At 73.8% G+C, this 57,671-nt stretch carries 43 protein-coding genes and 1 riboswitch (1 of these 44 cut by a window edge); of the genes, 13 read left to right on the top strand and 30 right to left on the bottom strand.

Annotated elements, in window-relative coordinates:
• Positions 1 to 1,106: the 5' portion of a phosphogluconate dehydratase gene (gene edd / locus G7072_RS13635; protein WP_166087240.1), read on the bottom strand. 799 nt of this gene lie to the left of the window's left edge; the window shows 1,106 of its 1,905 coding nt (coding positions 1-1,106); the start codon lies at positions 1,104 to 1,106; its stop codon lies off the left edge, out of view.
• Entirely contained in the window at positions 1,103 to 2,602 is a 1,500-nt protein-coding gene (gene zwf / locus G7072_RS13640; protein ID WP_206063116.1) for a glucose-6-phosphate dehydrogenase, read from the bottom strand. The genes edd and zwf overlap by 4 nt, the downstream gene beginning before the upstream one ends.
• Positions 2,603 to 2,708: 106 nt before the next feature.
• Between zwf and G7072_RS13645 the strand changes: the two genes are divergently transcribed.
• Together G7072_RS13645 and G7072_RS13650 are read left to right on the top strand one after the other, a co-directional pair.
• The gene (locus G7072_RS13645; protein WP_166087243.1) at positions 2,709 to 3,875 is read left to right on the top strand and encodes an ROK family protein; all 1,167 of its coding nucleotides are present in this window, start codon (positions 2,709 to 2,711) and stop codon (positions 3,873 to 3,875) included.
• Between the two features lie 40 nt (positions 3,876 to 3,915).
• Positions 3,916 to 4,716 (top strand): ABC transporter permease, encoded by an 801-nt coding sequence (locus tag G7072_RS13650; protein ID WP_240916952.1) that lies wholly within the window; start codon positions 3,916 to 3,918, stop codon positions 4,714 to 4,716.
• A gap of 111 nt (positions 4,717 to 4,827) precedes the next feature.
• Here G7072_RS13650 and G7072_RS13655 read toward each other — a convergent pair whose 3' ends face one another.
• Entirely contained in the window at positions 4,828 to 5,787 is a 960-nt protein-coding gene (locus tag G7072_RS13655) for a YafY family protein (RefSeq protein WP_166087245.1), read from the bottom strand.
• Positions 5,788 to 5,883: 96 nt separating this feature from the next.
• Here G7072_RS13655 and G7072_RS13660 point away from each other — a divergent pair, with 96 nt between their 5' ends.
• Positions 5,884 to 7,368: an MFS transporter gene (locus G7072_RS13660; RefSeq protein ID WP_166087247.1), complete on the top strand. Its 1,485-nt coding sequence runs from the start codon at positions 5,884 to 5,886 to the stop codon at positions 7,366 to 7,368.
• A 34-nt stretch (positions 7,369 to 7,402) separates the two neighbouring features.
• Here the strand turns inward: G7072_RS13660 and G7072_RS13665 are convergent, their stop codons facing one another.
• From G7072_RS13665 to G7072_RS13705, 9 genes are all read right to left on the bottom strand, one after another.
• Complete coding sequence (locus tag G7072_RS13665) at positions 7,403 to 8,116, bottom strand: alpha/beta hydrolase (RefSeq protein ID WP_206063117.1); 714 nt, start codon at positions 8,114 to 8,116, stop codon at positions 7,403 to 7,405.
• A 122-nt stretch (positions 8,117 to 8,238) separates the two neighbouring features.
• The gene (locus G7072_RS13670; RefSeq protein ID WP_166087249.1) at positions 8,239 to 9,441 is read right to left on the bottom strand and encodes a GAF domain-containing sensor histidine kinase; all 1,203 of its coding nucleotides are present in this window, start codon (positions 9,439 to 9,441) and stop codon (positions 8,239 to 8,241) included.
• Between the two features lie 77 nt (positions 9,442 to 9,518).
• The gene (locus tag G7072_RS13675; protein WP_166087252.1) at positions 9,519 to 10,706 is read right to left on the bottom strand and encodes a histidine kinase dimerization/phospho-acceptor domain-containing protein; all 1,188 of its coding nucleotides are present in this window, start codon (positions 10,704 to 10,706) and stop codon (positions 9,519 to 9,521) included.
• Positions 10,699 to 11,523: a response regulator transcription factor gene (locus G7072_RS13680; protein ID WP_166087254.1), complete on the bottom strand. Its 825-nt coding sequence runs from the start codon at positions 11,521 to 11,523 to the stop codon at positions 10,699 to 10,701. Before G7072_RS13680 ends, G7072_RS13675 begins: the two co-directional genes overlap by 8 nt.
• A complete protein-coding gene (locus G7072_RS13685) occupies positions 11,450 to 11,998 on the bottom strand; it encodes a hypothetical protein (RefSeq protein ID WP_166087257.1) in 549 nt (182 codons plus the stop codon). The genes G7072_RS13680 and G7072_RS13685 overlap by 74 nt, the downstream gene beginning before the upstream one ends.
• Positions 11,998 to 13,818, bottom strand: coding sequence for an Ig-like domain-containing protein (locus G7072_RS13690; RefSeq protein WP_166087259.1), 1,821 nt, complete (start codon positions 13,816 to 13,818; stop codon positions 11,998 to 12,000). Before G7072_RS13690 ends, G7072_RS13685 begins: the two co-directional genes overlap by 1 nt.
• 281 nt (positions 13,819 to 14,099) lie before the next feature.
• On the bottom strand, positions 14,100 to 14,765 hold the full coding sequence (locus G7072_RS13695; RefSeq protein ID WP_166087261.1) for a signal peptidase I: 666 nt from the start codon (positions 14,763 to 14,765) through the stop codon (positions 14,100 to 14,102).
• A gap of 181 nt (positions 14,766 to 14,946) precedes the next feature.
• Positions 14,947 to 15,504 carry a TasA family protein gene (locus tag G7072_RS13700; protein ID WP_166087263.1) on the bottom strand — a complete coding sequence of 186 codons (558 nt, stop codon included), beginning with the start codon at positions 15,502 to 15,504 and terminating at the stop codon, positions 14,947 to 14,949.
• Between the two features lie 161 nt (positions 15,505 to 15,665).
• The gene (locus G7072_RS13705; protein WP_206063118.1) at positions 15,666 to 17,027 is read right to left on the bottom strand and encodes an MFS transporter; all 1,362 of its coding nucleotides are present in this window, start codon (positions 17,025 to 17,027) and stop codon (positions 15,666 to 15,668) included.
• 56 nt (positions 17,028 to 17,083) lie between these two features.
• Between G7072_RS13705 and G7072_RS13710 the strand changes: the two genes are divergently transcribed.
• Positions 17,084 to 17,857 (top strand): DeoR/GlpR family DNA-binding transcription regulator, encoded by a 774-nt coding sequence (locus G7072_RS13710; protein ID WP_166087265.1) that lies wholly within the window; start codon positions 17,084 to 17,086, stop codon positions 17,855 to 17,857.
• 20 nt (positions 17,858 to 17,877) lie between these two features.
• On the opposite strand, the gene G7072_RS13715 is transcribed toward G7072_RS13710, so the two are convergent.
• The 3 genes from G7072_RS13715 to G7072_RS13725 all read right to left on the bottom strand — a co-directional run bounded on the left by G7072_RS13715 (position 17,878) and on the right by G7072_RS13725 (position 22,226).
• Complete coding sequence (locus G7072_RS13715; RefSeq protein ID WP_166087266.1) at positions 17,878 to 19,104, bottom strand: ABC transporter permease; 1,227 nt, start codon at positions 19,102 to 19,104, stop codon at positions 17,878 to 17,880.
• A complete protein-coding gene (locus tag G7072_RS13720; RefSeq protein ID WP_166087268.1) occupies positions 19,101 to 20,003 on the bottom strand; it encodes an ATP-binding cassette domain-containing protein in 903 nt (300 codons plus the stop codon). The genes G7072_RS13715 and G7072_RS13720 overlap by 4 nt, the downstream gene beginning before the upstream one ends.
• Positions 20,004 to 20,090: 87 nt before the next feature.
• Complete coding sequence (locus tag G7072_RS13725; RefSeq protein ID WP_166087270.1) at positions 20,091 to 22,226, bottom strand: SpoIIE family protein phosphatase; 2,136 nt, start codon at positions 22,224 to 22,226, stop codon at positions 20,091 to 20,093.
• Positions 22,227 to 22,841: 615 nt separating this feature from the next.
• Here G7072_RS13725 and G7072_RS13730 point away from each other — a divergent pair.
• Positions 22,842 to 23,477 (top strand): DUF559 domain-containing protein, encoded by a 636-nt coding sequence (locus tag G7072_RS13730; protein ID WP_166087272.1) that lies wholly within the window; start codon positions 22,842 to 22,844, stop codon positions 23,475 to 23,477.
• Between the two features lie 53 nt (positions 23,478 to 23,530).
• Here G7072_RS13730 and G7072_RS13735 read toward each other — a convergent pair whose 3' ends face one another.
• The gene (locus G7072_RS13735) at positions 23,531 to 24,787 is read right to left on the bottom strand and encodes a YeeE/YedE family protein (RefSeq protein ID WP_166087274.1); all 1,257 of its coding nucleotides are present in this window, start codon (positions 24,785 to 24,787) and stop codon (positions 23,531 to 23,533) included.
• Positions 24,788 to 24,890: 103 nt separating this feature from the next.
• On the opposite strand from G7072_RS13735, the gene G7072_RS13740 reads away from it, so the two are divergent.
• Positions 24,891 to 25,484 carry a YdeI/OmpD-associated family protein gene (locus tag G7072_RS13740; RefSeq protein WP_166087277.1) on the top strand — a complete coding sequence of 198 codons (594 nt, stop codon included), beginning with the start codon at positions 24,891 to 24,893 and terminating at the stop codon, positions 25,482 to 25,484.
• Positions 25,485 to 25,520: 36 nt separating this feature from the next.
• On the opposite strand, the gene G7072_RS13745 is transcribed toward G7072_RS13740, so the two are convergent.
• Together G7072_RS13745 and G7072_RS13750 are read right to left on the bottom strand one after the other, a co-directional pair.
• Positions 25,521 to 26,897: a hypothetical protein gene (locus G7072_RS13745; protein ID WP_166087279.1), complete on the bottom strand. Its 1,377-nt coding sequence runs from the start codon at positions 26,895 to 26,897 to the stop codon at positions 25,521 to 25,523.
• Entirely contained in the window at positions 26,894 to 27,484 is a 591-nt protein-coding gene (locus G7072_RS13750) for a SigE family RNA polymerase sigma factor (RefSeq protein WP_166087281.1), read from the bottom strand. Before G7072_RS13750 ends, G7072_RS13745 begins: the two co-directional genes overlap by 4 nt.
• Before the next feature lie 89 nt (positions 27,485 to 27,573).
• Positions 27,574 to 27,791, top strand: a riboswitch (cobalamin riboswitch).
• A gap of 138 nt (positions 27,792 to 27,929) precedes the next feature.
• Here G7072_RS13750 and G7072_RS13755 point away from each other — a divergent pair.
• Together G7072_RS13755 and G7072_RS13760 are read left to right on the top strand one after the other, a co-directional pair.
• Positions 27,930 to 30,434: a ribonucleoside-diphosphate reductase subunit alpha gene (locus G7072_RS13755; RefSeq protein WP_166087283.1), complete on the top strand. Its 2,505-nt coding sequence runs from the start codon at positions 27,930 to 27,932 to the stop codon at positions 30,432 to 30,434.
• The gene (locus G7072_RS13760) at positions 30,431 to 31,486 is read left to right on the top strand and encodes a ribonucleotide-diphosphate reductase subunit beta (RefSeq protein WP_240916954.1); all 1,056 of its coding nucleotides are present in this window, start codon (positions 30,431 to 30,433) and stop codon (positions 31,484 to 31,486) included. Before G7072_RS13755 ends, G7072_RS13760 begins: the two co-directional genes overlap by 4 nt.
• A 166-nt stretch (positions 31,487 to 31,652) precedes the next feature.
• On the opposite strand, the gene G7072_RS13765 is transcribed toward G7072_RS13760, so the two are convergent.
• The 4 genes from G7072_RS13765 to G7072_RS13780 all read right to left on the bottom strand — a co-directional run bounded on the left by G7072_RS13765 (position 31,653) and on the right by G7072_RS13780 (position 42,220).
• The gene (locus G7072_RS13765) at positions 31,653 to 36,800 is read right to left on the bottom strand and encodes a hypothetical protein (RefSeq protein ID WP_166087285.1); all 5,148 of its coding nucleotides are present in this window, start codon (positions 36,798 to 36,800) and stop codon (positions 31,653 to 31,655) included.
• Entirely contained in the window at positions 36,797 to 39,175 is a 2,379-nt protein-coding gene (locus tag G7072_RS13770) for a hypothetical protein (RefSeq protein ID WP_166087287.1), read from the bottom strand. The genes G7072_RS13765 and G7072_RS13770 overlap by 4 nt, the downstream gene beginning before the upstream one ends.
• Positions 39,172 to 41,424, bottom strand: a complete 2,253-nt coding sequence (locus G7072_RS13775) for a DUF6603 domain-containing protein (RefSeq protein WP_166087289.1) — start codon at positions 41,422 to 41,424, stop codon at positions 39,172 to 39,174. Before G7072_RS13775 ends, G7072_RS13770 begins: the two co-directional genes overlap by 4 nt.
• 208 nt (positions 41,425 to 41,632) lie before the next feature.
• Positions 41,633 to 42,220: a dual specificity protein phosphatase gene (locus G7072_RS13780; protein WP_166087291.1), complete on the bottom strand. Its 588-nt coding sequence runs from the start codon at positions 42,218 to 42,220 to the stop codon at positions 41,633 to 41,635.
• Positions 42,221 to 42,337: 117 nt separating this feature from the next.
• Here G7072_RS13780 and G7072_RS13785 point away from each other — a divergent pair, with 117 nt between their 5' ends.
• Entirely contained in the window at positions 42,338 to 44,125 is a 1,788-nt protein-coding gene (locus G7072_RS13785; protein WP_166087293.1) for a thiamine pyrophosphate-requiring protein, read from the top strand.
• Between the two features lie 171 nt (positions 44,126 to 44,296).
• Here G7072_RS13785 and G7072_RS13790 read toward each other — a convergent pair whose 3' ends face one another.
• The 4 genes from G7072_RS13790 to G7072_RS13805 all read right to left on the bottom strand — a co-directional run bounded on the left by G7072_RS13790 (position 44,297) and on the right by G7072_RS13805 (position 49,574).
• A complete protein-coding gene (locus G7072_RS13790) occupies positions 44,297 to 45,010 on the bottom strand; it encodes a response regulator transcription factor (protein ID WP_166087295.1) in 714 nt (237 codons plus the stop codon).
• Positions 45,007 to 46,251, bottom strand: coding sequence for a sensor histidine kinase (locus G7072_RS13795; protein ID WP_166087297.1), 1,245 nt, complete (start codon positions 46,249 to 46,251; stop codon positions 45,007 to 45,009). Before G7072_RS13795 ends, G7072_RS13790 begins: the two co-directional genes overlap by 4 nt.
• A 40-nt stretch (positions 46,252 to 46,291) precedes the next feature.
• Positions 46,292 to 48,427, bottom strand: coding sequence for an MMPL family transporter (locus G7072_RS13800; RefSeq protein WP_166087298.1), 2,136 nt, complete (start codon positions 48,425 to 48,427; stop codon positions 46,292 to 46,294).
• Positions 48,428 to 48,584: 157 nt separating this feature from the next.
• On the bottom strand, positions 48,585 to 49,574 hold the full coding sequence (locus tag G7072_RS13805; protein WP_166087302.1) for an NERD domain-containing protein: 990 nt from the start codon (positions 49,572 to 49,574) through the stop codon (positions 48,585 to 48,587).
• A 212-nt stretch (positions 49,575 to 49,786) separates the two neighbouring features.
• Here G7072_RS13805 and G7072_RS13810 point away from each other — a divergent pair, with 212 nt between their 5' ends.
• Positions 49,787 to 50,395: a hypothetical protein gene (locus G7072_RS13810; protein ID WP_166087304.1), complete on the top strand. Its 609-nt coding sequence runs from the start codon at positions 49,787 to 49,789 to the stop codon at positions 50,393 to 50,395.
• A 17-nt stretch (positions 50,396 to 50,412) separates the two neighbouring features.
• Here G7072_RS13810 and G7072_RS13815 read toward each other — a convergent pair whose 3' ends face one another.
• Together G7072_RS13815 and G7072_RS13820 are read right to left on the bottom strand one after the other, a co-directional pair.
• Positions 50,413 to 52,068, bottom strand: a complete 1,656-nt coding sequence (locus G7072_RS13815) for an NERD domain-containing protein (RefSeq protein WP_166087306.1) — start codon at positions 52,066 to 52,068, stop codon at positions 50,413 to 50,415.
• A gap of 43 nt (positions 52,069 to 52,111) precedes the next feature.
• Positions 52,112 to 53,344: a hypothetical protein gene (locus G7072_RS13820; protein WP_166087309.1), complete on the bottom strand. Its 1,233-nt coding sequence runs from the start codon at positions 53,342 to 53,344 to the stop codon at positions 52,112 to 52,114.
• Positions 53,345 to 53,450: 106 nt separating this feature from the next.
• Here G7072_RS13820 and G7072_RS13825 point away from each other — a divergent pair, with 106 nt between their 5' ends.
• From G7072_RS13825 to G7072_RS13835, 3 genes are all read left to right on the top strand, one after another.
• Positions 53,451 to 54,503, top strand: coding sequence for a serine hydrolase domain-containing protein (locus G7072_RS13825; protein WP_166087311.1), 1,053 nt, complete (start codon positions 53,451 to 53,453; stop codon positions 54,501 to 54,503).
• 78 nt (positions 54,504 to 54,581) lie between these two features.
• Positions 54,582 to 54,815 carry a hypothetical protein gene (locus tag G7072_RS13830; RefSeq protein WP_166087313.1) on the top strand — a complete coding sequence of 78 codons (234 nt, stop codon included), beginning with the start codon at positions 54,582 to 54,584 and terminating at the stop codon, positions 54,813 to 54,815.
• On the top strand, positions 54,812 to 55,216 hold the full coding sequence (locus G7072_RS13835) for a type II toxin-antitoxin system VapC family toxin (RefSeq protein WP_166087315.1): 405 nt from the start codon (positions 54,812 to 54,814) through the stop codon (positions 55,214 to 55,216). The genes G7072_RS13830 and G7072_RS13835 overlap by 4 nt, the downstream gene beginning before the upstream one ends.
• A 71-nt stretch (positions 55,217 to 55,287) precedes the next feature.
• Here the strand turns inward: G7072_RS13835 and G7072_RS13840 are convergent, their stop codons facing one another.
• Together G7072_RS13840 and G7072_RS13845 are read right to left on the bottom strand one after the other, a co-directional pair.
• Entirely contained in the window at positions 55,288 to 56,274 is a 987-nt protein-coding gene (locus tag G7072_RS13840; protein WP_166087317.1) for a WYL domain-containing protein, read from the bottom strand.
• A complete protein-coding gene (locus G7072_RS13845; protein ID WP_166087319.1) occupies positions 56,271 to 57,191 on the bottom strand; it encodes a WYL domain-containing protein in 921 nt (306 codons plus the stop codon). Before G7072_RS13845 ends, G7072_RS13840 begins: the two co-directional genes overlap by 4 nt.
• Positions 57,192 to 57,671: the final 480 nt, after the last annotated feature.

Raw genomic sequence — 57,671 nt, forward strand, 5'->3', positions numbered from 1 at the left:
AGCAGCCCTCCCCCGAGCAGCGTGTGCACGAGGAAGGCCACCCCGCCGGCGGCGTGGAAGTGATTGATGTCAGCCTGACCATTGGGGTAGACCCGGGCCAGGAGCGGCACCACGGCCGACAGGTCCGCGAGGTCCTGCCAGGTCAGCACGATGCCGGCGGCGCGTGCCATCGCGACGAGGTGCAGCGTGTGGTTGGTCGAGCCGCCGCTGGCGAGCAGGGCCACGCAGGCGTTGACGACCGTCTTCTCGTCGACCAGACGGCCGATCGGCGTCGGCTCGCCGCCCTGCGGGGTGAGCGCGGTGACCCGGGCCGCGGCGGCGCGGGTCAGCGCCTCGCGCATCGACGTGCCGGGATTGGCGAACGAGGCGCCGGGCAGGTGCAGGCCCATGACCTCCATGAGGAGCTGGTTGGAGTTCGCCGTGCCGTAGAAGGTGCAGGTGCCGGCGGAGTGGTACGACGCGGCCTCGGCGTCGAGCAGCTCCTCGCGGCCGACCTTGCCCTCGGCGTGGAGCTGGCGGACGCGTGCCTTCTCGTTGTTCGGCAGGCCGGAGGTCATCGGACCGGCCGGGACGAACACGGTCGGCAGGTGCCCGAAGGACAGCGCGCCGATCACGAGCCCGGGCACGATCTTGTCGCAGACGCCGAGCATGAGCGCGCCGTCGAACATGTCGTGGCTCAGCGCCACCGCCGCCGACATCGCGATCAGGTCGCGGCTGAAGAGCGAGAGCTGCATGCCGTCGCGCCCCTGGGTGATGCCGTCGCACATGGCGGGGACGCCGCCGGCGACCTGGGCGATGCCGCCGGCGCGGAGCACGGCGTCCTTGAGGATCGGCGGGTAGGCGCCGTAGGGCTGGTGGGCCGAGAGCATGTCGTTGTAGGACGTCACGATGGCGACGTTCGGCTTGCTCCGGCGGCGCAGCGCCTGCTTCTCCTTCGGCTCCGAGGCGGCGAAGCCGTGGGCGAGGTTGCCGCAGGCCAGCTTGGTGCGGGCCGGCCCCTTGTCGGTCGCGGCGTCGATGCGCGCCAGGTAGGCGTCGCGGTGCGGGCGGCTGCGGTCGGTGATGCGGCGCGTCACCTCGGCGACGACGGGGTGGAGAGAAGTCACTGGTCGGTCTCCTGCCAGGCTCGGCCGTCCCGCTCGAGGAGCGTGGCGGCGGCGGTGGGTCCGGTGGTTCCGGCGGGGTACTTCCGCGGACGCTCGGGCGTGCTCGCCCAGCGGTCGAGGATCGGCTCGACCCAGGTCCAGGCGGCCTCGACCTCGTCGCGGCGCATGAACAGGGTCGGGTTGCCGCGGATGACGTCCATGAGCAGGCGCTCGTAGGCGTCGGGGAGCCGCTGCTCGAAGGTGGCGGCGTAGCTCAGGTCGAGCGAGACCGGACGCAGCCGGATCCCTCCCGGGCCGGGCTCCTTGGCGGTCATGTGCATCCGCATGCCCTCGTCGGGCTGCAGGTGGATGTGCAGGCGGTTGGCCTCGTTGACGCCCTCGCTGTGCGGGAACATCGCGTGCGGCGGCTGCTTGAAGACCACCACGATCTCCGAGAGGCGACGGTCCATGCGCTTGCCGGTGCGCAGGTAGAACGGCACGCCGGCCCAGCGCCAGTTGTTGACCTCGGCCTTGAGCGCCACGTAGGTCTCGGTGCGGGTGTCGGGGACACCGACCTCCTCGGCGTACGACGCGACGGGCTCGCCGTCGACCAGCCCGGCGCCGTACCGGCCGCGGACGGTGTCGCGGTCGACCTCGGCCGCAGTGAGCGGCTTGAGCGCCTTGAGGACCTTGAGCTTCTCGTCGCGGACGTCCTCGCGCGACGCGACCGTCGGAGGCTCCATGGCGACGAGGCAGAGCAGCTGGAGCAGGTGGTTCTGCACCATGTCGCGCAGCGCGCCGGCGCGGTCGTAGTAGCCGCCGCGGCTGCCGACGCCGAGCGACTCGGCCACCGTGATCTGCACGTGGTCGATCCAGTGCGCGTTCCACACCGGCTCGAGGAAGGTGTTGGCGAAGCGCGTGACCAGCAGGTTCTGGACGCTCTCCTTGCCGAGGTAGTGGTCGATGCGGAAGACCTGCGACTCGTCGAAGACGCGGCCGACTGCGTCGTTGACCGCGCGGGCCGACTCGAGGTCGTGGCCGATCGGCTTCTCCATGACCACGCGCGAGCGCTCGTCGACGGCACCGACCTGCTCGAGGCGCTCGCAGATGAGGCCGAAGAGGCTGGGGGCGACGGCGAGGTAGAAGACGCGCACCGGGTCGGGCTCGCCCAGGGGGCGGTTCTTGAGCAGGCCGTGCAGCAGGTGCCAGCCCTCGGCGTCGTCGAACTCGAGCGGGACGTGGTGCAGGCGGCCCAGGAACCGGTCGACGGCGACCGGGTCGGCGTCGGGCACGTGGTCGGCCAGGCCGGCACGGGCGCCGGCCCGGTAGGCGGCGTCGTCCACGTCGGCCCGGGAGACACCGATGATGCGGGCGTCGTCGGCGAGCTGGTCCTCGGCGTCGCGCAGGAACAGGGCCGGCAGCAGCTTGCGCAGGGCCAGGTCACCGGTGCCGCCGAAGACGACGAAGTCGCAGGACGCGGGTCCGGCGGGTCCGCCGGGGGCAGGAGTGGGGCTCACGTCATCGACGGTAGGCCGCAGATCGGACCGTGGCAAGCGGAACTTACGTTTTATGACGATCAAAGTGCCGGGAGGTTAGGCTCACGCGACGCAGGAGGAGGACGTGGTGACCCCAGAGGTGTCGGCCGGAGGGCTGCTGGAGCTGGTGCGGACCGGGCGCGCGGGCACGCGCACCGAGCTCGCTCAGGCGACCGGTCTGTCGCGCACCGCCGTCGTCACCCGGGTCACCGCACTGCTCGACGCCGGACTGCTGCTCGCCGGCGAGGAGCGCGCCTCCACCGGGGGACGTCCCCCGGCCTCCCTGGTGTTCCACAACCGCGCCGGCGTCGTGCTGGCGGCCGCGGTGGGCCGCTCGCGCACCCAGCTCGGCGTCTTCGACCTCGACGGCCAGGAGCTCGCCGGGGTGTGGTCGGACCACGAGGTCGGCGTCGGGCCCGAGGAGCTCATGCCCCAGGTGGCCGGCCGGCTGCGCGCGCTGCTGGACGGCGTGGAGCCGCGGGTGGTGGCGGTCGGCATGAGCCTGTCCGGCACGGTCGACCCGGAGCGGGTCATGAGCGTCGACTCCCCCGTCATGCGCGGCTGGGACGGCGTGCCCCTGGCGCCGTACCTCGCGGAGGTCACCGACGCCCCCGTCCACCTGGCCAACGACGCCTCCGCGCTCGCCACGTCCGAGCTGCTCGGACAGCCCGACCCGCCGCGCGAGGCGCTGGTGCTCAAGGCCTCGACCGGCCTGGGGCTCGGCATCATCGCCGGCGGCGAGGTGCTCCACGGCGCCGGCGGCGCGACCGGCGAGATGGGCCACAGCAAGCACTCCGCCGCCGTCGGGCTGACCTGCCGCTGCGGGGCCAGCGGGTGCCTGGAGACGATCGCCGGCGGCTGGGCGCTCGTGCAGCGGCTGCAGGAGAGCGCGCCGGAGCTCGGGGCCGGGCACGTGCGCGACCTCGTGCGGCTCGCGCTGGACGGCGACCCCGTCGCGCGCGGGCTGCTCATCGAGAGCAGCCGCCACGTCGGCGACCTGCTGGCCAACGCGGTGAACCTGCTCAACCCCGAGGTCGTCGTGATCGGGGGCGACATGGGAGGGGCGTTCGACCTCTACGTGGCGGGGGTGCGGCAGCAGGTCTACGCCAACGCCGCGGCGATGAACACCCGCGACCTCGTCTTCCGCCCCGCTGCCCACGGCGACCGCGCCGGGCTCCTGGGCTGCGCCGCCATCGCCATCGAGGCCGTCCTGGCGCCGGCCGCCGTCGACGCCTTCCTCGCCTCCCGCCCCTGACGCGTCCCCGGTTCCGGCCCGCGCGTGGCAGGCTCGGCGCGTGCTGCTGACCCTCACGACCGGTTCAGCGACGGCCGCGACGCCGGACCCGGACCTGCGCCTCGCGGTCGTCCTCGTCCTGCTCGTCGGGATCGCGGTCGCGGCGTCGTACGCCGGACGGCTCGGCGTGGCGCGCGAGCAGGTGACGGCCGCCGTCCGGGCGGTGGTCCAGCTGGCGGTCGTCTCGCTGGTGATCGCGGCGGCGCTGGCGTCGGTGTGGTGGTCGCTGGCCTTCGTCCTCCTCATGTACGGCGTCGCGACGCTCACCTCCGCGCGTCGGCTCGACGTGGCGCGCCGCCAGGTCGTCTGGGTGGGGGCGGCGGTGGCAGCCGGCGCCCTGCCGGTGCTCGTCCTGGCGCTCGGGTCCGGGGTCGTGCCCTTCAACGGCGCCGGCGTCATCCCGGTCGCCGGGATCGTGATCGGCAACGTGATGACGGCCTCGACGCTCACCGGTCGACGCGCCTTCGACCAGCTCCGTGACCAGCGCGGCACCTACGAGGCGGCCCTCGCGCTGGGCCTCCCCGGACGGGACGCGGCCGAGCTCGTCGTACGACCCACGGCGCGCGAGGCCCTCCTGCCCGGCCTCGACCAGACCCGCACCGTCGGGCTCGTCACGCTGCCGGGCGCGTTCATCGGCGTCCTTCTTGGGGGCGGGACACCCCTGCAAGCCGGCGCCGCGCAGGTCCTCGTGCTCGTCGGCCTCATGGCCGGCCAGGCCGTCACGTGCGCGGTCCTCCTGCGCCTCGTCGCCACCCGCCGCGTCGTCCGCGCCGACCTCCGCGCCCACCCCCTGCCGCGCTGATGACCCCCCGCAGATTCGTTCACAAGAGCGTTCAGGCGACTGATGGGGTACTCCCACGTCACATGAGGGTTCTTGTGAACGGATCTGACGCAGTGAGGCCGCGCTGAGCCCTCACGTGGCGCGGGAGTACCGCTCCGCGATGAGGCGTACGGCGTCCGCCAGCTCGGGTGAGTCGACGACCTCGAAGTCGGCCTCGAGGATCCCGAGCCAGAAGGCGATGTCGGTCATCGACGGCCCGCCTATCCGCACCAGGCAGGTGTGCTCGTCCTCGACCTCGACCGTCTCCTCGTTCCAGCGCCCCATCCGCTGCTCGACGAACGAGGCCGGGGCGTGGACCCGCACGGTGCCGCTGACGCGGTGCCGCACCTGGCGGGTCTTCTCCGCCACGTAGTCGGCCAGGTCGGCGGCCGGGAGCCCACGGGCGCGGAACCGGTGGCCCACGGACCGGACGTCGCTCATCCGGTCGAGCCGGAAGGTGCGCCAGTCGTCACGGGCGAGGTCGAAGGCGACGAGGTACCACCGCGACCCCATGCTCACCAGGCGGTAGGGCTCGACCTTGCGCTCAGTCGAGGCGCCGGCGTGGTCGGCGTACCCGAAGCGCACCACCTCCTGCGCGCCCACCACCGCGGCGAGGTCGGTCAGCAGCCCGGCGGCGACGACGGTGCGCGGCGGGCCGAAGCGGACCCGCTCGGTGGCCGCGCCCAGCGCCTCGACCTGGCTGCGCAACCGGCGCGGCAGCACCTGCTGCAGCTTGGTGAGCGCCCGCAGGGACGACTCCTCGATCCCCGACAGCCCGCCCCCGCTCGAGGTCCGCAGGCTCACCGCGACGGCCACGGCCTCGTCGTCCTCGAGCAGCAGCGGCGGCATCGCCGTACCGGCGGCGAGGCGGTAGCCGCCGGCCGAGCCCCGCGTGGCGTCGACCGGGTAGCCGAGCGTGCGCAGCCGGTCGACGTCGTTGCGCACCGTGCGCTCGCTGACCGCGAGGCGGCGCGCCAGCTCGGGACCGGGCCACTCGCGCGGGGTCTGGAGCAGCGAGAGCAGGCGCAGGAGGCGTGCGGAGGTGTCGGCCATGCGTCGCAGATTACGCGCGCATCAGGAACGAAACGTGCCTGTACGACGCCTAGCGTCGCGCTCATGACACCACTTGCCACCGATCCAGGAGAGCCCGTGACCACTGCCCTGACCCCGCCCGAGGTGCGCCCGCCCCTGCCGACGGGCGGCTCGCCCGATCGTGCGGCGTGGATCGGCTTCGCCGTCGTCCTCACCGCGACCGTGCTCAACATCCTCGACTCCACCATCGTCAACGTCGCCGCCCCGGCGGTCGCGGCCGAGCTGGCGATGAGCACCTCGGCGCTCGAGTGGATCGCGGCGGCGTACACCCTCGCGCTGGCGGTCGGGCTCATGACCGGCGCCCGGCTCGGCGACCTGCTCGGCCGTCGGCGGATGATGCTGCTCGGGCTGACCGGCTTCGTCGTCACGTCCGTCGGCTGCGCGCTCGCGCCGACCGGCGAGACCCTCATCGCGGCGCGCGCCCTGCAGGGGCTGACGGCCGCCGTCATGGTGCCGCAGGCGTTCGGGCTGCTGCGCGAGATGTTCGCCCCCGAGCACCTGGGCAAGCCGTTCGCGGCGATGGGACCGGCGATCGGGATGGCGACCGTGCTCGGTCCGGTCGTCGCGGGAGGTCTGCTGCAGCTCGACGTCCTCGGCACGGGCTGGCGCTCGCTGTTCCTGGTCAACGTGCCGGTCGGCCTGGCGGCGCTGTACGTCGGGTGGCGGGTCCTGCCGCGCACCACCCCGTCGCACGCCGGCACCCGGCTCGACCTCACCGGCACCCTGCTGCTGGGCGCCTTCAGCTTCCTGCTGATCTTCCCGCTGGTCGAGGGCCGCGCCCTGGGCTGGCCGACCTGGGTGGTCGCGACCGCGGTCGCCGCCGCCCCGGTGCTGGCGCTCTTCGTGGCCCAGCAGCGACGCCGGCTGTCGGCCGGGCTCACCCCGCTCATCGAGACGAGCCTGCTGCGCAAGCCGTCGTACGTCGCCGGGCTGGCCTTCATGACCGTGTTCTTCGGCTGCGTGGTCGGCCTGTCGCTGGTGGTCGGGATCTTCCTGCAGGTCGGGCTCGGTGAGACACCGATGAGTGCTGGGCTCTACCTGTCCTCGCTCGCGGTCGGGTCGTTCTTCGGCGCCGGCGTCGGGGCCTGGGCGACGACCGCGGTCGGCCGTCCGATCCTCCACGTCGGCCTGACGGTCATGGCGGTCGGCTGCCTGGTGCTGTGGGCGTCGCTGCGCGGGGCCGACGGCGGGGTCGGGGCGCTCGACCTGGCACCCGGGATGGCGACCTTCGGGCTCGGGATGGGGATGATCTTCGTGCCGCTGTTCAGCATCGTCATGGGCGAGATCGACGACCACGAGGTCGGCTCGGCGACCGGGCTGCTGAGCTCGGTCGAGCAGCTCGGCGCCTCCCTCGGCGTGGCCGTGCTGGCGACGCTGTTCTTCCACGTCATCGACCTGGAGTCCGGAGGTCCGGCGGCCGCGGTCGCCACCGGTCGCCACCTGGCCGCGGCCGAGCAGACGCTGCTCGTCGTGGTCGCCCTGTGCGCGCTGGCCTGGGCCGTCGCCTGGGCGCTCCCCCGCCGGGCCCGCGCGATGCACTGACCCGACCCGGCGTGCCCGACCCGGCGCGCGAGGGTCAGCGGGTGGCGCGGGCGAGGCGGTCGGCGACGGTGAGCCAGACGTCGGGGTCGATGCCCATGCCGAGGTGGGTGGAGCCGACCTCGACGTGCTCGACGCCGGGCGTCACGTGGTCGAGGCAGGCCTGCCAGGACACGATGCCGTCGCGCCGGCTGAAGATCGCGGTGACCGGCACGCTCAGCGGGTTGGCCCGGTCGTGGCGCTCGGACAGCTCGGCGACCCGCTGGCTCTCCTCGGCGCCGTAGTAGCGCGCGACCGCGGTGTGCGAGGGTCCCCCCACGACCGGGGTGCCGTAGGTGACGACCTGGGCCACCGCCTCCGGCAGCTCGCGGGCCACCTCGCGCGCGATCACGCCCCCGAGGCTCCAGCCGACGAGGTGCACCGGCCCGTGCTGCTCGGCCCACTGGGCCACCTTGCGGGCCAGCCGGTCCGCGTCGGCCTGGGGGTCGCCGCGGTTGACGCCGAAGCCCCACCCGCGCGCGTCGTACCCGAGCCGCTTGAGGAAGGCGCGGATCGGTGCACCCGACAGCTCGGGCGCCTGCCAACCGGGGATGTCGACGACCACGGGCGCGTCGACGCCGCGCGGCGCTCGCGGCGCACGCAGCAGCCGGGGCGAGGCCAGGGCCAGCCGCGGTCCCTGCACGAGCGCGGCGACCTCGCCGTTGAGGGTCCGTCGCGACGGCGGGCCGGTCGGCCGGGGGAGGTCCGACACGTCGACCCAGGGTCGGGCGTCGCCTAGGAGCCCGGTACGTCGTGCCGCGCGCGTCACCACGGGGTCGCCTCGTCCATCACCTCGCCAGCCTAGGCGCGGCCCGGTGCCGGCAGGGGCAGCGGTCAGCGCGGCAGGGAGAACCAGGCGAGTGTGCCGCCACCGTCGGCGGCCTCCAGGCCGATCTCGCCGCCGTGGTTCTCCACGATCCGGCGGGCGGTGGCCAGGCCGATCCCGCTGCCGGGCGTCTCGGGGTCGACACGGGCGTAGAGGTCGAAGACCCGCCCGCGCTCCTCGACCGCCACCCCCGGTCCGTTGTCGAGGACCTCGACGCGGTGCCCCCGCCCCTCGGCGTGCGCCCGGACCTCCACGACCGGCGCCACTCCGGGCCGGCGGAACTTCAGCGCGTTGCTCAGCACGTTGAGCAGCACGGCGTAGAGCTGTTGCGGGTCGCCGCAGACGACCGGCAGCGGCCCCACCTCGACGTGGGCGCCGGCGTCCTCGACCGCCGGCCGCAGGTCGCGCAGCACGTCGGCCACGACCTCGCCCAGGTCGACCGGCACCGGTCGCAGGTCGGCCCCCAGCAGCGCGTGGGCGTGGATGTCCTCGATCATCGCGGCCATCCGCCGTCCGGCCCGCATCGCGCCCGACGCCAGGGTGCCGAGCAGGGCGTCGTCGGTGACGGCCGGCTCCTCCGAGAGCATCTCGACGTTGGCCAGCAGCGCCGTGAGCGGGGTGCGCAGGTCGTGGCTGATCTGACCCGCGAAGAGCGTCAGCTTCTCGTTGGAGCGGTGCAGCTCCTCCTGGGTGCGCGTCAGTCGCGCCAGCGACTCCTCCAGCTGCCGGCTGCGCAGTCGCAGCTCGAGCGCGTCGACGACCCGCTCGGCCAGCGACGTCAGCAGCTCGCGCTGCTCGTCGTCGAGCACGCGCGGCTCGTCGTCGAAGACGCACAGTCGGCCGATCACGACGCCCTGCGGCGTCGTCAGCCCGGCCGAGGCGTAGAACCGGACGTCGCCGATCTCGCCGGTCACGAAGGGGTTGTCGCGGAAGCGGTCGTCACGACTGGCGTCGGCGACCATCACCACCCGCGGGTCGTGCAGCACGGCGGCGCACATCGAGTCCTCCCGCGAGCACACCGACGCGTCGAAGCCGGCCGTCGCGACCTGGTGCTGCTCGGTCTCGGTGAGCAGGTTGATCGCTGCGTGCGAGACCCCGCAGACCTGCGCCGCGAGGTGCACCAGCGCCTCCAGGTCGCGGCCTGCGGGCTCGCCGAGCACGCCGTACTGCTCGATGACGGTGTCGACCCCCGTCGAATTGCGCGTGCACATGTTTCAAATCATGCCTTGTCGGACATACTCCCGGGCCGACATCGTGGAGTTCGGCGCGGCCGGTCCGGCGACCTGCCTCACACGGCCAGGCGTACGACGACCCCGCGGCGACCGTCGTGGAGGGCTGACAGCCGCCCCCCGACGGCCTGGGCCAGCTCGCCCGCCTGCGGGTCCGGCGGGGCCTCGAGGATGCCGTCCCCGTGCAGCTCCACCTCGATCTCGTGGTGCGACCCGACGGTGCGCACCCGCAGGGACACCGTGGAGGCGCCGCTCGCCAGGCTCGTCTCGAGCAGCCGTCCGACCAGGCGACGCAGCGTCACCGGGTCGACGTGGACGCGGCCCGACCCGTCGGGCTCGTGGCGCAGCCGGCAGCCGACGGCGGAGGCGGCCTCGTCCCACTGTGCCGCGACCTCCGCGACCAGCGCGTCGAGGTCGACGTCGCGGGCGGCGTCGCGCCGCTGGTCGGCCGAGCGGTCGAGCAGCACCCCGATCGCCGTCGAGAGCCGGTCGAGCTCGGCGACCGAGGCGTGCAGCTGCGCCGCGACCTCCGGCGACGTCTGCGGCCACAGTGCGAGGTCCTCGAGCTCCAGACGCAGCGCCGTCACGGGGGTCCGCAGCTCGTGGGAGGCGTGCACGGCCAGCTCGCGCTCGTGGCGACGCAGCTCCTCCAGCTGCACGGCGCTGGTGCGGATCGCGGCCCCGATCGCCTCGACCTCCGGGATCGCGGAGTGCGGGACGTCGACCACGGGCTCGCCGGTGCCGAGGCGTCGGGCGGCCGCGGCCAGCCGCTGGAAGGGGCGCGACAGCCGACGCGCCATCAGCACGCCGGTGACGACCGAGAGCGCCAGCAGGGTCAGCACGATGAGCACGAGCGGCAGCAAGGCCTCCGAGACCCGGTCCTGAACGGTGGCGGCCGAGCGCTCCAGCGACACGCTCCCGCCTCCGGGCAGCTCACGGCTCGCCGTCAGGTTCTCGGGGTCGTCCGCCGGGCCGTCGCCGGAGGAGGCGACCCGCGCCCCGTCGGCCGCGACGTAGGTGATCTGCTCGTCTCCGCTGACCATCTCGTCGAGCAGCGCCGGGGTGACCTCCTCGCCGTCGGCGACCTCCTCGCGCACCACGACGGCCGCGAGGTCGGTCGCGCGCTGGACCGTGCGCTGCTCGTCGTCGCGCACGAGCTCACCCACCTGGTAGGCGCGCGGCACCCCGAAGAGGACCAGCACCGCGAGCGTGGAGCCCACGAAGGCGGCGACCAGCCGCTCACGCATCCCGCGGGCCGACCTCGAGCCGGAAGCCGACACCGCGCACGGTCACGACCTGCGCCGGTACGTCGTTGTCGTCGAGCTTCTGGCGAAGCCGCCCGACCGTGACGTCGAGTGTCTTGGTGGAGCCGAACCAGTTCTCGTCCCAGACCTCGTCCATGAGCCGCTCGCGCGTCAGGACCGCGCCCCGCTCGGAGTCCAGCAGCGCCAGCACGTCGAACTCCTTGGAGGTCAGCACGACCTCGGTGTCACCGACCCACACGCGTCGGGCCTGCACGTCGACACGGAACGCTCCCGTGCCCGCCGTGTCGCCCACCCCGCCGGACGGGACACCCGGGGCCACCGGCGTCTCGGACGCCCCTGCACCGGACGGGGCGACCGCCGCCCCGCCGACACCGCCGGCACCGCCGGCACTGCCGGTGTCCGCGCCCCCCTCCACCTCCACGCTCGCCGCGCGGGTGAAGCGCCGCAGCAGCGCGCGGGTCCGGGCCAGCAGCTCGGCCAGGGCGAACGGCTTGGCGAGGTAGTCGTCGGCGCCCACGTCGAGCCCGACGACCCGGTCGAGCTCGCCACCCCGGGCGGTGAGGATCATGAGCGCGTCCTGGTAGCCGTCGGCGCGCATGCGTCGGCAGACCTCGAGCCCGTCGAGGTCGGGCAGGCCGAGGTCCAGCACGACGAGGTCGATGCCGCCGCGGGCGACCCGGTCGAGGCCGGCCTGGCCGGTGGCGACCCGTTCCACGACGTAGCCCTCACGCTCCAACGTCCGCTGCAGAGGCGCGGCGATCCCGTCGTCGTCCTCCACGACCAGCAGCTGCGGTGCCATCCTCCGAAGCATACGGATCCGCGGCCGCCGAGGCGCCAGCCGCGCGGGCGAGGCCGCGCGCACGCCACGGCACCACGACGGCCACCGCGAGGGCGAGCCCGACGATCAGCACCCGGCCCCCCGACCAGCCCAGCGGGACGCCACCGGGGGCTCCCACCGTGGCCGCGAGCACGTGGGCCCCCGCGACGCAGCCGGCGATGACGACCGCGAAGAGCCGCGACTCGCACATCCGTCCGGTCCACAGGCCCCACACCAGCGGCAGCGCCAGTCCGAGCGCCGTGACCGCGAGGACACCGGCCCACGGCTCACCGGCGCCCGCGGCGACGTACAGCACCAGCTGGGCGACGACGAGCGCGAGCAGCAGGACCGCGGAGGCCGGACACCCGCGACGCGCGGGCCGGATCGTGGGTCGGGCGACGGTGTCGCCGCTGCGCCGCTGGCGCGGCACTCCCCCGAGCGGACCCAGCGCCGCCATCAGAACTCCCGGTCCAGGGCTCCGGTCTCGGTGGCCGGGGCCACCGAGGCGGGGCGACCCGACAGGTCGGTCGCGGTCGCGCTCGGCGTCCACTGCATCGCCGAGGTGAGCGTCACGGTTCGCAGCCACTTGGTGACCGTGTTCCCGGCCAGCGAGCCCAGCGTCAGCGTGACCTGCGTGACCGGGACGCCGTTCACAGTGACGCTCGTCGCCGTCATGGTCGCGTTGAGCTGCGCGGTGCGGTTGCTCTTGACGTAGTCCTCGTTGAGCCGCACCGAGCCGAGCGGGACGACCGCGCCGCCGGCCGTGCGGAGCACGTCGAGCGTGTCGCCCTTGTTGCCCAGACCGAGGGGGTTGCCGTCGCGGACCCGGACGACGACGCCGAGGGCGGAGCCGTTCCAGCCGGCACTGAGGGTGCTGAGGTTGGCCTGGTCGCTGTAGGTCAGACGGATCACGTCGCCGCTGTCGAGCCGGCCGCTGATAGCACCGCCGTTGACGGTCTGCACGTCGGCACCGCGCAGCGGGCTGTTGTCGACGACGAGCCCGCTCACGACCGACGAGGTCGTCGTCCGGCTGGAGCCGTCGACCAGGACGGCGCGGAGCTGGTAGCCGCCGTCGGCGACGGTGGTCGTGCTCCAGCTGCAGGAGTACGGCGCGGTCGTGTCGGTGCAGATCTCGGTCCAGGTGCTCGAGCCCGCGGCGGCCCGCTCGATGCGGACCGAGGTGACGCCCGCGGTGGAGTTGGCGACCGCGGTGAGGTTCACCGTGCCGCTCAGGTAGGTGCCCGGGTCGTTGAGCGAGACCGAGGAGACGGTGTTGTCGACGACGCGGTTGGCGACCACGGCCGACGTGGTCGGGTTGCCGGCGACGTCGGTGACCACGGCGCGCACCGCGTAGCTGCCGTCGGCGATCCCGACGGTGTCGAAGCGGCAGGAGTACGGCGCGGTGGTGACCGTGCACAGCTCCTTCCACGTCGAGGTACCGGTCGCGGCGTACTGGAGGACGACGGAGGCGACTCCCGACTCGGCGTCGGTCGCGGTGGCACCGAAGGTGACCGTGCCGCGCAGCGGCGAGCCCGGGTCGGTCATGGTGACCGAGGGGGCGACGTTGTCCACGAGGACGTCGGAGACCAGCGCGGAGGTGGCCTTCGAGGCGCCGGAGGTGGCGACGGCCCGGAGGTCGTAGCCGACGTTGGCGAAGCCGGTGGTGTTCCAGGCGCACGTGTAGGGCGACACGAGCTGCGTGCAGTTGCTGATCGGCGTCCACTTCGTGGTGTCGGCGAGGGCGTACTCGACATCGACCTTGTACGTCAGGGTCCCGGCGCCGAAGACGGCCGCGTTCAGCGCCACCGAGCCCTTGACGACGTCCCCGGGTGAGGCCAGCGTCGCGACGAGCTTGTTGGCGACCGTCGTGGTGACCGAGGCGGAGGTGGTCGTGTAGCCGGCCCCGTCGGTCGCGACGGCGCGCAGCTCGTAGGGGCCGTCGGCCAGGGTGGTGGTGTTCCAGGAGCAGGAGTACGGCGCGGCGGTGGTCGTGCAGATCGTCGTCCAGGTGCCGTTCTCAGGCAGGTACTGCACGACGACCTGGGCGATCCCTGTCTCGCCGTCCGTGGCGTCGGCGGTGATCGTCGCGGTGTCCTTCACCGACGAGCCCGGGTTGCGCACCGACACGGTCGGCGGCGTCCAGTCGCTGGCCGCCGTGACCGTGCTGAGCGTGTTGCGGGTGGTCGAGACGTAGGTCGCGCCGGAGAACGACGGCATCCCGAGCAGCACCAGGCCGGCGGTGAGCGCCAGGACGAGGAGAGCGACGGGACGGGACATCGGGAGGACTCCTGAGGAAGGCAGACGGGGTGGAGATCGTGAGGACAACGCTACGAGCGGGCGGACCACCGCCGGGCAACGCGACTGCCACAGCCGCTCCACACCTCGGCAACACCGTCACCCCCACGCCGAGACGTCGGTTCTGAGGGCGCGAGACGCCGGTTCCGCAGGTGCGAGACGCCACTTCTGCAGGCGCGAGGCGCCAGGTCCGCAGGAGGCGGGAAGGTCGTCGCCCCGCAGGAACGGGGGTCTCTGCGGGGCGACGGGTCGAGGGGGCGGGCTCAGGCCTGGGCGGGCACGCCCTGCGGTCGCGCGGCCGGCGTGCCGCGGGTCTGGCCGGGGACGACCGGCGGGGCGCCTGCCGCGGACGGAGCGGCGACCGTGTCGCCGGAGGCGGTCTTCTCGGCGTCACGTCCGGGTCGCAGGGCCTTGCCGAGCTCGACGAGGGCCAGCAGGGCGATGACGCCGGCGGGGACGCCGACGAGCAGCATCCGGGTGTCGCGGTCGGCCAGCGCGATGAAGGCGTGGCCGACGAGCGGCACGGTGTGCTCGACCACCGGCTGGGTGGGAGCGGTGAGCTCGAAGCGCCAGGGGTCGGCGTCGGCATTGGCGTCGCCCTTGGTGCGGTAGAGCGTGCCGCCGCCCGCGGCCGGCTTGATGGCGACGATGCGGTGGGTGACGAGGGTGCCGACGCCGGAGCTGGGGGGCGGCATGTAGGTGATGACGTCGCCGCGCTCCAGCTCCGAGACGGGCACCTGCTTCTCGAAGGCCATCGAGCCCTTCTCGAAGGTGCCCGACATGGAGCCGCCGGTGATCACGTAGCGCTCGTAGCCGAGCGCGCTCGGGACCAGCCAGGCGGCGCAGACGAGGATGCTCACCACGACGGCGACGTTGACGAGGAAGCGGCCGGTGCGACGGATCGCGGTGGACGACGCGGTCGTGGCCATCGGAGCCTCCTCGGGTCGGTGGGTGCGGGGGTCGGGTCGTGCGGGTGGTGCTCCTGAGCGGCGTACGGCGGGCGGGGCGGGCGGTGCTGCCACCGCCCGGGGCGTCCCCGAGGGCTCAGGCCCCTCGGGGACGCTCCGGCTGGAGCTCAGGCGTCCTCCCCGACGTCTGAGCTCCCGGAGGTCACTGGTTCGAGACCAGCGGGGTGGTGTCCTGGGTGGAGTTCCACTGGTAGACGGCGCCGGCGGACTTGTTCTGGTCGACGTTGGTCGCACCGGAGTCCAGGGTCACCGAGAACTTGTAGGTGTGGGCCTCCTGCGGCGCCCAGGTGCCCGCGCCGAGGGCGACGGCGGTGCCGTCGACGAGGCCGCCGAAGTTGCCGCTGTAGACGGTGGCGCCGGAGCCGGTGTCGGTGATGCTCAGCGACAGGTTGCTGACGGCGGCGTTCGGGGCGGCCTTGTTGCTGAAGGCGTTCGTGGAGCTGACCTCGGTGAGCGAGAAGCTCGCCGGCAGCGAGCCGGTGTTCTTGAGCGTCACGGTGCCGTTGACGGTGTCGCCGGGCTTCATGTTGTCGAGGGTGAAGATCGCGGCGTTGTTCTTGCTGTTGGTGTGCTCGAGCGTCCCGGTGGTGACGGCGCTGATGGTGTTCCCCGTCTGCGAGCTGAAGGTCGCACCCGAGCCGACGGCGACGGCGCCGGCGGCGAGAGCAGTGGCGAGGGGGACGAGGATCTTGCGGTTCATCGGGACTCCTGAGTGAGGTGCTGCGGTGGATGGTCGAGGTTGTTTCTCGATGTCCACAACGCTAGGGATCCCGGCTCCACGGCCGTCCTACACGCGACCCTCAGGACCTCCACACTTCGGTAACAACACTCACCGCTTCAACTGTTGCCGAGGAGCGCGGCCTACCGGGGCGCCGCGCGGCCGCGCTCGACCGCCGACGTACGCCGTGCCCGGTGCGCGAGCGCCGCAGCGACCAGGCCGGCGACGAGGGGGACGACCCAGGCCACCCGCAGGTTGCTGAGGTCGGACAGGCCCCCGACGACCGGCGACGTGACGAGGAACCCGATGCGCATCAACCACCCCAGGAGCGCGATCCCGGTGCCCTCCGGCAGGCCCGGCACCCGACCGGCCGCGGCGAACGCCGCCGGCACCAGGGTCGCGCTGCCGAACCCCGACAGGGCGAGACCGGCGAGCGCGACGGGGTACGCCGGAGCGACGACCGTCGCGAGGGCGCCGACCGCGATCAGCAGCCCACCCGTCCGCGCGACCGTGTCGCGACCCCACCGGTCGGTCATGACGTCGCCGCAGAGCCGTCCGACGAACTGGGCGCCGAGCATGACGCTCACGCCCAGCCCGGCCACCGCGAGCGGCGCGTCGGTCTCGCTGCGCAGGTAGAGCACGGACCAGTTGTTCGCCATGTCCTCGACGAGGGTGCCGCAGATCGCCAGCACCACGAGAGGCGCCAGCACCGGCCACGGACTCCCCCGCCGGCCTCCACCGCCGTCCCGGCCGCCGCCGTCGCTGCCGCTGCCGTCGCCGCTGCCGTCGCCGCTGCCGTCGCTGCCGTCGCCGCTGCCGTCGCTGCCGTCGCCGCTGTCGCCCGAGGTCTCGCCCAAGGCGCCGCCGCCCGCCGCGACCGCACCGTCCGCAGGAGAGCGCGGGACCCGGGCGGCCACGGAGGCGAGGATCGCGACGACGGACCAGAGCACCCCGCCGAGGGTGGCCTGCACCACCGGCTCGACGCCGTTCGCCGCGCACCACGCGCCCACGACGCCGCCGGCGGTCGCGCCGAGGCTCCACAGGGCGTGCAGCGAGTTGATCACCGAGCGGCCGAGCCGCACCTCGACCAGGACTCCCTGGACGTTCTGGGCCGTGTCGACGACCGCGTCGATCGCGCCGGCGACGAAGAGGGCGAGAGCGAACACCGCCACCGTCGGCGCGGCTGCCGCGAGGACGAACGCCGCCGCCAGCAGCACCGATCCGCCGGCCGCCACCGGCAGGACCCCCAGGCGTCGGGTCACCCGCGCGGCGAGGGCGGCAGCCACCAGCGCACCGGCCGGGAGGGCCACCACCACGAGGCCGAACGCGCTGTTGCTCAGCGCGAGCTCCGCCTTGATCTCGGGGAACCGGGGCAGCAGCGCGGCCAGCAGGACACCGTTGGTGAAGAACAGCAGCGACACCCCGGCACGGGCGCGCCGGGGGTGGGTGAGGGCAGGGGTGCTCGGGGTGCTCGGGGTGCTCGGGGTGCTCAGGGGGGTGCTCACGGGCGTCTCTCCGGGTGCGGCCAGGACGACGCGACGCTAGGTGCTTGAATGATCACGTGCAACGATCACTTCGTCACTCCGTGATCATGAGGGCGCTGACGCCGTCGCGCCTCACCTCCGTCGAGGCCTTGGTCGAGCTCACCGGCGTCTCGGCCGTGACGATCCGTCGCGACCTCGTCGACCTCGAGTCGCACGGCCTCGTGCAGCGTCGGCGCGGCGGCGCCCTCAAGGCGCCCCAGCGCGGTGTGCGCACCCACTTCACCGCGCGCTACGACACCGGGCGGGCCGCCAAGGAGGCGTTGGCCGCTCACGTCGCGACCCTGATCGCCGACGACGACTCCGTGATCCTCGACAACGGCACGACCTGCTTCGCGGTGGCCCACGAGCTCGTGGGCCGTCCCCTGACGGTGCTGGCCCTGTCCCTGCGAGCCGCGGCGGTCCTGGCGTCCCGACCCGGGCCCAGCGTCGTCGTCCCCGGCGGGCCGGTCGAGACCGACTCGTTGGCCCTGGTCGGCTCGGCCGCTCTCGAGGCGGTCACCGAGATGCGGTCCGACGTCCTCGTGCTCGGCGCGTGCTCGGCCTCCCCGGCGCACGGGCTCACCAGCACGACGTACGACGACGCCCGGATCAAGCGGGCCGCGCTCGCCGCCGCCTCGCGGCGCGTCCTGGTGACGACCGGGGAGAAGCTGACCTCGACGTCGACGTTCCGCTTCGGGGTCGTCGGTGACGTCACGGACCTCGTCACCACCCCCGACGCCCCCGAGGAGCAGCGGCGACGCTTCGCCGACGAGGGTGTCACCGTGCACGTCGTCGAGCCGGCGGACGCCTGACGCGGCCGGCCCGGTCCCCCTCAGCCGGCGCCGAGGCGCATCGCCTCGCGCAGTCCGATGCGCCCGCCCGAGCGCAGCAGGGTGCGCTCGTAGACCTGCGAGCCGATCCGCACGAACAGGACGGCGGCCGCGACGGTGGCGAGCAGGGCGACCCCGATCTGCCACACCGGCACGTCGCCCTCGGCCATGCGCGCGGGCATGATCATCGTCGAGGCGACCGGCACCATCGAGGCGACGGTCTTCACGCCCTCGCCGGCGAAGGCGCTGACGAAGTAGGGGATGAACAGCAGCATCTGCATCGGCAGCGTGGTCGACTGCAGGTCCTCCTGCCGGCTCGACAGCGACCCGGCGACCGCCCACAACGCGGCCAGCGCCAGGAACCCCAGCACGAAGAAGACGACGTACCACGCCACGGCCGGCCCGACGCCGGCGAGCACGTCCCCGCGACCGGTGACGACCATCCCCGCGATCCCGACAGCGACCACCACCAGCAGCTGGCCGAGGGCGAGCACGGTGTTGCCGAGGATCTTGCCCCACAGCAGCGAGCGGATCGGCAGCGCTGCGGCGAGGATCTCCACCACGCGGCTCTCCTTCTCCTGCACGACGCTCTGCGCGATGGTCATGCCGTAGCCCAGCGCGGTGACGAGGAAGACGAGCGTGAAGGCGAAGGCGATGGTCGAGCGGGTGCCCGCGTCCTCCGCGTCGGGGTCGAGGGACCGCTGGTCGACGGCCGTGCCCGCGTCGAGGGCCTCGAGGTCGACGCCCTGCTCCTCGGCGTTGGCCTGCAGCGCCAGGCCGGAGACGGTCTGGGTCGTCGCGGCGGCCAGCCCCGGGTCGGCCCCGTCCTCCGAGACGAGCTCGTAGCCGTCGTCGGTCGCGAGGAGTGCGGCGTCCACGTCCCCGTCGGTCACCGCCTGCTCAGCCGCGGCGGCGTCGGACACCTCGGTGGCCGAGACGCTCGCGTCCTCGCCCGCCGCGGTGAGGGTGTCCTCGACCTGCTGCACGAGCGCGGCGTCCTGCTCACCGACCACCGCGACGTCGTACTCGTCGGGGCCGCCGCCGAAGGACCCGGCGACGAAGAAGCCCACGACGAAGGCGATCGTGATGCCGAGCCCGATGAGGAACGACTTCTCGCGCACGCGCGTGGTGATCTCACGCTCGGCGACCAGGCGCCACCAGGGCGTCTGCCTCGATGTCTGCCTCGATGTCTGCCGGGCTGACTGCTGCGAGCCGTGCGGGGCGCTCATGCGACCACCTCCCGGTAGATCTGCGACAACGGGCGTACGACGCGTGCGAACTCGGCCACCGGGCCGTAGGCCTCCTGGAGACGACCGAGGGCGTGCTCGGGGGCGAGCCCGTCGAGCTCGACGAGGACCCGGGCGCCGTCGACCTCGACGAGGCGGAGCCCGTGGGGGGCGTCGGGGGCGCCACCGGCGAGGCGCGTGCCTGCTCCGTCGCCGGCGAGCACCACGCGGTAGCGCTCCGCCTGCTCGGCCCGGAGGCCGTCGACCGGTCCGGCGGCGACGAGGCGACCGCCGGAGAGGATCACCAGGTCGTCGCAGAGGCTCTCGACCAGCTCGAGCTGGTGGCTGGAGAACAGCACCGGCACCTCGCTGCCGACCTCGTCACGCAGCAGCGAGATCATCGCGTCGACCGCGATGGGGTCGAGGCCGCTGAACGGCTCGTCGAGCACGAGCGCCGCCGGCCGGTGCATCAGCGCGCAGGCGATCTGCACCCGCTGCTGGTTGCCCAGCGACAGCTTCTCCAGCACCTCGCCGGAGCGCTCGCCGAGCCCGAGGCGCTCCAGCAGCTCGTCGGCCCGGGCCCCGGCCTCGCCGGGGCCCTGGGCGTGGAGCCGCCCGAAGTAGACGAGCTGGTCGCGGACCTTCATCTTGGGGTAGAGGCCGCGCTCCTCCGGCATGTAGCCGATGGCGCGACGCTGCTCGACGGTGATGGGCTCACCTCCCCACCGCACCGCCCCGCTGGTCGCGGCCAGGACGCCGACGACCATGCGCATCGTCGTGGTCTTGCCGGCTCCGTTGGCCCCCACGAAGCCGGTCATCCGGCCGGGGTGCACGTCGAAGGAGATGTCGTCGACGACCGTGGTGTCGCCGTACTTCCTGGTCAGCTGGTGGACGCTCAACACCCCGCCACCCTAGGCAGACGCCGGATACGCCCCCCGTCCCCGCCTGCCGGCCAGCCTGCCTGCCTGCCTGCCCGCCTGCCTGCCTGCTCAGCGCAGGCGTCGGGCGGCGAGCGTGGCGACGTCGTCGTTGCGCGACGGGTCGGTGAGGTGCTCGCCGAACCGCTCGAGCGCGGCCGACAGGTCGTCCGCGGCCAGGCCCGGGAGGGCGTCGAGGACGCGCTGCTGACCGGTGCTGATGTCCTCGTCACGCCGCTCGATGAGGCCGTCGGTGAAGATCACCACCGTGTCGCCGGCGCAGAAGGTGACCGAGCGCTCGGTGCGCTCCTGCGGGACGGTGCCGAGCGGGGCGCCGTCCGCGATCGGCAGCTGCTCGGTGGTGCCGTCCGCGCGCAGCAGTGCCGGTGGCGGGTGCCCGGCGTTGGTGAAGGTGAGCGAGTCGGTCGTGGGGTCGACCAGCAGGTAGGCCAGCGTGACGAGCTGGTCGGTCGGGAACAGCCCGAACATCGCGTCGAGGGCCCCGACGACGGCGGCCGGACGCGGGTCCGCAGCGGCGTAGGCCCGGACGGCGGCGCGCATCTGGGCCATGTTCGCGGCGGCCGCGACGCCGCGTCCCATCACGTCGCCGACGAAGAGGGCCACGCGCCCGTCGCGCAGCGGGATGGCGTCGTAGAAGTCTCCGCCGACCTCGGTGCGCCCGGACGGGCGGTACCACGACGCGACGTCCATTCCGTCGACCACGGGCATGCTGTCGGGCAGCACGGCCCGCTGGAGGTGGATGGCGGCGGCGAGCGTCTGGCTGTGCAGCTCGGCGTTGTCGATGGCGATGGCCGCGCGCTTGGCGAGGTCCTCGGCCAGCGCGAGGTCGGCCTCGGAGTAGAGCCGGCCCGACTCCGCCGCGATCCAGCTCATCACGCCCAGGACCCGTCCCCGGGCGATGAGCGGGACGGTGACGGCGCTGCGCAGCTGCAGGTCGCGGACCAGCTGCTTCTGCTCGTCCGGCAGGTCGAGCATCTCCAGGACCTCGTCGGTGACCTCGGGGACGAACTCGCTCTGCCCGGTGCGCATGACGTTCCACGCGCCGGTGGGGGCGTCCGGGTCGGGCGGGTACTTCTCGGCCAGCTCCTGCGCCAGCCGGACCTTGGCCGGGTCGATGTGGGCGACCGCGAGGCGGCGCAGCACGCCGTCGTCGACCAGGTCGATCGTCGACCAGTCGGCGAACTCCGGCACCACGAGCTGCGCGACCTTGGCCAGCGTGGCCTCGTAGTCGAGGCTGCTGGACAGCTCGATGGCCGCCTCGGCCAGGAAGGTCAGCTTGGCGCTCTGCCTGTCGGCGACCTCCTGGACCTCGATGCGCTCGATGGCCTGGGCGCAGCTGTCGGCGAAGATGTCGAAGAACTCCAGCTCCGCGGTGTCGAGGATCCGGATGCCCGGGAACACCAGGGCGATGGCACCGATGGTGGTCGTCGCCCCGTGCAGGGGAAGGCACACCACCGAGCGCTCGCCCCGGTCGTCCGCGGCATCGGGGTAGCGCGCCGCGAGCTCCCGCTCCCCCACGATCACGATGCGCTCACCGGTGCGGACCGCCTCGGCAGCGGGGTTCTCGTCGGTGACGGGGTAGGTCGCGTAGCGCTCCTGGTCCTTCGGGTTGCCCTCGGTGAGGCCGACGAGCCGGAGCTTCCCCGGGTCCTTGGGGTCCCGCAGGCTCAGCGCTGCCATCGTGGCGCCGACCGCGTCCGCGCTGTGGGTGATGACGATCTGGCGGACCGCGTCGATCGTGTGGGCGGTGGCCAGCTCCGAGGTCACGCGGGCCAGCCGGGTCAGCCGCTCGCGCAGCCGACCGGCCTCCAGGGCGGTGTCCTCCTGGCCGCCGATGTCCTCGAGGAGCACGGCCACGCCGTACACCTCCTCGCCGTCGCGCAGCGGGGAGCAGGTCAGCTCGACCCGGTGCGTCGCTCCGTCTGCCTGGCGCAGCTGCATGAGTCCGCGCCAGGCGTCGCCCACGAGCACGCGCTGGAGCACGGTCTCCATCTGGTGCTGCTCGCGCTCGCCGAACAGCGCAGGCACCAGCTGCCGACCGGCCAGGGCCACGTCGGAGCGTCCGTAGAGCCGCTGGGCGAGGTCGTTGGCCGCCACCACCCGGCCCTCGGCGTCGGTGAGCAGCGCGGCGGTGTCGAGGGCATCGAGCAGCCCCGACCGTGCCGGCCACCCGTCGACGAGAGTCACCCGCACATCGTGGCAGCCCCAGCGGGGGTCGGCATGATCTACCCGGGCGGTTCGTCATGGTCCGTCCCGACGGGGCCCGACATAAGCCTTTGCACGGGCGATACCGGGACATCGACCGGATGGACCCGGACCGATCCGGTCCGGGCGCTTCGCGCTCGACGGCCTCCTCGGTCGGTCGTCCAGCGACGGTGGAGCGATCGCTTGCCGACACGACGCACGTCCGGACGGGCAGCTCGCCGTAATTCGGCGCCGCGGGGGCGGACGAAGGCCGAGCTGCCCGTTCGAACGAGCGCCCTCTCCACAGATCGGGCAGCGGGTCCCCACGGACCGCTCCGAATCGCCGACGATCGACCGATGCACCCGGTCCTCGCACAGCATCGATGCGGCGGGGTCGCGTCCACGCGCAGGCTGCTGCAGCTGACGACCCCGCGTCGTCTGCGCACGGCGTTGCGCCGGGGCGAGGTTGTGCGAGCGACCCGCGGCCACTGGACCCTCCCCCAGACGTCCGACGGCCTGCGTGCCGCTGCCTCCCTCGCCGGGGCTGCGTCGCACACGAGCGCCGCTCTGATCCATGGCTGGGAGGTCGCCCATCCCCCTGAGCGGCCCCACGTTGTCGTGCCGCGCAACCGCAACGTGGACGCGCACCGGCGGCGCGGGGTCGAGCTGCGGTGGCGACCCGTGTCGGCCGACGAGCTCGACCACCACCTCACCGTGATGGACCGAACGGTCATCGACTGCGCACGAGACCTGCCCTTCGCCGACGCGCTCGCGGTGGCCGACTCAGCGCTGCGCCACCGCGACGTCGACCACGATGAGCTCCTCACCCTGGCCGAGCTGGTGCCCACCACCGGTCGCAGGCAGGCCCGGCGCGTGGTCGAGCACGCCGACCCACGGGCCGCCAACCCGTTCGAGTCGGTGCTGCGCGCCATCGCCCTGGACGTGCCCGGCCTGGACGTCCAGCCGCAGCAGCTCATCCAGGAGCGAGGGTTCGTCGGCCGGCCGGACCTCGTCGACCGCGTCGCCCGCATCGTCGTCGAGGGTGACTCCTTCAGCCACCACGGCACGCGCAAGGCCTTCCGGCGCGACTGCGAGCGCTACAACGCGCTGACGCTCCGTGGGTGGAGGGTGCTGCGGTTCACGTGGGAGCACGTGATGTTCAACCCCGACTACGTGCACGACGTCCTGCTGTGGACGGTGCAGCGACCGGACGAACGGGCAGCTCTCCCCCCGACGCTGCTCTGGACGCCGTGACCAGGCCGGAGGACGACCGAGCTGCCCGTCCGAGCGGACGGGCAGCCCGGCGCTCAGCAGACCGAGTCGGAGGGCTTGGGGTTGCCGAGCCCGAAAAGCGGACGCAGCTTGAGCCCGATGAAGGTCCCGCTCAGCGCCAGCACGCCCCACAGCCAGCCGTGCAGGCTGAAGGAGGCGATGCCGCCGAAGTAGGCCCCGATGTTGCAGCCGTAGGCGATCCGGGCGCCGTAGCCCATGAGCAGGCCGCCGACGACGGCGCCGAGGGCGAGCCGCGGCGGGATGCGCTTGTGCAGCGTCCAGGAGCCGGCGGCGGCCGAGGCGACCAGGGCGCCGAGGATGATGCCGAGGTCCATCACCGAGGTGACGTTGCCGAGCACGCCCTCCTGGTAGGCCGCGGCGTTGTCCTGCCAGTAGTCCCAGCCCTGCACGTCGACGCTGACGAGGTCGAGGACCTTCGAGCCCCACAGCGCGAACGCCGAGGTGATCCCCCAGGCCTTGCCGGACAGCCACAGCGTGAGGGCGTTGAGGCCGGCGAGCAGCAGCGCACCGACCCACAGCGGCCAGGAGCCGCGGACGGCTCGCGCGAGGCCACGGGCGGCCGGCGGGCGGTCGAGGGAGGGCACCCGACGGTTGCGCTGCACGGCGAAGGACAGCGCGACGACGGCGCCGATGAGCGCGAGCGTGATCAGCCAGGCGCCGAGGTAGCCGGCGCCGGTGTCGGCGAACGAGACCGGGTCGGCGTTGGGCAGGGTGTCGGTCCAGAACGACAGGGTGTAGGCGCCGAGCACGGAGCCGACGATGAAGGCCACCAGCGTGATGACGATCGCGGTCTGGCCGCTGCCGACGGCGAAGAGCGTGCCGGAGGCGCAGGCACCGCCGAGCTGCATGCCGATGCCGAAGAGGAACGCCCCGATCAGCACGCCCGCGCCGATGGGCGCCAGCGAGGCGGCCGGCGCGACGCCGCCGTACGACGCCCCGCTGGCCAGGATCGGCGCGAAGAGGGTGGCCGCGGCGGCGAGCATGAGCATGTGTGCACGCAGGCCCGCGCCCTGGCGGACCGAGGCCAGCTGGCGCCACGCCGAGGTGAAGCCGAAGCGGGAGTGGAACAGCACGAACCCGAAGGCCAGCCCGACGGCGTAGAGCGTCGCGATCAGCCCACCGGCCTGGAGGAAGACGATGCTGCCCAGGGCCAGGGCGCCGAGCAGTCCGGCGACGACGACGCCGGCCTGGGGCGGGTTCGGCGTGGTGGCCGGCTCGGGCGCCTGGTCGGCCGACCCGGTGGTCTCGAGGGATACAGAGGTTTTGCTCATAGGGGGCACAACACGGCCCCGGCAGCGCGGTGTTCCCCGGTGGGCGTGTCGTGGGGCACATCGGGCCGGGCCGCCTGTCGGTCCTCGGCGCTAGCGTCGCCTCATGATCGAGCTGGAGGAGCTGCTGGTCGCCGGCCCCGAGGAGCTGCGCGCGTGGCTGCTCGCGAACCACGCGACCTCTCCGGGGGTGCTGCTGGTCCTGGGCAAGGCCGGCGGCTCGGCCACCACGCTGCGCTGGGACACCGCCGTCGAGGAGCTGCTGTGCGTCGGGTGGATCGACGGGGTCGCCGGCAAGCGCGACGAGGAGAGCTACACCGTGCGCGTCACGCCCCGGCGCCCGCGCAGCAGCTGGTCGGCGCGCAACGTCGCGCTGGTGGAGCGGCTCGAGGCCGAGGGCCGGATGCAGCCGGCGGGCCGCGCGGTCGTCGAGCAGGCGAAGGCCGACGGCCGCTGGGAGCGGGCGTACGCCGGACCCGCCACGACCGAGCTGCCCGACGACCTGGCCGCCGCACTGGCGGCGGAGCCGGCGGCCCAGGCGTGGTGGCACGTGCTGACCAGCCAGAACCGGTTCGCCCTCGTCACCCGGGTCACCTCGGTGAAGCGCCCCGAGACCCGTGAGCGCAACATCGGGAAGGTCGTCAAGATGCTGGCGCGGGGCGAGACGCCGTACCCCCAACGGGCGCGGCCGCCCGGCTGACCCGGCGGCGGACGCGGGCCGGCGTGCCTGCGGTCGTCAGTCGGCCAGCTCGTACTCGGCGACGTAGAAGCCGAGCGTCTCGTCCGGCCCCGTCAGCCGTCGCTGCACCACGGTCCGCGACTCCCCGGGGGTGAGCAGCAGCGTGTCGTCTCCGGGGCCGTAGCTGCCCGAGGGTCCGGCGGCGGACTTCCCGAGCGGTTCACCGTCCACCGAGGTTGACCACCGCACGTCACGCCCGTCGTTGCCGGCGCCGACCTCGACGAAGGTCGTCTCGCGCACCGGCCCGACCCGGTGCTCGAGGACGTCCGCGCCCGGCTCGGAGGCGACCAGGTCGGCCAGGGCCCAGGTGTGGCCCTCCCGCTCGATCAGCCGGTCGACCTCGATCCCCGTGCCCGCGACCCGGGCCGGCGCGCCGTCGGCGTACGCCCCGAGGGCGACGAACGCGCCCGGGACCGACACCGGTCGACTCGGCCCGCGCTGGTCGGGGTGGATGCTGGCGGTGAGCTCGACGGTGTCGCCGACCCGGAAGCGTCCCCCGTCCTCCTTCTTCGTCCCGGCGAGCTCGAAGCCGAACCACCCGCCGCCGCCCGCGTCGCGCGGTGCCGAACCGGCGCACGAGGTGCCGCTCCAGCCGCGCTCCCCGTCCACGCGCACGCGGATCATGTGGTCCTGGGCGTCGGCCGTGCACACGTCGGTCAGCCGCAGCATGCCCTCGGGGACCTCGACCTCGAAGGACACCGACGCCTGGCCCGGCCGGCCGATCGCGGCGCCCAGCAGCTCGGCGCCGTCGACCTGGTCGCGGAAGACGATGCCCTGACCGCTCACGCCGGGCGGCACCTCGTCGCCGAGCGTGTAGACGGCGATCGCCATCTCGCCGTCCGTCTCGGCGGCCGGCACCAGCCGGTAGGACGCCGGCCCACCGGGCGGGACCAGCCGCCACGTCTCGAAGCCCCTCGCGCCGCCGGTCCAGCCGGCGGTGAGCTCGCCGGCCTGCCGGTCGACGAGGCTGCCGGTGACCGGCCCCTCGACCGCGCCTCCCGTACCGGCGTTGACGGTCCAGCTGACCAGCCGGGGCTCGTCGGTCGCCGGCAGGCGCAGGTCCAGCGGCCGGTCGGCCGGGCCCTCGACGCCGCCGGAGAAGTCGTAGGTGAAGCCGTTCGAGACCAGGCTCTCCGGAGCCGTCCGGCCGGCGAGGTCGCGCTCGGAGGCGGGCTCCGGCGGAGCCACCTCCAGCGCGCGGAGGGCGGGTACGGCGAGCACCGCGCCGGCGACGCAGGCCGCCGCGACGACGGCCCGACGACGGCGTACGGCGCGGACGCGCCCGCGGACGGCACCGGCGCGGCCGTGCAGGCCGTCGTCGTGGGCCAGGTCGGCGTGCTCGGCCAGGGTGGTCCTCAGGTCGTCGATCCTCATCGTGCCTCCCCCTCTCCGGGGCCGGCGACGAGCGCCGGGTCGATCCTCAGCTTGGCCAGGGCCTTGCTGGTCTGGCTCTTGACGGTGCCGACGCTGCAGTCGAGGACCCGGGCGGTGTCGGCCTCGGACAGGTCCTCGAAGAAGCGCAGCACCACGACGGCCCGCTGCTTGCGCGGCAGACGCCCCAGGGCGTCCCACAGGTCGTGACGGTGGTCGCTGGCGCCGGCGAAGTCGCCGGCCCCGGCGTCGGGGAGCTCCTCGGTGGGGCGCTCACCGTTCCACTTGCGCCGCCAGGCGCTGGCGAAGGTGTTCACCAGGACGCGGCGGACGTAGGGCTCGGGCTCGCCGTCGATGCGGCCCCAGGCGAACCACGCCTTGGTCAGCGCGGTCTGCAGCAGGTCCTCGGCCAGGGCGTGGTCGCGGGTGAGCAGGTAGGCGAGCCGCAGCAGGCGGCTGGAGCGGGCCTCGACGAAGTCGTCGAAGCCCACCCGTCCGGGGTCGCCGGTCCGCTCCCCGCGCCCGGCCCGGGGCCTGGCCTCGTCGCGTCCGGTGGTCGTCGTGTTCACACCCTCTGTACCGCCCGGCATGGGTGAATGGTTGCCCAGAGCGTCTGGGATTTTCCCTTTCGACACGCCGCCCCAAGATGTGGTCCCACTTTTCGCCGCGGCCCCTACATATGGTGGCGCACGCAGCTGGTTCCCGACGTCAGCCAGACGTCGGGAGGCAAGAGGGAACCCGGTTCGACTCCGGGACTGCCCCGCAGCGGTGAGTGGGAACGACAGCCGTCATGAGCACTGGGCGCGAGCCTGGGAAGCGACGGCCGGTAGGGGTCGACCGAGCGATCGGGAGGCGCGCCCACGAGTCCGAAGACCTGCCAGCGCGCCGGACCCGCCGGGTCCGGTGGTCCGAGGCCTCGTGGGACGGCCGACGGCTGCTGCGTCGCTGCGCCGGGTCACCCTCGGACGTTGCCGTCGTACGCCGTCGCCTGCTCGCGAGCCGGACCCTCCAGGACCGATCTCGCGAGGAGAGAGCATGACGGTCACCGCAGCAACCAGCCCAGCACCCACCCCCTCCCCCCAGGGCCGCACCACGATGCAGGTGCGCAAGAGGAACGGCGACTCCGAGGTCGTCGATCTCAACAAGATCGTGCGCGCGGTCGACCGCTGCGCCGACGGGCTGGTCGACGTCGACCCGATGCGGGTCGCGACCCGCACCATCAGCGGGCTGTACGACGGTGCCACCACCGCCGAGCTCGACCGGCTGTCGATCCGCACCGCCGCCGACATGATCGGCGAGGAGCCGGAGTACTCCCGGCTCGCCGCCCGGCTGCTCGCCGGCTACGTCGACAAGGAGGTCCGCAACCAGGGCGTCGCCTCCTTCAGCCAGTCGGTCGCGCTCGGCCACGCCGAGGGCCTCATCGGCGACGAGACGGCGGCGTTCGTCAAGGACAACGCCCGCAAGCTCGACTTCGCCGTCGACCACGGGGCCGACCGGCGCTTCGAGTACTTCGGGCTCCGCACCGTCTACGACCGCTACCTGCTGCGCCACCCCCAGACCCGCGAGGTGGTGGAGACGCCGCAGTACTTCCTGCTGCGCGTCGCCTGCGGTCTGGCGCAGAGCCCGGCCGAGGCGATCACGTTCTACCGGCTGATGTCGTCGCACGCCTACCTGCCGAGCAGCCCGACGCTGTTCAACTCCGGCACGCGCCACCAGCAGATGTCGTCGTGCTACCTCGTCGACTCCCCGCGCGACGACCTCGACTCGATCTACTCCCGCTACGCCCAGGTGGCGAAGCTGTCGAAGTTCGCCGGCGGGATCGGCATCGCCTTCTCCCGGGTCCGCTCGCGCGGGGCGCTGATCCGCGGCACCAACGGCCAGTCGAACGGGATCGTGCCGTTCCTGCGCACGCTCGACGCGTCGGTCGCCGCGGTCAACCAGGGCGGTCGCCGCAAGGGCGCGGCCTGCGTCTACCTCGAGCCGTGGCACCCCGACGTCGAGGAGTTCCTCGAGCTGCGCGACAACACCGGCGAGGACGCGCGCCGCACCCACAACCTCAACCTGGCCCACTGGGTGCCCGACGAGTTCATGCGCCGCGTGGAGGCCGACGAGCTCTGGTCGCTCGTCGACCCCGACCAGGCGCCGGAGCTGCCCGACATGTGGGGCGAGGCGTTCGACGTCGCCTACCGCCGGGTCGAGGCCGAGGGCCGCTTCGTCAAGCAGGTCAGGGCGCGCGACCTCTACAGCCGGATGATGCGCACGCTGGCGCAGACCGGCAACGGCTGGATGACCTTCAAGGACGCCGCCAACCGCACCTGCAACCAGACCCGGGACACCCCCGGCGGCCCGGTCGTGCACCTGTCGAACCTGTGCACCGAGATCATCGAGGTCTCCTCCGACGACGAGACCGCCGTGTGCAACCTCGGCTCGGTCAACCTCGCCCAGCACCTGGCGTCGGTCTCGGTGCCCGAGAGCCTCGAGGTGACCGAGGCGCTGGACTGGGAGAAGCTGCGCGCCACCGTGCGCACGGCGGTACCGCTGCTCGACCGCGTCATCGACATCAACTTCTACCCCAGCGACGAGGCGGCCGCCTCCAACCCGCGCTGGCGTCCGGTCGGGCTCGGGGTGATGGGGCTGCAGGACGTGTTCTTCGCGCTGCGGCTGCCCTTCGACTCCCCCGAGGCGCGACGGCTGTCGACGCAGGTCGCCGAGGAGATCTACCTGACCGCGCTCGAGGTCTCGTGCGAGCTCGCCCGCGAGAACGGCCCGCACCCGGCGTACGCCGAGACCCGCGCGGCCGGCGGCGTGCTCCAGCCCGACCTGTGGGGCGTCACCTCCTCGACCGTCCAGGACGGCGACGCCCGGTGGGCGCGGCTGCGCGCCGACGTCGCCGAGCACGGGCTGCGCAACGCGCTGCTGGTGGCGATCGCGCCGACCGCGACGATCGCCTCGATCGTGGGCGCCTACGAGTGCATCGAGCCGCAGGTGTCGAACCTGTTCAAGCGCGAGACGCTGTCGGGCGAGTTTCTCCAGGTCAACGCGGCGCTGACGCGCGAGCTCAAGGCGCGCGGGTTGTGGACGCCGGCTGTGCGGGAGGCGATCAAGCGGGCCGAGGGGTCGGTGCAGGGCGTCACCGAGCTGCCCGACGACGTCCGGCACCTGTTCCGGACGGCGTGGGAGCTGCCCCAGCGGGCGTTGATCGACATGGCGGCCGAGCGCTCGGCGTACATCGACCAGAGCCAGTCGCTCAACCTCTTCATCGCCGGGCCGACGATCCCCAAGCTGTCGTCGATGTACCTCCACGCCTGGAAGTCCGGGCTCAAGACGACGTACTACCTGCGCTCGCGTCCCGCCACCCGGATCCAGCAGGCGACGACCTCGGTGGTCGCTCCCCCGTCGTCCGAGCCCGCGTCGGCCGAGCGCGCGTCGGCCGAGCACGCGTCGGTCGAGCCCGTCGAGACCCCTTCGACGTCGGTCGAGCCCGTCGAGACCCAGCTCTGCTCCCTCGAGAACCCCGAGACCTGTGAGGCCTGCCAGTGACCACCACCGAGACCACCACCCCGTCCAGCCCCGCGCTGTCGACCGAGCCCACCGGGATGCTGCTGGACCCGGGGATGAACCTGACGCTGCGGCCGATGCGCTACCCGCACTTCTACGACCGCTACCGCGACGCCATCAAGAACACCTGGACCGTCGAGGAGGTCGACCTGCACTCCGACCTCGCCGACCTCCAGCGGCTCAGCGACGCCGAGCGGCACCTGGTGTCACGGCTGGTGGCGTTCTTCGCCACCGGCGACACGATCGTGGCGAACAACCTGGTGCTCAACCTCTACCAGCACGTCAACTCGCCGGAGGGGCGGCTGTACCTGTCGCGGCAGCTGTTCGAGGAGGCCGTGCACGTGCAGTTCTACCTGACGCTGCTCGACACCTACGTGCCCGACGAGACCGAGCGGCACGAGGCGTTCGCGGCGGTCGACAACATCCCGTCGATCAAGGCGAAGGCGGACTTCTGCTTCCGCTGGATCGACTCGTGCTTCGAGCTCGACGCGCTGCGGACGCGCGAGGACCGGCGGGCGTTCCTGCTCAACCTCATCTGCTTCGCCGCGGTGATCGAGGGGTTGTTCTTCTACGGCGCGTTCGCCTACGTCTACTTCCTGCGCTCGCGCGGCTTCCTCAACGGGCTGGCGTCGGGGACGAACTGGGTGTTCCGCGACGAGTCGATGCACATGGCCTTCGCCTTCGACGTGGTCGACACGGTGCGGGCCGAGGAGCCCGACCTGTTCGACGACGCGATGGCGGCGCAGGTGCGGCAGATGCTGATCGACGGGGTCGACGCGGAGGCGCTGTTCGCCGAGGACCTGCTCGGCGGCGGGGTGGCCGGGTTGTCGGCGGCCGACATGCGCTCCTACCTGGAGTACGTGGCCGACCGGCGGATGGAGCGGCTCGACCTGCCGGTCATCTACGGCTCGGCCAACCCGCTGGCGTTCATGGAGCTGCAGGACGTGCAGGAGCTGTCGAACTTCTTCGAACGGAAGGTGTCGGCCTACCAGGTCGGCGTCACCGGCTCGGTCGGGTTCGACGAGGACTTCTGATCCGTCCGGACCGGCGGGCAGGCAGGTGACCGGCCCAGGGGCGTTCTGGCCCCGGGTCGGGCCGACCTGCCTGCCCGTCGGCACGCCGGCTCTACGCGACGGGCGACGATCGTGCCGTGACGGTGCGTCGACGAACTCCGGATGCCTCGGGCCGAGGGTCCGACGGCTACCGCGGTGCCGTGCGGTCGTGACCGACCGCGAAGGCCGGCGCCGTGCGCGGCGCGAGCCGACGCCGCTGCTGCCACAGCACCGGTCGTCCGTCGCGTGCCCGCGCCAGCACCCACCGCCGCTCGAGCCGGAGCCCTCCGGCCGGGACCGCCGCCGGGTCGATCTCCGGCAGCACCTTCCCGCGGCGACCCGCGAGGAAGCGGCTGCTCGGGTCGGGCAACGGGTTGTCCTCGGGGGCACCGTCGCCCGCGACCCGCAACCTGCCCTGCCGGAACCGCCGGGGCCCACCCGCGGACGGGTCGACCGCCGGGTAGGGGTGCCACGGTCCGGGGGACGGCGCGGTGAGCCGGTAGCCGAGCGGCGGCGTGCCGACCACGCGGTCACCCGCGGCGACCCCGGACGGCGAGCCGACCGTGGCACCGGACGGGCCCGGTGCGTCGTGCCCGTCGATCCGCTCCTCGACGACCCAGAGCAGGTCGGCGTCCTCGTCGACGCCCATCACCACCTGCTCGAGCACGTCGCCGTGGAGGGGCGGCGGCGTGGCGAACCACGCGAGGAGGTCGTGGGGCTCCAGCCCCTTCGTGCGGAACGGCGTCGTCCACCCGTCGGCCTCCCGGCGCCAGCCCTCGCCCTCGGGAGGCCAGAGGTCCCCGAAGGAGTCCCGCACCTGCAGGTCCTCCAGGCGTACGACGTGACCCGGCGGGGTGGGGAGGTTGGCGAGGTACCAGTCGGTGGCGTGACCGGCCACGACGTCGAGGAAGAACAGCGACGAGACGTGGGTGGGGTCGGGCAGGTGCCCGGTCACCGTCCGCTGCGGGTCCTCGAGGGTGAACCAGCCGGGCTCGGGCGCGCCCGGGTAGTCCATCCGGCCGGGCAGACCGCGGAAGCGACGACGGCGGGCGACCGGGGTGAACGGCGTGGCCGGCCCACCGTCGAGCGGGCCGAGATCGAGCGACCACCAGTCGGCCTCGCCGCCGTCGTGCTCGCGCGCGGAGAACGGTGCCGCACCCGCCTGGGGCTCGGCGCTGTGCCAGAGCCCGACCGGGTCCCAGGGGTCGCCGCGTCCTCGGACGGGTCCGGGCAGCAGCACGTCGCCCGCCGCCGCCTCCAGCACCGCCTCGCCCGGCAGCCGCCGGGGGTCGGCGAACGGCCGCCCGGCCGGCGCGCGCAGCGGCGTACGGGAGGCCCGCAGGCGGTACTCCACCGGGCTCGACGCGTCCTCCCCCGCGTGCTCACCCAGCTGCCACTGCCGCGCCAGCATCCACACCGGGTCGCCCACCTCCGCGCGCAGCCCGGCGTCGAGGTCGGCGGCGTCCGGCGGCACCGGCTCGAGGCGCACGTGCAGGCCGCGGCTCCTGCCGCCGAAGACCGGCACGCCCTGCAGCTCGACGCCGCCGCGCTCCCCGGCCGGCAGGTGCAGGCTGGGCAGCAGCGCCCCGACGGAGCCGAGGCGCGAGGGCGGCACGCTGCGGGCGCGGGAGAGCAGCGCGGCCTGGCGCACGACGTCGCGTGCCGTCGCGACGTCGACCTCCTCGCCCTCGCGCGCCGGTACGGCGAGCAGGATCGCCTGGGGAGGCCGGGCGCCCGGGGTGTGGAACGAGAACGCTGCGGTCACGGGTACTTCGCGTGCGGGGAGGGTCTCCGTCCAGGCGTCCAGGACGCCGGTCGCGAGCGGTCCACCCCGCCCCTGCGGACCCACGACGACGTCGGAGACCCGTCCGCCGCCCTCCTCGGGCCGCCCCGTCCAGGGGTCGTCGGACGCGCCGTGCTGCCACGCCCAGCCGAGGGGCACCAGCGTGACCGTGCTGCGCACCCGCCCGAACACCTCGCGCCAGTCGTCGGCCACGTCGGCCCCCACGGGCGGCAGCGTCCGCGCCGGCAGCAGCAGCGGCCCACGGCGTGCCGGTGACCCCGGCGCCGCCCCGGCTCCGCCGCCGAACGCCTGCAGCTCCGCGACCGGGTCCGTGACCGGCAGCGCGACAACGTCGGGGCCGGCACCGTCCGTGGGGACGGGCAGCAGCGCCCGCACCCGCGACGCGGCGACGCCGGCGGGTCCACGGACGCCCCAGCGGAGCGCGCGCCGGGCCAGCGCCGCCGGCAGGTCGGCACGTTCGTCGAGGAGCTCCAGGTCCTCCGCGAGGGCCCGGGCGGCCGCGCGCAGCTCCCGCACCCGGTCCACGAGGTCGTCGCGGGCGTCCGGCTCGAGGTCGGCGCCCGGGGAGCACCGCGCGAGCAGGTCGATGCGCCGGCGGGCCTCGGGCAGCCCGGTCGCGGGCACGACGTCGCTGGGTGCGGCTCCGAGCCGGGCGGCCACCTCGGCCAGCAGGGTGTCGTCGTCGACCGCGACGAGGTCGGCCACGGTCAGGCCGAGGTCCGCCAGGGTCACGCCGGCGCCGCCTGCCGACCAGAGCCAGGCGACGTCGTCCGGGTCGGGCAGCGCGTCGTCGAGGTGAGCCGACGCCGGCGGGCACGCGTCGGCAGGGACCGTGGCTGCACGTGCGGCGGCGACGTCGGGCAGGACCACGTGCACCGTCGTGCGCAGCGGGACGCCACCGGCGGGCGTGGCCGGGAAGCGCAGCGGCGGTGGGGCGGCCAGTCCGGAGGCGGCGTCGAGCGCGACCGCTGCCTGGGCCGCGCCGCCAGTGACGGTGTCGTGCACCGCCTCGGCGACGAGCAGGTCGGCGAGGTCGGCGGGCAGCTCCGCGAGCAGCCCGAACCGCCGGGCCACCTCGCTCTCCGGCGCGAAGCCGGTGTCGGTCTCGATCGTGCCGGCGCGCACGGCGGCGAGCGCCTTCAGCCCGTCGCAGGTACGTCGACCCGCGTCCGTGCGGTGCGCGGGGTAGGCCCGCCGGAATTCGCGCACCTCCGGGTCGCCCGGGAGCAGCCGCTCGATCTCGCGGCCGAGCGCCTCGGCCGGGTGCGCCCCCTCCCGCACCGCCCGGGTGACCCGCAGCGTGAGCCGCACGCGCTCGGAGTCGAGCGCGACGTCATTCAGCCCGGCCGGCGGGAGCCCGTCCTCGTGCTGGGCCACGGCCCGGTCGCGCAGGATGGCCGCGGTCTTGGCCTGGTCGGGCGAGGGGGCCAGGGTGACCCCGCCGCGACCGAGCCCCGGCTGCCCGCGCCACGGCCGGTCGACGTACCCGTAGAGACCGAGCACCCGCGGCGCGTCGTCGCGCAGCCGCAGTCGGCGCCACGCCAGCCCGACGGCCCAGGGGTCGATGCGGTGCGTCGCCGTGTCGACGAGCGCTGCGGTCGCCCGGTCGAGGTCACCGCGCCGGCCCAGGGGGACGACGGCGAGCGTGTGGAGGGCGTCGAGCATCCGGTCGAGGTGCTTCTGCACCCAGGAGGTGTCCCCTCCTGGGGAGGTCCACGCGCTGTTGCCGTGGTCGCGCAGCGTCGGGCCACCGCCCGGGAGCGGTCCGGACGCGCCGTCGGCCGCCCAGACCCCCCAGCGCCACGTCTCGAGGACCGAGGAGCGCACGAGGTGGACGAGGAGGCTGTCCGGCCAGGGGTCACCGAGGCCCTCCAGGCAGATCTCAGGCGTCGCCCCGTCGCGCAGCCGGCCGAGGCGGTGCCACAGCCAGCCGAGCAGCACCCGCAGAGGCTCGTCCTCCAGCCGCGTCGCGAGCACGTCGCGCAGCCGGTCGTCGGAGGTGTTGCCGGCGACCTCGTCGAACATCCGCTCGACGAGGGCCCACTGGTCGGCGGTCGCGGGGTCGTCGCGGCGTGCCCGCGGCTCGGCCGGCGCCTCCAGGACGGGGCTGCGGTGCCCGACGGTGACCGGAGGGTCCGTCGCCCGGCCCACGTCGAGGCCGGCGCGGCCGAAGAGCTCGGTGACCGCGTCCTCCTGCGTGCGTTGGACGTCGGGGCCGAGGTGCCGCACCGGCAGGCTCCACCGCCACGCCCACGAGGGAGAGGTCGGCGTCCGCCCGAGCACCCGGAGCAGGCGCTCGCCGTCGGCCTCGAGCACGGTGTCGTCGTCCTCCCGCGCGAGCCGGGCGACCTCGTCCAGCGCCACCTCGAGCGCCGGCGCCAGACGGTCGTCGACCGGGTGGCCGTCCCCCGCCCCGACGAGCGGGGTGAGCGGGAGCACGCCGTACGGCTGGTCGTCGACGAGCAGCGTGGCCAGCGGGCCCTGCGGGAGCAGGTGGTCGAGGACCCAGCGCCCCAGCTCGTCCGCCGGCCACGCGTCGTCCGGCCCCCACAGGTCCTGGGCGGCGTGCCCCCACAGCGACGGCCACGCCACGCCCACGAGGCCGTGCTGGGCGCCGCGGTGGTCGACGTCGCCACCGACGAGCCGCGGCAGCCCCGCGGGGTCGCCGGTGACGGCGCGGGCCAGGTCCGCCGTGGCCGTCTCGCCGGTGTCGGCCAGCGGCACGGGGACGTCGCGCGGCAGCAGCAGCGCGTGGTGGGCGCGGGGGGTGGGCTGCGGGTGACCGGCGCCGGCGGTCACGTTGGTCGGGGTGCCGGGAGGCAGCAGCGCGGCGTTGCCGGCGTGCGCGTGCGCGGTGAACAGGTCCGCCGCCGGGGTCGTCCCCACCCCGACGACCACGAGGCGGCGGAGGTGCTGCGGCTCGAGGGGCCAGGCACCGAGGTCGATCGTGGTCGCCAGCCCCGCCCGTCGCAGGACCCGCCACGAGGCCCAGAAGACGTTCGTCGCCTCGCCCGTGTCCGGGTCATTGCGCGGCGGCTGGACGGGCAGCGAGCGGGCGCGGGGTCTTAGCGTGTCGAGAAGGTGGTGGCCGGACTCCGTCTCGGCCCAGACCTGCAGCTCCTCGGGTAGGCCCCTCATGGTCGCCGGCGCAGGCTCCACGTCACCACGCGCGACGGCCTCGGCACGGTCGACGGACCAGCCGTCCGCAGCGACCGCGAAGCGGGTGCGCACGAGCCACAGCGCACGACCAGCACCTATTTCTTGTGCGAGCGACTCGAAAGCACGGGCACCCTCGGGCTCGAGCAGCCGCCCGTCGCAGGCGGCCGCGGCCGCCTCGAGGCGGTCGAGCTCGTCGTGACGCACCACCGGGTCGTGGACGTCGACGGACGCCTCGCCGGGGACGACCAGCAGGCGGAGCCGCCAGCCGCCGTCGAGCAGGTCGAAGCGGGTCTCGAGACGGGCGGGCAGGAGCACGCCCACGCTGCCGCTCATCCGGACACCCCCACGGTGGCGGGCCCCTCGAGCAGCACCCGCAACGGCTTGTCCAGGTTGGCCTTCGCCCACGCCGCGCTGTCGGCCGCGGTGACGGTGCGGCCGAACCGGATCCCCTCGGGCATCTCCTGCACGACGACCCAGTGGTCGTCGACGACGTCCGGGTCGCGGTCGAAGGCGAACATCGTGAGGTCCGGTCCCATGGCGGAGACCGAGCGCGGCAGGACCGGTCGCGCGAGGTCGGGCTTCCGGTCGGCGAACCCGGTCCCCGGCGTGTGCGGGGCGAGGAAGAGCAGGGTGCGGGGGTAGCGCCGGAACAGCTCGGAGCGCACCACCACGACGAGCCGCTCGGCCCGCACCCCCGCCGGGGCGTGGGAACCCAGCCGGCTGCCGTCCAGCCACCGCCTCACCGGCTGGACGTCCTCCCCCGCGGTCTCCGGCTCGCCGTCGTCCGGGGCGGCGTCCCAGAACCGGCGCAGCGGCGTGCACCCGACCGCCACCGGGTGCTGGCGCCACGACAGCTCCCCCAGCGCGCGGTGGTTGAGCCCGAGCAGGAACGCCTCGACGAACTCCGGGCACGTGCGCATGGCGACGACCTCGCCGGGCCCGAGGGTCTCGGCCCCCGGCAGCAGCCAGTGCGGCACGACGTCACGCACGTAGGGCCAGGCCGGCAGGTCGATGTCGGGGCAGTCGCGCAGCGGGGCCAGCGGCTCCTCGTCGTCGTGACCGGTCAGGCGGCCGGTCACCCGACGGCGGGCCGACCCCGACGTCGCACCCGCCACGAGCACGTCGACGACCGCCTCGGGCCGGACGCGTCGCGGCGGGTCGGTGGGCTCCACGTCGACCACGATCGGCACCTCGAGCTCGTTGAGCACCCCGCGCAGCGTCCGGTCCACCTCCTCGGCGCTCGTCGCTCCCCCGCTGGTCTGCTCCAGCCGGTGCCCGAGGCCGTCGAGGTGCCCGGCCTCGACCTCCCACGGGTCGGCGCCGGTGGCGATGTCGTCCTTCGGCCGGGCCGGGACCGGCAGGCCCTCGGCGGCGCGCTGCTGCAGCTCGACCTGGCCTCCGGCGTCCCGCAGCCGGTCGCGCCCGACGGCGCGCGCGACCTGGGGGCCGAGCAGCCCGACCGGGTACGCCGCCGACCCCGGCTCGGGCTCGCCCAGCGCGCCAGCGAGGGAGGTGGCGGTGGGGTGGTCGTCGACCGGCAGCCGGTGCGCCGCCGGGCCGAGCAGCCCGAGCTGCGACGCCGGGTCCGCGGGCAGCCGGCGTCGCCACTGCGCCTCGGCGGCGGCGGTCCCGAGCGCCAGGGAGCCGATCAGGTCGGCGGTCCAGCGCCCCTGGCCCCACTGGGCGTCGGCGGCCGCGACGATCTGCTCCTGCAGGTCGATGCCGGCCTGCAGACCGACCCCGGCGATGGCCCGCACCCGCAGGTCGGCGTTGACCTGCGCCGTCCACGGCCACTGCGCGTCCGGCAGCGGCCGGGCCGCCTCGACCTCGGCGCGCACCTCGGCATGCCCCACCCAGGCGTCGCCGTACGCCGGGGGCTGGACGTACTCACGCCCCTGCCGATCCGTCTCGACCGTGAGCACGTCGTGGTCGCGGGCCGGGCTCCCGGGCTCGATCGGGTCCCAGGTGAAGCCCAGCGTGGTGAGGGCGCCCGGGACCTCGACCTCCTCGCCGCCGAAGGCGACCTTCACGGTGCCGACCTCGTCGTTGTCCGCGGCGTGCAGCTGCAGCGCGAGGTCGTCGAACGTGCCCGCGGCGCCGGTGCGGAAGGTCCAGGAGTGGAGGCAGAGCACCTCCGCGGGCGCGCTCCCGTCCCACGCCGGCCCGCCGTCCTTCCACGGCACCACGAGGGCAGCCACGTAGTCGCGGTCCGCCAGCAGCCGTGCGGGGCTCACGACGCGGGAGAAGCCGGAGCCCGCCGACGCTGTGCGGGGTCGCTGCACGTGGGCCCAGAGCCGGACCCGCACGAGGTCGTGGTCGGCCTGGGTGGTGGTGCCCAGGGTCGCCCGGTCGCCGGCGACGGTCACGTCGGAGGGCTCCCCGACGACGAGAGCCAACCACGGGCGGGGCGGGCCGCCGTCGGTGAGGCCGTAGCGCCACGGCAGGTCCTCGGTGGCGAGCTCGACGTAGGGGCAGTGCTCCTCGTCGGCGTCGCGGTCCCCCGGCGGAGGCACGACCTGGCGGATCGCGCCGGGCTGCAGCGCCCGGACGTCGGCGGGCCCGGGCTGGGCGAAGCGCAGCAGGCTCGGCACCGACTCGCGGTCGTCGCGCAGCTCGAAGGCGACGTCGGTGGTCGGACGCCCGCCGACCGGCGCCGCCCCGGCACCGCCCCGGCGCGACCACGCCGCGAAGGCCAGCTCCTCGATCACGGCGCCCCCCAGACGTCGGCGACGGAGAAGGCCGGCTCGCCCAGCGGCAGCGCGACGGCGTCCCGGCCTGCGGCCCGGTCCGTCGCGGCGTCCACCACCGAGGCCGTCCACGACCGGGCCTCGTCGGCGCGGTCGGGTCGCGCAAGCTCCCGCACCGACCAGGCCTCCGGCCCCACCGAGAGCCGGGCGTCCTTCAACCGGGTCTCGGCCGGGCCCTGGCTGGCGGCCAGGCGGGACAGCAGCGCCGAGCTGAGGGCGAGGGTCGTCGCGCTGGGCAGGCGGTCCCCGGGGGCGAAGACGTTGCGGTAGTCCAGGGTGGCGTCACGCGCTGCAGCGGCGCTCGGCAGCAGCGGCACCTCGACGCCGGACGGCAGGTCCTCGAAGGCCGGCAGCGACAGCAGCTGGTCGCGATCGGCGTCACGGAAGGAGGCCGGGGCGAAGGGCGCCACGACGCCGGCGGTCCCGCCTGCGGCGAGGTTGGCGACGCCCACCCGGGTGGTGCGCCCGACGCGCCGACCCTGGACGCGCTGCAGGTCGTGGTCGAGCGGCGCGAGGGTCTGGCTCCACCGGACCGCTCCCAACGGGTGGACGACCGCGACGCCCTCTGCCGTCCGGCTCGGGGCGTCGAGCACGACGTGCGGGTCGTGGCCCGCCGTACCGCTGATGTTGGCAGGCACCACCTCGGCGGCGAGCGCGGCCGCGACGCGCTCGGCCAGCGGGGGTTCGGGAGCCCGGTCCGACGAGCCGAGCACGAAGCGGTCGTTCCACGAGGCCTTGGCGCCCATGAAGCTGACCCGCACGCGGCCGCGCACCACGACCGGGCCGGGGGCGTCGAGCGAGCCGTGGAAGTCGACGCCGGCGAAGTCGATCCCGAGCGCCTCGATCTCCACGCCGCCGTGCAGGTCGACGTGCAGGTGGAAGGGGTCGAGCTGGGCGATGGCGTCGAAGGACAGGAAGCCGTGCGCGGAGAGGATCCCGACGTCGAAGCCGATCTCGAAGCGCGCGCCGGCCTGGAACGTGCCGCCGGTGAAGGCGAGGTAGCCCTCGAAGCGGAAGGTCAGCGGCAGCGGGATGCTCGGGCCGAACGAGATGCGCCGCTGCTCCGGGAGGCCAGGCACCTGGGTGCGGTAGCCGGGGTAGAAGCCGCCGAGGGTGAACAGCGTGTACGCCGGCCGCGCGGTCGAGATGCGCATCGCGGCGGTGCCGCCGGCACGGAAGATCCCCATCACCCGGCCCTCGACGACGGCGAGGTCGACGGCGTAGTAGCCGCGCGGGACGTCGATCTCGCCGAGCAGGTCGAGGCGCAGGTCGAGCATCGGCGGGATCGCCACCGCGCCCCGTCCGAGCACGAGCACGCGACCGCGGGGCAGCTCGAGGAGCAGCACGAGGGAGATGCGCAGCAGGGAGGCGCCGCCGACCTGCAGCCAGGTCAGCTCGACCGACGGGCCCACGACGACGCTGCCGGAGCGGCTCGTGAAGGTCTCGCGCACGGCGGGCAGGAGGCGGTCGCCGGCGCTCGGGTCGGCGGGGAAGAACAGCGCGAGCGCGGTCCCCTCGCGCAGCCGGCGGCGCAGGACGTCGGAGTCGACGCCGACGTTGACGCCGACGACGCCGCCCAGGCTGGAGATCTCGAAGCCGAAGCCGAGCTGGATCCCGGGGGTGAAGCGGGCGCCGAGGATCGCGACGAACGAGACGGTGCCTCCGTCGACGGCCAGGCGTCCGAGCGCGCCGGCGGCGATCGCGCCGGCGTTGAAGGACAGGTGCCCCGTCGCGCCGCGGCGGTCGGCGTCGACCAGGAAGCCGCCGCGCAGCTTGGTCGGGCCGGCGTCGAGGGCGCCGGCGAGGCCGCTGGCCGGCAGAAGGCCCACGAGCAGGGCCTCGCCCTGCGCCCGGGCGGTCGTCACGGCGGTGTGCTGGGCGCGCATCGCCAGGGGGCCCAGCGGCGCCTCCGTGCGCCAGCCGGCGAGCATGCGGGGGTCGCCGTCGAAGATGGTGCGGGCGAGCCCGGCGTCGAGGCCGGGGATCGGCGGCAGGGCCAGGGCCTCGCCGATCAGGCGCTCCGCGTCGGCTCGGGTGCCGCCGGCGACCTGCGCGAGCTCGGTGCGCCACTGCTGCAGCGCCGCCTGCACCTGGCCGGCGGCGGCGGCGCGGACCTGCTGCGCCGCGGCCTCCAGACGGACGCGCGCCGTCGCCGGGTCGGGCGCCGCAGCAGCCAGCGCTGAGACCAGCAGGGGCAGCCCCTCAGTCACTGCGTCCCCCGGCGGTCGAGCCGGGGGCGATGGTCGAACTTCCTACCCGCATGCGACTCCCCTCGTGGGACGCCCGAGCCGCCGTTCCTTTACTTTCCCAGCATTCGCACCGGCCCCGGAGGGTCGCAATGGTCCGAAGTGACCAGAAGCCCGGCTCGCGGTGAGTGCGTTGTTCCCTTTGCCCGATCTGCTCGGGCCGGGAGGTCGCTCAGCGCTCCTCGAGCCGCTTCTTGCGGATCACCTCGACGACGTCGAGGTGGCTCTCACGGCGCCACTCGGCGACCCGTTCGAGGTCCTGCCACAGCTCGGAGCTGCTGTGGCCGAGCCGCTTGTGGTGCCACACGAGCGCGTCGCCGGCGTAGTCGACGTACGCGATCTCGCGGGCCTCCCGGATCGCGGTGAGCGCCTCGACCGCGTCCCACCCCTGGTGCAGTAGGACGGCGAACCCCAGCGACGGCCCGCGGTTGATGCCCATGTGGCAGTGGGCCAGCACGATGCCGCCGGCGTCGATGGCCTCGACGGCGAAACCGACCGTGGTGTCGAAGAAGTCGGCCGCCACCCGCTGCCCGGCGTCGTCGATGCCGTGGTGGAGGTAGCCGACCTCCGGCGCGAGCTCCGCCACCAGGTCGGCGTCGTTCGCCTCCACACGGACGTCGACGATGTGCGTCACCCCGGCGGCCACGAGCTCCTCGAGCTGACCGGCCGCCATCGACTGGTCGAACGACAGGTCTCCCCCGACGAGCAGCTGCGGAGTGACGAAGTGAGCGTTGGCGTGACGCAGGCTGGGCAGGCTCATGACAGGACACGTTCCCCTCGCGACGGCGGGCGACACCACGGGCACCGGTCCCGCGGCCCCGCCGGATGGATCCGACGACGGTGGGTACCGCCAGGTCCACCCCCCCGAGGAGAACCCATGACGGAGCGACTGGTCGCGGACCTGGTCGTCGAGCGGTTGCGTGCCTGGGGCGTCCCCCGGGTCTTCGGCTACTCCGGTGACGGCATCAACGGCGTCATGGGTGCGCTCAGGCGCGCCTACGGCGACCCCGCCTTCGTGCAGGCGCGCCACGAGGAGACCGCCGCCCTCATGGCTGTCGGGCACGCCAAGTACACCGGCGGCGTCGGGGTCGTGGTCGCCACCCAGGGCCCCGGGGCGGTCCACGTCCTCAACGGCCTGTACGACGCCAAGCTCGACCACCAGCCCGTCGTGGCGATCGTCGGCCAGCAGCCCACGACCGCCCTGGGGGCGGAGTACCAGCAGGAGATCGACCTCACCAGCCTCTTCAAGGACGTCTCGGCGCAGTTCCTGCAGATGGTGCTGGCGCCCGAGCAGGCCGCCATGGTCATCGACCGGGCCTTCCGCACCGCGCTGGCGACGCGCTCGCCCTGCGTGGTCGTGCTGCCCCACGACGTGCAGGTCGCGCCGGCACCGGAGGAGCCGCCCCACACCCACGGCGTGATGGTCACGACCCCGGAGTGGCGCAAGCCGCGGGTGCTGCCGCTCGAGACCGACCTGGCCGCCGCCGCCGAGGTGCTCAACGCCGGCGAGCGCGTCGCGCTGCTCGTCGGCCAGGGCGCCAAGGACGCGACCGCCGAGGTGCGGGCCGTCGTCGACCGGCTGGGCGCCGGTGTCACCACGAGCCTGCTCGGCAAGCCGTGGTGGGACGAGACCGCCCCGGACAGCTGCGGCGTGATGGGTCACCTCGGCACGACCGCGTCGGGCTGGCTGATGCACCACTGCGACACCCTGCTCATCGTGGGCAGCCACGACCCGTGGACCGAGTTCTACCCCGAGCCCGGCCAGGCCCGGGCGGTGCAGGTCGACATCGACGGCCGTCACCTCGGCAACCGCTACCCGGTCGAGGTCGGGCTCACCGGCGACGCCGCCGAGACGCTGACCGCCCTGCTGCCGCTGCTGGAGGAGAAGTCCGACCGGTCGTGGCACGGCGAGGTCCGCGAGCAGGTGGAGCGCTGGCACGCCCTCGCCGAGGAGCGGGCCGCGATGGCCGCCAGGCCGCTGAGCCCCGAGCTCGTCGTACGCGAGCTGTCGCCGCGGCTGCCCGCCGACGCGCAGGTCAGCGTGGACGTGGGCTCGATCGTCTACTGGTACGCCCGCCACCTCACGCTGCCCGACGGCGTGCCCGCGCACCTGTCCTCGACGCTGGCGTCGATGGGCTCGGCGCTGCCCTACGGCCTGGCCGCGAAGCTGGCCGACCCCTCCCGGCCGGTCGTGGCGCTGGCCGGCGACGGTGCGATGCAGATGAACGGCCTCGCCGAGCTCATCACGGTGGCGTCCCGCTGGCAGGACTGGGCCGACCCGCGCTTCGTGGTGCTGGTGCTGCACAACCAGGAGCTGGCCGAGGTCACCTGGGAGCAGCGCGAGACCGAGGGGGACCCGCGCTACCCCGTCAGCCAGGCGCTGCCGGCCTTCCCGTACGCCGAGTACGGGTGCCTGCTCGGGCTCGAGGGGATCCGGGTCGACGACCCGGCCGACGTCGGGTCCGCCTGGGACCGGGCGCTCGCCGCCGACCGGCCCGTCGTGCTCGAGGCCGTCGTGGACCCCGACGTGCCGCTGCTGCCGCCGTGGCCCGCGGGCGAGGCGATGCTCGACTCGTTCCGCCGCGGGCTCGACCAGGAGGGTGCCGACGGGACGCACGCCCGCGACCTGCTGGACCGCCATGCCGCCCAGGAACCCACCTGGTAACCCGGTGGTCGAGCTGATCCCGGTGGTCGAGCTGATCCCGGTGGTCGATCTCGACGAGCTCGATCCAAGGAGCAGCGAGCGCCAGCGAGCGCCGTCGAGACCTCAGGTGCCGGCGACGACGAGCTGCCCCCGGTGGTCGAGCAGCGAGCGCCAGCGAGCGTCGTCGAGACCTCAGGTGCCGGCGACGACGAGCCCGCTCTCGTAGGCGATGACCACGCACTGGGCGCGGTCGCGCGCCTGGAGCTTGAGGAACAGCCGGGAGACGTGTGTTTTCACCGTCAGCGGTGACAGCACGAGCTCCTCGGCGATCTCGTGGTTCGACAGCCCGCGGCCGACCAGGGCCAGGATCTCCCGCTCGCGCGGCGTGAGGTCGGCGAGCCGGCCATCCCGCCGGTGGTCGAGCTCGTCGATACCCCGCTGGTCGAGCCCGTCGTCACCCTGGTGGTCGAGCCTGTCGAGACCCCCGACGAACGCCTCGACCAGCCGCCGCGTCACTCGCGGCGCCAGCAGCGCGTCGCCCCCCGCGACCGTGCGCACCGCCTCGATGAGCGCGGCCGGCTCCATGTCCTTGAGCAGGAACCCCGACGCCCCGACCCGCAGCGCCCCGAAGACGTAGTCGTCGAGCTCGAAGGTCGTCAGCACCACGACCCGGGTGTCGGCCAGCCGCGGGTCGGCGACGATGCGCGCGGTGGCCTCGAGCCCGTCGAGGCGCGGCATCCGGATGTCCATGAGCACGACGTCCGGCTGGGTCTCGAGCGCCCGGGCGACCGCCTCCTCGCCGTCGGCGGCCTCGGCAACGACGGTGATCTCGGGCTCGGCGTCGAGCAGCACCCGGAAGCCGGAGCGCACCAGCGCCTGGTCGTCGACCAGCAGGACGCGGATCACCGAACCGCCGATCCCTGCGCGGAGGGATCGGGAGCGCGTACGTCGTCCAGCGGCTCGACCGGGCGATCGGTCTCGCCGGCCGCGTCTGCGGTGAGCGGCAGCGACGCCCGCACCCGCCACCCGCCCTCCGGCGTGGGGCCGGCGTCGAGCGTGCCACCGGCCGCGGCGGCCCGCTCCCGCATTCCCTGGACGCCATGGCCGCTCCCGGGTGTGGGCTGTCGTCCGGGGGCGGGGGCGTCGTTCTCGACCTCCACGCGCAGCCGCGCGCCGTCGCGACGTACGGTCACGCGAGCGCCCACGGAGCCGGCGTGACGCATGACGTTGGTGAGCGCCTCCTGCACGATGCGGTACGTCGCGGCGCCGACCGTGCTCGCCCCAGCCCTCGATCCGGCCGTGAGAGCCGGATCCACGTCGAGGTCGACGGTGACCCCGGAGGTGGCGAGCACGGCGACCAGATCGGGCAGCTGGTCGAGGCCGGGCGTGGGTGCGACCGGGGCCTCGGCGTCGCCCGCACGCAGCACGCCGAGCGTCGTACGCAGGTCGGCCAGCGCCTCGCCGCTGACCTGCTTGATGTGGCGGAAGGTCTGGCGGTTGGTCTCCGGGTCAGGGTCCTGGACGTGGGCGGCGACGCCGGCCTGGACGTTGATGGCGACCAACGAGTGGGCGACCATGTCGTGCAGGTCGCGGGCGATGCGCAGCCGCTCCTCGTCGACGCGGCGCTTCGCCTCCTCCTCGCGGGTCCGCTCGGCCGTCTCGGCCCGATCGACGAGCGCCTCCTGGTAGGCGCGGCGGTCGTGCGCGGCGGCGCCCAGGGCGAGCGGCAGGAACACGAAGGCCAGGTTCTTGAAGGTCTCGAAGGACAGCAGCCCGTGGTCGCTCGCGACCGCGAGGTTGGCCAGCACGGCGGGCGCGACGAGCGAGGCGGCGAGGACCGCCCGCCGCCGGTCGGCGACCACGGCGTAGGAGTATCCCGCGACCATGCTGGGGATCGGGATGGTCTGGTGGATCGGGATCACCATCTGCAACGGCACCAGCGCCAGCATGCTCAGCGCCAGCGCCCACCCGGGCCGGCGGCTGCGCAGCAGCGCGACCGGCAGCACGGCGAGCACGATGACCGCGACCGCGGCCGGGGTGGTGTCGGCGTCGGAGTCGGTGTCCAGCGCCAGCTCGCGCAGCATCGCCGTGGCCAGGACCACGGCGATGCCGACGTCGACGAGGAAGGGACGGAGCCGGTTGCTCATGCGCCGACGCTAGTCGCCGGCCCGCGCCCGGTCATCCTCCTCAGGGAGTAGGTACGAGCTCGCGCTCGGCGGGCGGCGCGCTCTCCTCCCGGAAGCCGATGCGGTCGTGCAGCCGGCGCAGCGGCATCGGCGCCCACCAGTTGTACTTGCCGAGCAGTCCCATCAGTGCCGGCACCAGCAGCGACCGGACCACGAACGCGTCGACCAGGACGCCGAAGGCGGTGGCGATCCCGATCTGCTGGATGAAGGAGATCGAGCTGGTGGCGAAGGCGCCGATGGCGACGGCCAGCAGGATCGCGGCCGCGGTGACGACGGCGCCGGTGCGCTGCAGGCCGATGGAGACCGACTCCCGCTCCCCCTCGCCGGCGTCGCGCAGCTCCTTGATGCGGCCGAGGAGGAAGACGCCGTAGTCGGTGGAGAGGGCGAAGACGAGCGCAGTGGCGACGAGGAAGTCGGTCGGCTCGATCCCGCCGTTGGGCGTGTAGCCGAGCACGTCGGTGAACCGCCCGCCCTGGTAGACGAACACCAGTGCTCCGAGCGAGGCGCCGACGGTGAGCGCGTTCATGATCACCGCCTTGATCGGCAGCACGACCGAGCCGGTCAAGAGCCAGAGCACGATCATGGTCAGTCCGACAAGAAGTCCGGCGGCGAGCGGCAGGGCGTCGGCGATGGCCTGCTGCTGGTCGACGAAGTCGGCGGCCGGCCCGGCGACCTGGGTCTCGAAGGGCGCGTCCAGGGCGCGCACCTCGGTGACGAGGTCCTGCGCCTGGGCGTCGTCCGGCTCCCCGGTGACGGCCACGTCGAGCTGCCACAGGTCCGGTCCGAGCCGGACGGGCTCGGCGACCGTGGCGACACCGGGCAGGGACGCGACCTGCTCGGCGTACGACGTGAGGCCGGCGGAGCCTGCGCCCGTGCCGTCGGTCTCGATCGCGACGGTCATCGGGCTGGTGCCGCTGTCGGGGAACTCGGCCTCGACGGCGTCGGAGACGGCGCGGGCGCTGGCCTCCGGGGGCACGACGGACTCGTCGACCGGCGTCCAGACGGCGGAGAGGGCCGGCAGGGCGAGGCCGAGCATGACGAGCATGGTCGTGGCCGCGACGGCGCCGGGGCGGCGCATGACGGCGTGGGAGAGGCGGTACCACCGGCCCTGGCCGTCGGTGCCCGTGCCGCGGGAGCGGCGCATCAGCTTGGCGCCCCAGAGGCCGAAGACCATCGGGGAGACCAGCAGGGCCGCGAGCGCGGCGACGACCGCCACGACGGCGCCGGCGATGCCCATCGACTTGAGGAAACCGAGGGGGAAGACGGTGAGGGTGATCATCGCGACCGCGACCGTGGCGGCGGAGAAGACGACCGAGCGGCCGGCGGTGCGCATGGTGACCGCGATCGCGTCGGGGCCGGCGCCGCGGCGCGCGACCTCCTCGCGGTAGCGGGTGAGGAGGAAGAGCGTGTAGTCGATGGCGAGGCCGAGGCCCAGCCCGATGACGAGGTTGAGGGCGAAGATGCTCAGGCCGTAGACCTGGTTGATGCCCTGGAGGGCGAGGAACGTGCCGAGCACGGTCGTGATGCCGACGACGAGCGGCATGAGGGCGGCGCGGCCGCCGAAGAAGATCAGCGACAGCACGATGAGGAGCGGGAAGGCGAAGGTCTCGGCACGGGCGAGGTCGGACTCGACGGTCTCGCCCAGCTGGGTGCCGCCGACGGTCCAGCCGCCGACGGTGACGTCCGGGTCGTCGGCGTACGCCTCGACAACGGCGTCGGCGACCTCGCCGTCGTCCGCCCCCGCGGCGAGCGTGCCGAGGACGAGCGAGCGCGTGCCGTCCTCCGAGACGAGGCCCGATCGGGCGCCGGGCGGGGCGTTGGCGGCGGAGACGACGCTGCTGATGCCGTCGACGGCTCCGAGCCGCTCGGTGGCCGACTCGACCTGGGCGGGGGTGGCGGCCGGGCCGTCCTCCTCCCCGACGAGCAGGACGACGCCCGGCGACGGCGCCTCGCCGGTGGCGGCGGAGATCGCCTCGACGGCGGCGGCCGACTCGGCGTCGGCGGGGAGGAAGCCGCCGTCGTCGTCGAGGGCGCCGGCGACTGAGCCGCCGAAGAACCCGGCGAGGACGACGAAGAGCAGGAGGCCGGCCAGGGACCGGCGTGGGTGGCGACTGAGGGTCTGCGTCAGGGAGGTCATGGACCCACCGTCGCGGCGCGGGGTGGTCGCCCGCGTCCGCCGTGAGGAGGCAGTCGGGCGGGTGCCTACTCCCGGGGGTGTACGCCGTCGGGTGTGCTGCCGGCGCGGTCGTGACCGTCCCGGGTCACTGGCGGGGCGCAGCCGTGGGCATCCTGCGTCAGGGGGCGGGGCACGGTGCTGCGCGGTCGGTCCGGGCGTTGGCCCGGGACCGGTCGTCGCTCGCGCGCGGCTTCTCGCGGACGCGCTCGCGGGGCTGCTCGACGCAGCTGTCCGTCTCAGGCTCCAGCTGACCGGTGAAGAACTCTCCGAGCTTCTCACCGAGCGGGGGCAGCACCGTCGGGGCCGCCGCCGCGGCGCCGAGGGTGAGGGCGGTGACGACGAGGGTGCGCGACAGCGTGCGAGCGGCCTTGCGTCGCTTCGTCCGCTTGGCGTCGGGGGCCGGGCCGGCCAGGACGACCGGCGCCACGGGTGATGGCGCGGAGGGCAGCGAGCTCGGCATCAGGCTCGGGGCCGGCGTCGCCATCGGACTCGGCGTCCGACCGGGCGACTGGCTCGGAGCGGTGCGCGGCTCGGTCGCCGACCGCAACTGCCGGTCGAACTGCTTCGCCACCTCCTTGACCCGGGCGCTGACGAGGAGCGGCGGTCGTGAGGTCAGCATGCGCCGGAGGTTCGAGGTCGAGCAGATCATCACGCCGCCCATCGAGCCCGAGAGGTTCTCGTCCCGCGCGAAGCACAGGACCGGGCGGACCAGGCTCGCGTACGCCGGCGCCAGCTCGGCCACCGCCAGCGCGGCGTCGGCGGCGGCCGCCACGGTCCGCTCGCGGGAGCGGCCGTCCTGGCGCAGCACGGCACCCTCGACGGTCAGGCGTCCGGCCCAGTTCTTGGTGTCGATGACGAAGATGCCGCCCGGCCCGATGACGACGTGGTCGATGTTGGCCAGCCGCCGTCCGGGCCAGCGCACATCGTGCAGGACGACCCAGTCGCGGCCCAGGCGCGACAGCGCTTTCGCCGTACGGGCCTCGCCGTCGGCGCCCTTGTCGAACATCTCCGCGCGCCGCTGCAGACGGGCGGCGCGCTCCCGCACCCGCTGCGCCTCGTTCCGCGCTGAATCCCCCGCACCCATGTAGCCGCCCCTCTCCCAGGACACCAGACTAAGGCGACAATTCGTCTTCAGGCCGACGGATCGCTGAGAGCGAGCCGAGCAACTTCTCCCCCTGCGTCCGCGGGTGGTCGAGACGCGGACCCCTGCCGGTCTCACCTGGTCCAGCCCGCAGCCTTTCGCCTCTGCCGCCCCCGTGGCGTGCGGCGTAGCGTCGAGACGCCCTTCTGGGGTGAAGGGCGGGACAGAAGGGGAAGCACATGTTCGTACAGGTGATCCAGGGACGCGTGTCTGACGCCGCGGCGATGCGCGCGCAGATGGACCGGTGGAGCTCGGAGCTGGCGCCTGGCGCGACCGGGTGGCTCGGCAGCACGACGGGAGTGACCGAGGACGGGACCTTCGTGGCACTCGCGCGTTTCGAGTCACCCGAGGCCGCGCGGGAGAACAGCGACCGCCCGGAGCAGACCGCGTGGTGGGAGGAGACCGCGAAGCTCTTCGACGGCGAGCCGGAGTTCCACGACGGCACCGAGGTGGACGTCGACCTGACGGGCGACCCGGACGCGGCCGGCTTCGTGCAGGTCATGCAGGGACGCACGAGCGACCCCGCCCGGGCCCGGGAGGTGATGAACGACGACTCCATCGACTTCGAGAAGTACCGCCCCGACATCCTCGGCTCGATCAACGTCCAGCACGACGGCGACGCGTGGACGATGGCGCTCTACTTCACCTCAGAGGAGGAGGCGCGCGAGGGCGAGAGCAAGGAGCCGCCGCCGGAGATGGAGAGCATGATGAAGGAGCTCGAGTCGTTGTCGCTCGGGGAGCCGAGGTACTTCGACCTCAAGGACCCCTGGCTGCACTCCCCCGGCTGACCGGTTGGCGCTGTCCGTCAGATCCCGAGCTCGCGGGCGACGGCGTCGCCGCCGATCTCACGGACCCGCTCCGGCTCGCCCACCACGACGAGCTGGTCGGTGGCCCGGGACATGCCGACGTACAGCTTCTCGCGGACGCGCTCGTGGTCGCGGCCCTCGTTGACGCAGAGCACGACGGCCGGGCGCTCGAGCCCCTTGCAGCCGAGGACGTGGCCGTAGAAAACCATCTCCTCGTCCCAGAACCCGTCCCAGTAACCCTCTTGGCCCCACTCCTCGGTCTGCTCGACCTGGACGGGGTGGCGGCTGCCGGTGGTGATGAGGGCGACGTGCTGCGGCTGCCAGCCGGCGTCGAGCAGCCGGTCGACCTCCTCGTCGGCGAGCTCGATCACAGCCTCCGGGGAGTCGGCGGCGACGAAGCGTACGTCGACCCCGGTGCCGCCACGCGAGTACATCCGGCTCGGCGCGAGCGGTCCGAACGACTCGTGGATCTGCCGCGTGTTGCGCAGGTTGTGGTCGAGCACCAGCGGCACGAGCTCGACCGGCGGGCGGCCGAAGCGGGCGAAGAGGCGCTGGTTCTCGTCGGAGTAGAGGAACAGCCCGCTGGCGGCCTCGTCGCGCAGCGCCTTGATGACCGGCTGCCACCAGAGGTCGGCGAAGTCCTGAGCCTCGTCGACGATGATCGCGTCGTAGCGGTCGTGGTCCGGGAGGTTCGCGGCGAGGCGGTCCATGGTCTGCGGCAGCTCGACCTCCCAGAAGTCGCTGCGCTGGCGGTCGGTCTCAGCCGGGGCGCCCCACTGCATGCCGAACTCGTGGAAGGTGCCCACGAAGGCGGGGCGGTCCTTGCGGTGCCAGGTGGAGACCTCCCGCTTGAGGAAGGTGGCCAGGCCGATGGAGTAGCAGATGACCGCCACCCGCTGCGCCGGTCGGTCACCGCGGCCACGGGTCAGCTCCTTGGCCTGCTGCAGCGCGAGGATCGTCTTGCCGCTGCCGGCGCCGCCGCGGATCTCGACGCGGTTGAGCAGCCGGGTGACACGCAGCAGCGTGGCCTGCTCCTGGGTGAGCCGGTCGGCCTCGGCGGCCCGCTCCTCGGCCTCGGCGACGACGTCGAGTGAGGTCGGGACGGGGCCGTCGAGGATCTCCGCGATCAGCTCGACGTCGTCGTACGTCGGGGCGGGCTGGCCGTGGGCGAGGCGGCGGGCGTTCTCCGCGAGCCGGCCGGCCAACGGGCCCTGGTCACCCCGGTCATGCAGGGCATACCTCGGCAGGTCGGCGACCTCGAAGTCCTCGGCGAACGCGGAGAACGGGGTGGCCACGCCGTGCGCCCAGGCCACGCGCCGGCCGCGGGTCCAGCGGTGGTTGCGCTCGACGTACTGGCGCAGGGCGTACTTCGTGCTTCGCGCCTGGCTGACCGGGTCGACGGGGGTGTCACGACCGTGGCGCTGCACGATCCAGCCGTCGTCCCAGCGGATGTTGCCGCCCTTCACCTCGAGGACGAGCACGCCGACCTCCGGCATGAGCACGACGAGGTCGGCCTCGTGGTCCTTGCTCTCGTCGGTCAGCCGGAGGTTGGCCAGCAGCACGTCGTCGTCGCCGAGGGTGTCGCGCAGCCGCTCCCACACCTTGCGCTCGGACGCGGTCGTGAAGGCGGGGTCCTCCGGGATCAGCCGTGGCATGGCGCCGACCCTGCCACGCCTCTGCGGCCCGTGCCGGGCTTCCTCACGAGCAAGCCGCGTCGGCGATCGTGAGGTGCAAGGCCTGGCGCAGCAGCTGTCGCTGGCGCAGCAGCAGCTCCTCCTTGCGGTGGTCGACGTGGCTGCCGCGCCCGGTGGCGAGCACCCGCCGGACCCGGGTCAGCTGGCTCTGCGTGCCGCGCAGCAGCGAGGCGACCGTGTCCTGGTCGCGGCCACAGACCTCGCCCACCATCGCGGGGTCCAGCGGCAGGGTGTCGCCCGACAGCTCTCCCTTGACGAGCTCGGTGAGCGTGGCCACCGCCTGCTTGCGGCGATGGCGCGCCTGCTCGACCGAGGCGGCCTCGAGGGTCTCGGTCAGGGTCCGGATCGCCTCGTCGAGCGCGACGCGGAAGTGCGCGACCTGGTTGCGGACGTGGACGTCACTGAACGGCGCGCAGTCGATGCGCAGGTGCGCCATCACGGTGGCGTCGACGATGGTGTGCTGCACGAGCGCGTCGCGGCGGTTGAGCCGGTTCACCTCGAGCAGCGCCAGGCTCGTGTCGCTGACGTCGGCGGCGACGGTCGCAGTCAGGTCGAGCGCCGGCGCGTCCGGCGCCGGCAGCACCCAGAACGCGCCGTGGTCGCTGGGGACGAGGAAGTCGCCGTCGGAGTCGCGGTGGGGCGGCTGGCCCAGCAGCTCCTCGAGAACGGTGGCGGTCAGGTCGCGCAGCGCGTCGGGCGAGTCGACGATCGCGACCATCGGCGCCGCGGCCGGCGGTGAGACCGGGGCCGCAGCGTGCTCGTGGGGCGCGTCGGGCAGCAGTCCGTCGGCGGTCAGGAACGCCGGGTGCGCGACGCCGTACGCCCGTCGGAACGCGCGAACGGTCATGTCGGCCAGGTGCTCGGCGTCCTCGGCCAGCAGGTCGACGTACCAGTTGGCCGAGCCGCTGTCGGGCTCGTCGCCGGCGCCGTACGTCGGGTGGTTGAACCCGAGGCTCTCGAGCTCGCGCTCACCGCCCGGGTTGAGCCGGCGCGTGGCGTCCAGGTAGTGGTTGCTGACCGCTTCGGCGCGGATCGTCAGCCCGGGGGTGGTCTCCCAGGCGCAGAACTGCACGTACGGCGATGCACCGTCGAGCTCGACCGCCTCGAGCGACTCGATGATGGCCAGGTCGTCCGCGGTCATGCCCGCCAACCGCTCGGCGAGCGCCGCCTCCAGCTCGTCCCACGCCGCGTCGGCGGAGGACTGGAAGTCCGGCCCGGTGCTGTTCTCTCTCGTCATGCTCGACCCCCGTCGGTTGGTGTTCCCTGGTGCGTCTCCGACGCTAGAGAGCCCCCCCGACACAAAGATCGTGGGCGGGGCGGGGGCTTCACGGCACGATGGGCTGGTGGCTTCCTCCTCCCCCGTCTCGTCCCTGCTCGACGCCTGGGTCGCCGACGGGCGCGAGCCGGGCGGCGCGGTCTGCGTGGTGCGGGAAGGCGAGCCGGTCGTCGACCACGTCGCCGGCACCCGCGACGGCGTACGCCCCTGGGAGCCGGACACGCTGGTCATGACCTACTCCGTCGCCAAGCCCTTCGCCGCCCTCACCGTGCTTGACGTGGTCGCCTCGGGTGGGCTGTCGCTGGAGACGCGCGTCGCCGAGCTGTGGCCGGAGTACGCCGCCCGCGGCAAGGAGGGGACCACGGTGCGGCACGTGCTGAGCCACGGCGCCGGCCTTCCGTGCTTCCCGGAGGCCGCGGCGTCCCTGGCCTTTGACGACGAGGCGAGGCTGACCGGGCTGCTGGCCGACGCGGCACCGGACCACGCCCCGGGAGACGCGGTCGCCGAGCACGCCCTGACCTACGGGCACCTGTGCGCGGCGCTGGTGCGAGCCGCGACGGGCGAGGACCTCGCCGACCGGTTCGCGCGCATCGCGGCCGAGCACGGTTGGGACCTCCACCTGCGTGTGGCCGACTCCGATTTGGGGCGCGTGGCCGACGTGGTCGCGCTCGACGGGTGGCCGGAGGTGTACGCCGACGACCCGCGGTGGGGTCCCGCGCTCGGTCGGCCACCGGGGCTGCTCGACCCGGACGTGCTCAACTCGGCCCGCTTCCGCGGCTGCTCGTTCCCCGCGATCGCGATGCACGCCAGCGCCCGCGGGCTGGCGCGCTTCTACGCCGACCTCATGGCGCCGGGTGGTCCGGTCGAGCAGCGCCTGGGACGCGAGCTGAACGCGGCGTACGTCGGCCCCGCCGCCAGCGGGCACGACCGGATTCTGGACCGCGAGGTCACCTGGACGCTGGGGTTCCAGGTCGACGACGAGGACATCGGCATGGGCGGCGCCGGCGGCTGCTCGGCCTGGTGGTCGTTCCGCGGCAGGTACGCCGCGGCGTACGTGAGCCGAGGGCTCGGCGACCACACCCGCGGTGACGAGATCTGGTCCGCGATCGAGGCGGTGTAGGCGCCCCATCGCGCTCGCGCGGCGGGCACGGTGGAGCGAGTGTGGCGCCGCCTGTGTCTACGCATGCACAATGCATGCATGACCACCATCACGATCCGTGACGTCCCGCCGGAGGCACGTGACGCCCTCGCCGCTCGCGCCAGGAGCAGCGGCCGGTCCCTGCAGGAATTCCTCCGGGCCGAGCTGATCGACCTCTCCCGTCGCCCGGACATGGGTGAGCTCGCGGACCGGATCCGGTCGCGCAAGGAGTCGACCCGGACGTCGGTGACGCCGGAGCAGATCCTCCGCGAGGTCACCGCCGACCGCCGATGACCCTCGTCGCAGACGCGTCGGTCCTCGTCGCCGCTCTGGTCGACAGCGGGCCCGACGGGTCCTGGGCGCTCGCGCTCATCGCGGACGAGCAGCTCGCCGCACCCCACCTCGTGATGGTCGAGACCGCGAACGTGCTCCGCCGGTTGGCCCTCAGCGGTGCGATCCCTGCGCAGACGGCCGACCTCGCCCACGAGGATCTCCTCGCCCTGCCGATCCAGCTCGCGCCGTACGACCTGCTCGCGCGTCGCGTGTGGCAGCTCAGGGAGACCCTGACGTCGTTCGACGCCTGCTACGTCGCGCTCGCCGAGGAGCTCGCGGTGCCGCTGGCGACACTCGACCGACGCCTCGCGAGGTCGACCGGCCCGCGCTGCCGGATGCTCACGCCACCCGCTCGTCCTTGACGCGGCACCGGTCGAGAATCAGATCGATCACCGCGCAAGCAGCGCCGTCTTCGGCTCTGCAAGCGCGCCGCTCAGCCGTGGTGCGCCATCAGCTGGCGGGCCAGGTCTGCCGCGGCACCTCGCAGCTCGACCGGCTCCACGACGTGCGCGTCGCTCCCAGCGGCAAGCAGCAGCAGCCCGAGCCGGTGCTTCAGCGGCGGCAGCAGGTCGACGTCGAGGACGGCGGTCGTCTCCTGGTCGTCGACGACAGCGACGCTCTCGGCGTACATGTCGGCAGCCCAGCGTCCTGACTGCGGCAGCTCGACGCGCACCCGACTGGTGGCGCGTTTGGCCTCCAGCAGCTGCGGCAAGTTCTCCGGTGGCTCGAAGGTCTCCTCGAGCAGCTCGGCCTCGCGGATGTTGCCGACGATGTAGGTGCGCACCTCGCCGCGCTGCTCGCCAGTGCCGGCGTCGACCTCCCAGCCGCGGCCGGTGGCGACAAGGCGATAGGGCTCGATGACGCGCTCGCGCACACCGGCGTCCCAGGAGCGGGAGTAGATGATGCGCACGCGTCGCCGCTCGCGCCAGCCGATCTGAATCGCCTCGAGCGCCTCGTTCCACGGCGCAGGGTCGTCGCTGCCGGCGTCGGTGACGGCGAACATCGTCTCGGCGAGCACGTCGACGGCAGCGGCCAGGTCGGGGTCGTCGTCGATCTCCTGCAGCGCCCGCGCGGCGGTGTAGATCAGCGCCAGCTCGGAGGCGTCGACGTGCTCGACCCCGAGCTCGTCGGCGTTGCGGGCGTCGAGCACGCGCACGACCTCAGCGTCCTCGGGGTCCGCGTCGTCGCCGTCGGGTCCGAAGAAGCCGAGCACACCCGGGCGCGACAAACCCATGAGCAGGTCGGGGGTGACGTCGGCGGTGTAGAAGGCGAGCAGGTCCTCACGCAGCTGCTCCGGCGGTACGTCGAACTCGGCGGCCAGCTCGCCCAGGGACAGCCCGTCCTGGTGGGCAGCGAGGTGCTCGAAGACGAGCGGCAGCCGGGCGATGCGTGCGACGTACTTCGGGGTGGCGGCGCTCATCGGTTGGCTCCTTCAGCGACGGTCGCCAGCTCGTCGAGCAGCTCCTTGCGCAGGTCCTCGGGGCCCACGAGCCGCACCCGAGAGCCGAGGTCGTAGAGCCGCACCTTGAGCGCCTCCCGGTTGGTGACCTCGTAGGTCAGCTCGAGCTCGTCGCCGTCCTCGCGTGCGTCGGCTGGCGTGCCGAGCCAGTGCTCGGTGTCCAGGCGGTACGCCGCCTCCAGGCGGACCGTGACCTGCACCGGCGGGTCGACCTTCCACTGCATGGGGTGCAGCGCGAGGGTGCGCTCCCCCTCGACCGGGTCAGCCGTGCCGGGGGCGTCGCGCTCGACCTCACTCATGCGCGCCACGACGAAGAGCTTGGCCTCGTCGCCTCCGACCTCGACGGCGCGGAGGTACCACCGCGCGTTCTGGTGGCGCACCGACTCGGGGTGGACCTGGCGGGTGCGTCCGCCGTAGCGGAAGCGCAACAGGCAGCGGCGCCGCACAGCGCTGAGCACCGTGGCGAGCTGATCGTCGGGCTCGGAGGTCCGCAAACTTGGCGTGACCTCAGCGGGGGTCTGGTCGGCGGTCAGTCCGAGTCGCTGGCCGAGCTCCTGGCGGTCGGCCAGCAGCACGGCACGCTGGAGAGCCCGCTGCTGCGCAGGCGTCAGTCGCACCCGGAGGCGGTTGTCGACGGTGACCATGCGGTATCGCCCGGGCTCGCCGGGGTCCGCGATGTTGTCGATCTGCCAGCCCTGGTTGCGCAGATGGCGCAGCTCGCGAGCCAGCTGGTCCATGGCCTCCTCGCCGTCGAAGCCGGCGACCCGGACGAGCTTGTCGGCGCCGACCCCGCGGTCGCCCGCCACCTTGAGGACGGCCGCGATGCGCACGAGCCGCTCCATCGGGGCGCGCTGGTCGCGCCCGGGACCACCTGGCATGACGCCTCCTGACGAGTCGGCTGGTCGCGTCAGTCTCCCCCGCCGCCCCAGCGAAGTCGCGTGACGCGCGGGGGCGAACCCGCACCGGCCACGATCCCCCGAGCGCGACCGGCATGAGGTACGACCGCAACCGCACCAACCTCGACGACCACGTCATCCATGCCTTCGGGGGCCTTTATCAGTTGCGCGGATGAGCACGAAGATGTCACGCCTGCTCTGAGTTCCGACTATCCGAGAGTGACCAGCAGCGAGGCGTACAGCCTTGGCGCGCAGCCCAGCAACACGGGCTCCATAGCCAAGCACGGTGTTCGTTCTCGCTTGGGTGATCGGATGTGTGTGCATTCCGATCACGTCACTGCTCAAACCCAGCATTGCCCACCGCATAATTGCAGTTCAGAGGCGGTTTTCTCGGAACCGCATCTGAAACGGGGAACATTCGGGGAACAAGGAGCTGCCAAATCTGATCGCTCCTGACCTGCT

Origin of the sequence: Nocardioides sp. HDW12B (assembly GCF_011299595.1) — a bacterium.
Classification (GTDB): domain Bacteria; phylum Actinomycetota; class Actinomycetes; order Propionibacteriales; family Nocardioidaceae; genus Marmoricola_A.

Coding starts and splice junctions, on each gene's coding strand:
- G7072_RS13745 (WP_166087279.1), bottom strand. CDS start 26,897: ATGAGGATCGACGACCTGAGGACCACCCTGGCCGAGCACGCCGACCTG.
- G7072_RS13845 (WP_166087319.1), bottom strand. CDS start 57,191: ATGCCAGGTGGTCCCGGGCGCGACCAGCGCGCCCCGATGGAGCGGCTC.
- G7072_RS13685 (WP_166087257.1), bottom strand. CDS start 11,998: ATGGCGGCGCTGGGTCCGCTCGGGGGAGTGCCGCGCCAGCGGCGCAGC.
- G7072_RS13835 (WP_166087315.1), top strand. CDS start 54,812: ATGACCCTCGTCGCAGACGCGTCGGTCCTCGTCGCCGCTCTGGTCGAC.
- G7072_RS13750 (WP_166087281.1), bottom strand. CDS start 27,484: ATGCCGGGCGGTACAGAGGGTGTGAACACGACGACCACCGGACGCGAC.
- G7072_RS13795 (WP_166087297.1), bottom strand. CDS start 46,251: ATGAGCAACCGGCTCCGTCCCTTCCTCGTCGACGTCGGCATCGCCGTG.
- G7072_RS13740 (WP_166087277.1), top strand. CDS start 24,891: ATGATCGAGCTGGAGGAGCTGCTGGTCGCCGGCCCCGAGGAGCTGCGC.
- G7072_RS13840 (WP_166087317.1), bottom strand. CDS start 56,274: ATGAGCGCCGCCACCCCGAAGTACGTCGCACGCATCGCCCGGCTGCCG.
- G7072_RS13680 (WP_166087254.1), bottom strand. CDS start 11,523: ATGGCACCGCAGCTGCTGGTCGTGGAGGACGACGACGGGATCGCCGCG.
- G7072_RS13735 (WP_166087274.1), bottom strand. CDS start 24,787: ATGAGCAAAACCTCTGTATCCCTCGAGACCACCGGGTCGGCCGACCAG.
- G7072_RS13815 (WP_166087306.1), bottom strand. CDS start 52,068: ATGCCACGGCTGATCCCGGAGGACCCCGCCTTCACGACCGCGTCCGAG.
- G7072_RS13820 (WP_166087309.1), bottom strand. CDS start 53,344: ATGACGAGAGAGAACAGCACCGGGCCGGACTTCCAGTCCTCCGCCGAC.
- G7072_RS13755 (WP_166087283.1), top strand. CDS start 27,930: ATGACGGTCACCGCAGCAACCAGCCCAGCACCCACCCCCTCCCCCCAG.
- G7072_RS13765 (WP_166087285.1), bottom strand. CDS start 36,800: ATGAGCGGCAGCGTGGGCGTGCTCCTGCCCGCCCGTCTCGAGACCCGC.
- G7072_RS13655 (WP_166087245.1), bottom strand. CDS start 5,787: ATGGCCGACACCTCCGCACGCCTCCTGCGCCTGCTCTCGCTGCTCCAG.
- G7072_RS13830 (WP_166087313.1), top strand. CDS start 54,582: ATGACCACCATCACGATCCGTGACGTCCCGCCGGAGGCACGTGACGCC.
- G7072_RS13675 (WP_166087252.1), bottom strand. CDS start 10,706: ATGCGTGAGCGGCTGGTCGCCGCCTTCGTGGGCTCCACGCTCGCGGTG.
- G7072_RS13810 (WP_166087304.1), top strand. CDS start 49,787: ATGTTCGTACAGGTGATCCAGGGACGCGTGTCTGACGCCGCGGCGATG.
- G7072_RS13690 (WP_166087259.1), bottom strand. CDS start 13,818: ATGTCCCGTCCCGTCGCTCTCCTCGTCCTGGCGCTCACCGCCGGCCTG.
- G7072_RS13715 (WP_166087266.1), bottom strand. CDS start 19,104: ATGAGCGCCCCGCACGGCTCGCAGCAGTCAGCCCGGCAGACATCGAGG.
- G7072_RS13670 (WP_166087249.1), bottom strand. CDS start 9,441: ATGTGCACGCGCAATTCGACGGGGGTCGACACCGTCATCGAGCAGTAC.
- G7072_RS13800 (WP_166087298.1), bottom strand. CDS start 48,427: ATGACCTCCCTGACGCAGACCCTCAGTCGCCACCCACGCCGGTCCCTG.
- G7072_RS13780 (WP_166087291.1), bottom strand. CDS start 42,220: ATGAGCCTGCCCAGCCTGCGTCACGCCAACGCTCACTTCGTCACTCCG.
- G7072_RS13695 (WP_166087261.1), bottom strand. CDS start 14,765: ATGGCCACGACCGCGTCGTCCACCGCGATCCGTCGCACCGGCCGCTTC.
- G7072_RS13785 (WP_166087293.1), top strand. CDS start 42,338: ATGACGGAGCGACTGGTCGCGGACCTGGTCGTCGAGCGGTTGCGTGCC.
- G7072_RS13700 (WP_166087263.1), bottom strand. CDS start 15,504: ATGAACCGCAAGATCCTCGTCCCCCTCGCCACTGCTCTCGCCGCCGGC.